We start from the raw sequence: 45,248 nt of genomic DNA on the forward strand, positions 1-45,248 counted from the left end.
GACGGTACTCGACGACCTTCTCCGCCACCGCGGGAACGACCTCGGTCTTCTTCTCCTCCTCCTTCTTCTTGGCGGAGAGCGGCTGGCCGACCTTGCAGTTGTCGCGGTAGATCGCGAGGGCCTTCAGGCCCATCTTCCAGCCCTCGAAGTAGACCTCCTCGACCTCCTCGACGGTGGCCGACTCGGGCAGGTTCACGGTCTTGGAGATCGCGCCGGAGAGGAAGGGCTGCGCCGCGGCCATCATGCGCACGTGGCCCATGGCCGAGATCGCGCGCTCGCCCATGGCGCAGTCGAAGACCTCGTAGTGCTCGGACTTGAGGCCCGGGGCGTCGATCACGTTGCCGTGCTCGGAGATGTGGGCGACGATCGCCTCGACCTGCTCGGGCTGGTAGCCGAGGCGCTTGAGGGCCTTGGGGACCGTGTTGTTCACGATCTGCATCGAGCCGCCGCCGACGAGCTTCTTGAACTTGACCAGGGCCAGGTCCGGCTCGACGCCCGTGGTGTCGCAGTCCATCATCAGGCCGATGGTGCCGGTCGGGGCCAGCACGGACGCCTGGGCGTTGCGGAAGCCGTTCTTCTCGCCGAGCCGGAGGACGTCCTGCCAGGCCTCGGTGGCCGCGGCCCAGACCGGGTTGTCCAGGTCGTCCATGCGCGGGGCGGCCGCGTTGGCGTCGGCGTGCTGCTTCATGACGCGCTTGTGGGCGTCGGCGTTGCGGGCGTAGCCGTCGTACGGGCCGACGACCGCGGCCAGCTCGGCCGAGCGCCGGTAGGAAGTACCGGTCATCAGCGAGGTGATGGCACCGGCCAGGGCCCGGCCGCCCTCGCTGTCGTAGGCGTGGCCGGTGGCCATCAGCCGGGCAAGCTGAGGGCCAAGCTGGGGCTCGCCGGGGCGCTGTTGCTGGCCGCGGTCGTGGTGACGCTCGGCGCGGCGCAGGCGCGGATATCGGCACCGACGCTGGCCAAGGAGCGCGAACAGCTCATCAACCGCATCGAGTCGGAGACCTCGGCGGCGGACACGCTGCAGAAGAACGTCGACGCCCTGCGGGAGTCCGTCGGCAGTCAGCAGCGTGAGGCCCTGGAGAAACACGGCGGGGACAAGGCCGAGTTGGTCTCCCTGCTCGCGGGGGCGACCCCGGTGCGGGGCCCCGGTCTCAAGGTGGTCGTCGACGACGCCAAGCAGGCCAAGTCCGGTGGCGGCGGTCCGCGGGAGAGCAGTGGTTTCTCGGACACGGGCCGGGTGCGCGACCGTGACATGCAACGCATCGTCAACGGGCTGTGGCAGGCGGGCGCGGAGGCGGTCGCCATCAACGGCCAGCGCTTGACGTCGTTGTCGGCGATCCGGGCGGCCGGGGACGCCATACTGGTCGACAACAAGCCGCTGGTTCCGCCGTATACGGTGCTGGCGGTCGGCGACGGCAAGCGGATGAGCACGTCGTTCCAGGACAGTGTGGACGGTCAGTATCTGCACGTCCTCCAGCAGAACTACGGGGTCAGGGCGAACATCTCCGTCGAGGAGGACGTCCGGCTGCCGGCCGCGCCGAGCCTGATCGTGCGGACCGCGCGGTGGTGGGGTAGTTCCTCCCTGCCCTTTCGCCAAGCGCCGGACGGGCTGATATTCAGCCCGTCCGGCGCTTGAGGACAGCGCGCGCAGCGTGCTGCTGCGGAAACGGTGAAAGGGCGGGCCAGGGGCAGAACCCACCGAACGGGTGCCCACCCGGAGGCGTCTGCCGGGCCTCAACAAGGGCACCCGCTCTCATATGGTCATGGCCGCCCCCGCCGAACCCTTCGTCCGCGACCGCCTCCTCTACCGCGTCAAACGCGGCCTCCTCGGCCCGCCCCTCGTCACCCAGGCCCTCGCCCACGAGAAGCTGTCCAACCCGATGGCCCTCGGCGTGCTGGCCTCCGACTGCATTTCCTCCACCGCCTACGGCCCGGAGGAAATGCTGATCATCCTCGTGCCCGTCGTCGGCGTCGCCGCCTTCGACCTGGTGCCCCTGGTCGCCTGCGCCATCCTCCTCGTCCTGCTCCTGGTGACGCTCTCCTACCGCGACGTCGTCTCCGTCTACACCCGGGCCGGCGGGTCCTACGTCGTGGCCCGGGAGAACTTCGGCCCCCGCGTCGCCCAGATCGCCTCCGTGGCCCTGCTGATCGACTACATCGTCACCGTCGCCGTCCAGTCCGCCGCCGGCACCGACGCCCTCATCTCCCTCGCGCATCTCATCGGCCACGGCTACCACGGGATCGACCACCTCAAGCTGCCCATCACCGTCGCCGTCGTGGTGGTCCTGATGTACGGGAACCTGCGCGGCATCCGGGAGGCGGGCCGGGCCTTCGCCGCCCCCGCCTACCTCTTCATGGGCGCCATCGCGCTGCTGCTGGTCATCGGACTGGTGCGCGGTCTGAGCGGCGGCCTCCCGCACGCCGACGTCCACGCCCCGGGCGCCTATCCGCTGGGCTCCCCCGGGCACGGCTGGCTCTACGGCGCCTCGCTCTTCATGGTGCTGCGCTCCTTCGCCAACGGCGGCTCCTCCCTCACCGGCCTGGAGGCGATCTCCAACGGCGTCTCCACCTTCCGCAGCCCGCAGGGGCGCAACGCCCGCCGCACCCTGACCGTGATGAGCGTCGTCCTCGGCGTGATGGTGCTCGGCGTGTCCGTGCTCGCCCACTTCACCCACGCCATCCCGTACCTGGACGGCAATCCGACCGTCCTCTCCCAGGAGGCCCATCTCGTCTTCGGCGACGGCTGGCTGGGCACCACCGGACTGGTCTACGTCCAGATCGCCACCGCGCTCATCCTCTACACCGGCGCCAACACGCCCTTCACCGGCTTCCCGTTCCTCGCCAGCTTCGTCGCCGAGGACCGCTTCCTGCCCCGCCAGCTGACCCGGCGCGGCCACCGCCTCGCCTTCTCCAACGGCATCATCTGCCTCACCGTCATCTCGCTGGCCCTGCTCTTCGTGACCGGCAGCAATGTCGACAAGCTCGTCGCCCTCTACGCCATCGGGGTCTTCACCGGCTTCACCATGGCCGGGGCCGGCATGACCGCCCACCACTGGCGGCGGCGGGAGCCCGGCCGCTCCTGGAAGGTCACCGTGAACGCGGCCGCCGCCGTGATCTCCGCCCTGGTCGTCCTGGTCTTCGCGGTCACCAAGTTCACCGAGGGCGCCTGGCTGGTCGTGGTGGTCTTCCCGCTCGGCGTGTGGGCGCTGATCCGCATCAACCGCCAGTACCGGCTGGAGGCCGAGGCCCTGGAGAACATCCCCGCGTTCGCCACGGACCAGCCGCACTGGCGCCGCCACCTCGTCTACGTCCTCGTCGACGCGCTCGACCTGGCGACCGTCAAGGCGCTGCGCTACGCGCACGAGCTGCGGCCGGACGAGGTGCGGGCCGTGCACTTCGTCATCGACGAGGAGCGGGCGCGGCGGCTGACGGCCCGCTGGGACGCGACGCCCGGCGCGGACGTCCCGCTGGAGCGGGTGGACTGCCCGGACCGGCGGCTGCGGCACGCCGTCACCGAGCTCGCGGCCCGGACGACGGCCGACCCGGCGACGGCGCTGACCCTGCTCATCCCCCGGCGCACCCACTCCAACCCGCTCGGCCGGCTGCTCCACCGCGACACCGGCGACCTGATCGCCCGGGCGCTGGAACACCTGCCGAACGTGGCGGTGACGATCCTCCCGTTCGACGTCACCAAAGCCGTGGAACTGGTGCGCGTGGCACGACAGGAGGGGGCCGACGCCCCGGATACCGGCGCGTCATGACCGTCATCCGATACGGACATGACACGCGCCCCGGAGCGGCGTTACCTTCGCCGGGTCGCCGTCGCACCACCGGGAGGGATCCGTGAAGCCGGACATACAGCCGGACACACAGCAGAACGAGACACGTGCGGGGTTCCTGTACGGTGCCGCCGCCTATGCCATCTGGGGCCTCTTCCCCCTGTACTGGCCGCTGCTGGAGCCCTCCGGCGCGATGGAGATCCTCGCCCACCGGATGGTGTGGTCCCTGGTCACCGTCGTCGTCGTGCTCGCCGTGACCCGGCGCTGGGCCTGGATACCCCCGCTGCTGCGGCAGCCCAGGCGGCTCTGCATGATCGCGCTGGGCGCGGCCACCATCTCCGCCAACTGGGGCATCTACATCTGGGCCGTGAACAGCGGCCACGTCGTCGAGACCTCGCTCGGCTACTTCATCAACCCGCTCGTCGTCATCGCCCTCGGCGTCGTCGTCCTGCGCGAGCGGCTGCGCAGGACCCAGTGGGTGGCGGTCGGCATCGGCGCGGCGGCGGTGGTCGTCCTCGCGGTCGGCTACGGGAAGCTGCCGTGGATCGCCCTGGGCATCTCGGCCTCCTTCGGCACGTACAGCCTGATCAAGAAGCAGGTGGGCCTGGGCGGGCTGGAGTCGATGGCCGCCGAGACGGCCGTGCAGTTCCTGCCGGCGCTGGGCTACCTCCTCTTCCTCGGCGGCGGAGGCACCTTCACGGGCGAGGGTCCGGGCCACACCGCGCTGCTCGTCGCCTCCGGCGCGATCACCGCGCTGCCGCTGGTCTCCTTCGGCGCGGCGGCCGTGAAGCTGCCCCTGTCCGTCCTGGGGATGCTCCAATACCTGGCCCCGATCTTCCAGTTCGCACTGGGGCTCGCCGTCTTCCACGAGTCGATGCCCACCGAGCGGTGGGCCGGCTTCGCCCTGGTGTGGCTGGCGCTGGCGGTGCTGACGTGGGACGCGCTGCGGACGGCACGGGCGGGGCGCGCGGAGCTGGACGCGGCGCGGGTCTCCGCCCGGGACAAGGGGACGGCCGACGGGCGCCCGATATCCGGAAACCGGAGTGCGGTGTCCGAAACCCGCTCTTGACGTGTCTTCAAGGGTCCGCTGAACATCATGGGCACGTCAAAAGGAGTTGGGAGCCCCCCATGCTTGTTCTCAACGGACCCACCCTGCCCACCGTCCCCCGAAGACGCCGAACGGCCGCCGGAGCGGCCCTGACGGCCGTCCTCCTGGGCCTCGCATCGGCCCCCGCGATCGCGGCACCGGCGGCACCGGCCCGGGTACCCACCACCCGGCCGGCCGCCGACGCCCCCGAGATACCCGCGGCGAACGTCAAGGCCCACCTCGACCAGTTGCAGTCCATCGCCAACGCCAACGGCGGCAACCGTGCGCACGGCCGCAGCGGCTACAAGGCGTCCCTCGACTACGTGAAGTCCAAGCTGGACGCGGCCGGTTACACGACCAGCGTCCAGCAGTTCACCACCGGTGGCGCCACCGGCTACAACCTCGTGGCCGACTGGCCCGGCGGCGACCCGAACCACGTGGTGTTCGCCGGCTCGCACCTCGACTCGGTCTCCGCGGGCCCCGGCATCAACGACAACGGCTCCGGGTCGGCAGGCGTCCTCGAAGTCGCCCTCTCCGTCGCCAAGTCCGGCTACAAGCCGGACAAGCATCTGCGGTTCGGCTGGTGGGGCGCGGAGGAGCTGGGCATGCGCGGCTCCTCGTACTACGTCAACCAGCTGCCGTCCGGCGAGCGTTCGAAGATCGACGCGTACCTCAACTTCGACATGATCGGCTCGCCGAACCCGGGGTACTTCGTCTACGGCTACGACGCGTCGCTCAAGTCCCTCTTCGAGGACTGGTTCACCGCGCGGAACATCGCGACCGAGGTGGACACCGAGGGCGACGGCCGCTCCGACCACGCGCCCTTCCAGCAGGCGGGCATACGCGTCGGCGGCCTCTTCAGCGGCGCCGACTACATCAAGACCGCCGAGCAGGCCAGGAACTGGGGCGGCACGGCGGGCCGGGCCTTCGACGCCTGCTACCACCGGTCCTGCGACACGACGTCGAACATCGACGACAAGGCGCTGGGCACGAACAGCACGGCGATCGCGGGCGCGGTGTGGAAGCTGAGCGGCGGCGGGTCGACGACGCCGCCGGGCGGGACGAGCTTCGAGAGCAAGGCGGCCGTGGCGATCCCGGACGCCGGGGCGGCGGTGGAGTCGCCCATCACCGTGAGCGGGCTGACGGGCAACGCGCCGTCCGCCCTGAAGGTCGGCGTGGACATCAAGCACACCTACCGCGGCGACCTGACGATCGACCTGGTCGCCCCGAGTGGCCGGGCGTACCGCCTGAAGTCCTCGGACGGGAACGACTCGGCGGCGGACGTCGTGACGACGTACACGGTCGACGCGTCGGCGGAGGCGGCGAACGGGGTGTGGAAGCTGCGGGTGCAGGATGTGGCGCCGCAGGATTCCGGGACGGTGGCGGGCTGGAAGCTCACGTTCTAGCGCGGCGGTGCGCGTAGGGCTGCGCCCTCGGCCCCGCAATGCGGCTTCGCCGCATCGTCCTCAAGCGCCGGACGGGCTGAAAATCAGCCCGTCCGGCGCTTGAGGACTTCGCCCGAAGGGCGAACGGGGTCCGGGGTCTCCCCGGAAGAAACGGTGAAAGGGCGGGCCAGGGGCAAAACCCCCTACGCCGTCACGTCCCGCGACGTGAACCTCGCCCACGCCGCCGACCCGAACACTCCCGCATACAACCCCTGCAACGCCAGATTCCGCCACAACTGATCCCAATACACCGGATCCCGCAACAGATCCGCAAAACTCAACCAGTAGTGCGGAAACAAATACGGCTGCACCGCATGCAGTTGCGGAAACTGATCAAGGATCTGGACGGTGATCAGCAGACCCACCGTCGTCGCCATCGCCGCAATCCCGCTCCCCGTGAGCGTCGAGACGAACAGCCCCACCGCCGCGATCCCCACCAGCGACGCCGCGACGACGCCCGCGATGGCGAGGGCCCGTACGAGCCCCTCCCCGAACGAGACGGTCGTCCCGCTGATCAGCGTCACCTCCCCCAGCGGGAAGAGCAACGCCCCCACCAGCAACGCCGAGACCGCGACGACCAGCGTCGCCGCCACGCAGAACACCATCGTCGTGGCGAACTTCGCGAGGAGCAGCCGCGTCCGCCCGGCCGGGGCGACGAGCAGATAGCGCAGGGTGCCGGACGCCGTCTCGCCGGCGATCGAGTCACCGGCGATCACCCCGATCGCCATGGGGAGGAAGAACGGCAGCGTCGCGGCGAGCGACGCGAAGACGAGGAAGAGCCCGTTGTTGGTGACCTGGCTGACGAAGGCCGGCCCGGCCCCGCCGTGTTCGCCGAAGGACCCGTCCCGCCCGCCACCGGTCTCGATCTTCACCGCGATGCCGACCAGGACCGGAACGGCCGCGAGCACCCCGAGCAGCACCAGCGTGCGCCAGCGCCGGAAGACGAGGGCGATCTCGCTGCGGAAGAGGGACAACTGCCACATCGCCGACGCCGGCCGGCGCACCGCCTCAGCCTGCGACATCGAAGCCCTCCCCGGTGAGCGCCACGAACGCGTCCTCCAGCGAGGCCCGTTCCGTTCCGAAGGCCCGGACGCGGACGCCCGCGCGGACGAGCGCGGCGTTGAGGTCCGCGAGGTCGGCCTGGTCCGGGGCGGGTTCGCCGGTGACGCGGTCGTCGGCGACGGCCAGATCGTTCACACCGTGCTCCTTGAGGACGCGGACCGCGTCCGCCGTGTCGGGGGTGGTGACGGCCAGCCGGCCGCGGGTGGAGGCGGCCAGCTCGCCGACGGTGCCCTGGGTGAGCAGCCGGCCCCGGGACATCACCGCCGCGTGGGTGCAGACCTGCTCGATCTCGTCGAGGAGGTGGGAGGAGAGGAAGACCGTGGTCCCCTCGGAGGCCAGCGAGCGCACCAGGGTGCGGATCTCGCGCATGCCTTGCGGGTCCAGCCCGTTGGTCGGCTCGTCCAGGACGAGCAGCTCGCGGGGCTGGAGCAGGGCCGCGGCGAGGCCGAGGCGCTGCTTCATGCCCAGGGAGTACGCGCGGGCCTTCTTGCCGGCGGCGCTCGCCAGTCCCACCCGGTCGAGCGCGGTGGCCACCCGGGCGGCCCGGGTGCGCGGGTCGGCGGTGGGGTCGGCGGCGTCGTAGCGCAGCAGATTGTCACGGCCGGAGAGGAAGCCGTAGAGCGCGGGGCCCTCGATGAGGGCCCCCACCCGGGGCAGCACCCGGGACCCGGCGGCCGGCATCGGCTCGCCGAGCACCCGGGCGAGCCCGGAGGTCGGCTCGATCAGCCCCATGAGCATCCGGATCGTGGTGGTCTTGCCCGATCCGTTGGGGCCGAGGAACCCGAAGACGCTGCCGCGCGGCACGACGAGGTCGAGGCCCGCCACCGCGAGCTGGCCCCCGCGGTAGCGCTTGGTCAGCCCCCGGGTCTCGATGACCGCGGCCGGCTCCGTCACGGTTCCTCCCCCTCCGTGCTCAGCGGGCGGCCGAGTTGGCGGCCTTCAGCAGCGCGTCCTTGGTGACCGCGCCGGCGTAGACCTTGCCGTCGTCGGTCAGCAGGACGTTGACCAGACGGGTGCTGACGATGCGGCCGGAGCCGAAGTCGCCCGAGACCTTGCTGCCGAAGCTGTCCAGCAGGGACGCGGCGTCGGCGGACTGCTTGCCGCTCTTGGCGTCCGCCTTGGGGAGCTTGCCCTTGCCGCCGCCGGAGAGCTCGGCGATCGAGGACCAGCCCGTACCGATCACCCGGTGGGCACCGGAGTCGGCACCGGGCGGGGCGACGGGCAGCCGGCCCATGCCCCGGTTGCCGCCCTGGTCCTTCTTCCCGTCGCCCTCCGTCACCTTGGCGCCCTTCGGCGGGGTGAAGGAGAAGGTGGAGGCGGACGGCTTGTCGAAGGAGACCTTGGTGAAGGCCACGTCCACCACGGCCTTGCCGCCGCCCTTCGGGGCGAGGGTGAACTTCAGCGGCACGCCGTTCTTCGCGTCCACGGCGATGCGCACGGCGCCGACCGTGGTGTCGTCCTGCTTGGGCTTCAGGGTGAGCTGGTAGGCGTCCCGGCCGGCCACCTTCGCCGTGCCGTCCACGGCGACGTCGGTGGAGGAACCCGCGGCCTCCAGGACCTTCTTGGCGAGCTCCTGCGGGGAGGCGCTCGCCAGGCCGGTCTCCGAGTGCTTCTGCTGCTGCTTCGGCGCCTTCGCGTGGTACGCGGTGTTGCTGCCGCTGTCGTACGCCCAGACCTGGTCGCCGTTGCGGACCATGCTGTACTCGGCGGCGCGCTCGACGATCGACACCCGCTGGCGCTCCGGGCCGTCCGCGGCGACGCGCAGGGTGTGCGTGCCGGCGGCGAGCTCGGTGAGCCGGTCCTGCGGCGAGGCGTCCTTCCCGCCCTTGGCCCCGCTCCCGCCGAACGACATGCCGGACGGCATGGCCGGCAGCCCGAGGTCCGTGGTGATCCGCACCGAGCCGGACAGCTGCTGCGTGTCCGACGCGGCGACCTTGGCTATCAGGTCCTGCGCGCTGATCTTCGGCAGATCGGGGTCTCCCGAACTGGCCAGGGCCGAACCGATGCCGATCGTCGCGGCGGCGACGCCCGCCACCGCGACCGGCACCGCGTAACGGACGGCCTTGCGGCGGCCCGGGCCCGAGGGGCCGTTCACTCCGGACGTCCCGGGGCCCGCGGCGTCCGGTGTCGGCTGGATGCGTGCCATGTGCTCTACCTCCGTCGTCTGCGGCGGTCTCTTCACGTCGTGCACTCGCCCACACCTGGGCTCATTGTGGCCCGACCGCTCGGCGGGGGCACCGGAGTCGGGAGGATTGCCCCCAGCACGGTCTCCGGCACGACCCTTCCCATTCCACCAAGGCGCGACGCCCGGGTCATCAGCCAGGGGGATCAACTCCCGTACCTCTGCGGTATGACGCCCCTTGAGGGACGGCCCGCCGGAGGGATGAGCGGCGCCACCTACGGGCCGACGGTGCGTCAGCCGGCCCGGTGGACGTCAGCCGGCCCGGTGGCAGACCGCGTCGCAGAGCTCCTCCAGCGCGGCCTTGGCCGAGCAGTCGGGCAGCGGCGCCAGCGTCGCGCGGGCCTCCTGCGCGTAGCGGACGGTGTCCCGGCGGGCCTGCTCCAGGGCCGGGTGGACGCGCAGCCGGCGGAGCACCTCGGCGAGCCGGGCGTCGTCACCGAGGTCGCCCTCGAGCAGCTCGCACAGCTCGACGTCCTCCGGCGCGCCGGTGGCCGCGGCACTCGCGCGCAGGTGCAGAACCGGCAGGGTGGGGACGCCCTCGCGCAGGTCGGTGCCCGGGGTCTTGCCGGACTCGTGGGAGTCGCTGGCGATGTCCAGGACGTCATCCGCGAGCTGGAAGGCGGTGCCGAGCCGCTCACCGTAATGGGTGAGGATCTCGACGATGCGCTCGTCCGCGCCGGACATCATCGCGCCGTAGCGGCCGGCGACGGCGATCAGCGAGCCGGTCTTGCCGGCGATGACGTCCAGGTAGTGCTCGATGGGGTCGCGCCCGTCGCGCGGGCCCGCCGTCTCCAGGATCTGACCGGTGACCAGGCGCTCGAACGCCTCGGCCTGGATGCGGACGGCCTCCGGACCGAGGTCGGCGAGGATCTGCGAGGCCCGGGAGAAGAGGAAGTCGCCGGTGAGGACGGCCACGGAGTTGCCCCAACGGGCGTTGGCGCTGGGCGCGCCCCGGCGGATGTCCGCCTCGTCCATGACGTCGTCGTGGTACAGGGTGGCCAGGTGGGTGAGCTCGACGACCACGGCCGAGGGCGCCACCCCCGGCGCGTACGGGTCGCCGAACTGGGCGGCGAGCGTCACCAGCAGCGGACGGAACCTCTTGCCCCCGGCCCGGACGAGGTGCTGCGCGGCCTCGGTGATGAAGGGCACACCGCTCTTGGTGGCCTCCAGAAGGCCTTCCTCGACAGCGGCCAACCCTGCCTGGACGTCGGCTTCAAGAGCCTGGTCCCGCACGCTCAGCCCGAAGGGCCCGACGACGGTCACGAGGGGTACTCCTGTCTGCCTGCGATCACGGGGATTGTCGATGTGTCGCTGTCTTCACCAAAAGTCAGCGTATCCGGTCGGTTCTGGATCATCGTGGCCGCCTGCCCGAACGACGACCCGTCACCGACCCTCCCCGGGACCTCCGAGTGTGCCCCGGGTCCTCCCCCGGCGGGGGAGGACCCGGGGCACGCCCAGCAGCCGCGGCGCCCCTCAGAGCGCCGCCACGGCCCGCGCCAGCCGCGGCGAGGCGTACTCGGTGCCGCACACGAACCGCATCACCGGCCCGAAGCTCGCCGCCGCCGGCAGCCCGGTGAAGAAGAGCCCGGGCACCGAGGAGCGGTACCCCGCCCCCAGCCGCGGGCCGCCGGCGCCGGTGGCGAGCCGGGTGCGGACGCTGTCGCCGAGGAAGTCGAGTGCGCCCAGGTCCACCCGGTAGCCGGTCGCCGCGATGACGTGGTCGGCCCCGAGCTCGGTCTCGTCCGAAGTGCCGCCGCCGGTCCCCGTGCCGGTGCCGGCCAGGGTGAGGACCGGGCGGCCCTCGGCGACCCGGGCCCGGACGATCCGCTTGCCCTCGGTGACGTCCACCCGGCCCACGAAGCGCTCGCGCAGCCACCACGCGCCGAGCGGCCCGAGCACCCGGCGCACCAAGTACTCCCGCAGCTGCGGGGGCAGCCGGCGGAAGCCGTCCGCGTGGTACGAGAAGGCGTACAGCGACCAGGCCCGGCCGAACGGCGTGTCCGGCCTGAGCGGCGACTGCCCGTCGGGCGCGGCCCCGAACCGCACCGCGCCCCGCCGCCGCGCGACCACCCGGACCGCCGCGGCGCCCGCCTCGGCCAGCAGGACGGCGGTCTCCAGCGCGGACTGCCCGGCGCCGACGACGACCACGTCGCGCCCGGCGAAGCCGGACAGGTCGCGGTGGTGCGAGCTGTGCGAGAACGGCCCGCCGGCCACCGGCCCGTCCGGCACCGCCGCGGTCAGCTCGGCGGGGACCCTGGCGAGCCCGCTCAGCCCGGTGGCCACGACCACCGCGCGGGCGGCGAACTGCTCGCCGGAGTCCAGCTTCAGCTCGAAACCGGGCCCGCCCTGCCGCCGCTCGACGGACTTCACCCGCACCTGCTCCAGATGCGGGACCAGCCGCTGCTGGAACCAGAGCCCGTAGCCCGCGAACGTCCCGACCGGGATGACGTCCCAGTCCGACTCGTACCGCCGCTCGCCCGTGTCCAGGCAGTAGTCGAGCAGGGTGTGCCCCGGCTGGGGCGCGTCGATGTTCGAGGCGACCGGGGTGGACTTGAGCAGCATCCCCGCGGGCATCTGTTCGCGCCAGCTCACCATCGGCGAGCCGAAGACCCGCGTCGGAACGCCGCGCGCCTTCAGATGGGCCGCCGTCGACAGGCCGTAAGGACCGGCCCCGATCACTGCTACCGGAAGTGTCACGTGTCCCCTCCCAGGGCGTTGCCCGGCCCACCGGGCCGGTCTGCTGCGTCACGTGGTGCGGGGGCCCGCAACGGCCGGACGGGCCTGCGGACGCCCCCGCCGGCGGCCCGCCCGGGGACCGCCGGGACTACTCGGCGGAGGGCCGCCGGACCTGCTCTCCGGCGGCCGCCGCGGCGGAGCGGCGCCGGGAGCGCCACAACTGCCACAGGTGCCGCACGCCCGGCCGGACGAGCCGGGCGCACATGGTGAAGAAGGGTTTTATGTCGTCACGGGCGGCCCAGGCCAGCTCCGTGCCGTTCGCCCGGGCGGGCGCGTGCGGGGTGGTGTAGCCGCTGCGCCGGTACGCGGCGAGGGCCGGCAGGTCGATGTTCTCCACGACGAACCGGCGCCCGGCCAGCTGTTCGCCCTCGGGCACCCGGCGGCCGGTGAGATCGAGGTGCTGCGCCCGGACGACGTCGACGCCCGCCTCGTTCTCGAACATCCGGAACTGGGCGCCCATCCGGGGGTTGAAGTCCAGCAGCTTGTACCGCCCGTCGCGCCGGTCGAACCGCCAGTCCAGGTCGATGATCCCGGAGAAGCCGATCTGCTTGATGAACTGGGCGGCCATGGCCGCCAGTTCGGGATTGTCGACGATGTAGGCGTTGGCCGTCATGCCCGCGTGCGGCGGCCAGGAGCGCACCTTCACCCCGGTGAACAGGGCCTGCGGCGCGCTGTCCGCGTCGAAGTAGGCGTGGACGATCCAGTCCTCGGCCGCCTCCCGGGGCAGGTACTCCTGGAGGATCACCCCCGGGCACGGGCCCCAGTCGCGCGCCAGCTCCAGCAACTGCCCCGCGTCGGCGATGCGGGTGGTGCCGGGCACCGCGGGGCGGCGGCGGCGCTCGAACGCCTCGCGGTTCTTGGCCACCAGCGGGAAGACCGCCGTTCCCGCGTACTTCTCGATCTCCTCGTACGAGGCGGGGAACAGGGTGGCCGGCGCCGGCACCCCGTGCTCCACACAGAGCTCGTGGAGCCCCTGCTTGCTCGCGAGTCTCCTCGGCAACTCCCGTTCCACGGGCGGGAAGAGGAACCTCCCCGCCAGCTCGTCGGCGTGCTCGGCGATGAGCACGGCCGCCTCCTCGTCCGTCGGCAGCAGTACGGCCGGCCGGCCGATCCGGTCGCCGATCCGCAGCAGCCCCGCCACCAGCTCCTCGGCCCGCTCCGTGCCGGTCGTCGGCCAGACGAACCCGGCGGTCAGATAGCGGGAGGCGGCGGCCGGCGTCCAGCGGTCCTCGGTGATGGCGTACATGGGCACGCCGAGTCTGCCGAGACTGCGGATCGCGCCGACGCCGCCGTGGTGCAGGGGATAGTTGCCGAATTTCACGATCAACCCGGGCACTGACCGGTCCGCCGTTACGGACGCGCTCCTGCTCGCCACCAGCTCCCCCCTCGGCCACCCAGCCTCAGCGGCCCCCCACTGTGTGTGACCCGACTTAGGACGCTACTTCGGAATCGCCGCCTCCAGCAAGGAGTTACCGGACATTGCCCTACCTTTTCCCACGGTTGGAACAGGGCTTCCCCCGACGGGAACGCCGCTCGAACATCTCTTGCCCGTCGGCCGTCAACACGTAATGTGTGGCTCCGGTGCATCCCGTGCATTGACCGTGCAGTTCGACGTGCACTCCGACCGTGCATTCCGAGTGGAGAAGGCGAGGCCGCGACACCCATGCCCCAGCACAGCCCCCACGCGATCCCCGAGGGCGACCCCTTCGGGCCGGACGCGCTCCCGTACGGCGTCTTCACCACCCCCGACGCCCCCGACCACCCCCGGATCGGCGTGCGCCACGGCGCGTTCGTCCTCGACGTGGCCGCCGCCGCGGCCGAACACGGCTCCGCCTACGCCGATCTGCTGGACCAGCCGGTCCTCAACCCGCTGATGGCCGCGGGCCGCCCGGCCTGGGAGGCCGTCCGCGCGGAGATCCGCGGCTGGCTCGACGGGGGCGTGCTGCCGGGCGGGTACGCGCGTCCGCTGGGCGAGGTGACGCTCCACCTGCCGTTCGAGGTGGCGGACTACGTCGACTTCTACGCCAGCGAGCACCACGCCACCAACGTGGGCCGGATCTTCCGCCCGGACGGCGAGCCGCTGACCCCCAACTGGAAGCACCTGCCCATCGGTTACCACGGGCGCGCCGGCACGGTCGTGGTCTCCGGCACGGACGTCGTGCGCCCGCGCGGACAGCGCAAGGCGCCCTCCGAGGCGACGCCGTCCTTCGGCCCCTCGCTCCGGCTGGACATCGAGGCGGAGGTCGGCTTCGTCGTCGGCACGCCGTCGCCGGGGCCGGTCCCCCTGGAGGCCTTCCGCGACCACGTGTTCGGCGTCTGCCTGGTCAACGACTGGTCCGCGCGCGACATCCAGGCGTGGGAGTACGTCCCGCTCGGCCCCTTCCTGGGCAAGTCCTTCGCGACGTCCGTCTCCGCCTGGATCACGCCCCTGGAGGCCTTCGACGCGGCGCGCACGGCCCCGCCGTCGCGGACGTACCCGCTGCTGCCGTACCTCGACGACGCGTCGTCGTCCGAGCCGGGCGGCCTCGACCTCCGGCTGGAGGTCCGCATCAACGGCGAGGTCGTCTCGCGCCCGCCGTTCTCGTCCATGTACTGGACGGCGGCGCAGCAGCTGGCCCATATGACGGTCAACGGGGCGACGTTGAGGACGGGCGACCTCTTCGCGTCCGGGACCGTGAGCGGTCCCGAGCCGGATCAGCTGGGCTGCCTGCTGGAGCTGACGGGCGGGAAGGGGCCGTGGCTGGCGGACGGTGACGAGGTCGTCATCACGGGCTGGGCGCCGGGGCGTGACGGCTCCCGGGTGGGCCTGGGCGAGGTCGTGGGCCGGGTGCGTCCGGCGGGGGCGGACGCGTAGGGGTTTGCCCCGGCCCCGCCCTTTCACCGTTTCCCGGGGAGACCCCGGACCCCATTCGCCCTTCGGGCGAAGTCCTCAAACGCCGGACGGGCTGAAAATCAGCCCGTCCGGCGTTTGAGGACACCCGCGCGGAGCGCAAGGAAACGGTGAAAGGGCGGGCCAGGGGCAAACCCTCTCGTGTGCCTCAGCGCACGAACACCCCAGCCTGACCTGCCAGGTCAAGGAAGTACTGCGGCGCGACGCCCAGAACCAGCGTCACCGCGACGCCGACGCCAATCGCAACGGACGTCAACGGCGACGGCACCGCCACCGAAGGCCCATCCCCCTTCGGCTCGCTGAAGAACATCAGCACAATCACCCGCACATAGAAGAACGCCGCCACCGCCGACGACACCACACCCACGATCACCAGCGGCACCGCCCCTCCGGCCGCCGCCGCCTTGAACACCGCGAACTTCCCCGCGAACCCGCTCGTCAGCGGAATGCCCGCGAAGGCCAGCAGGAAGACCGCGAAGACCGCCGCGACGAGCGGCGAACGCCGCCCGAGCCCCGCCCACTTGGACAGGTGCGTCGCCTCCCCGCCCGCGTCCCGCACCAGCGTCACGACCGCGAACGCCCCGAGCGTGACGAACGAGTACGCGGCGAGGTAGAAGAGCACGGACGAGACCCCGTCCGGGCTCACCGCGATGACACCGGCGAGGATGAACCCCGCGTGTGCGATGGACGAGTAGGCCAGCAGCCGCTTCACATCGGTCTGGGTCACGGCCACGATCGCGCCGACGAGCATCGTCAGGATCGCGACCCCCCACATCACCGGCCGCCAGTCCCAGCGGAGCCCCGGCAGCACGACGTACAGCAGCCGCAGCAGCGCCCCGAACGCGGCCACCTTGGTGGCGGCGGCCATGAAACCGGTGACGGGCGTGGGCGCGCCCTGGTAGACGTCCGGAGTCCACATGTGGAACGGCACCGCGCCGACCTTGAAGAGCAGGCCCATCAGCACCATCGCCCCGCCGATGAGCAGCAGCGCGTCGTTCCCCGTCGTGGCGGCGAGGGCCGGGTCCATGGTGCGGACCGCGCCGCTGACGACGTCGGCGATGCCGGAGTAGGCGACCGTGCCCGCGTAGCCGTAGAGCAGGGCCACGCCGAACAGCAGGACGGCGGAGGAGAAGGCGCCCAGCAGGAAGTACTTGACGGCCGCCTCCTGGGAGAGCAGCCGCTTGCGGCGGGCCAGCGCGCACAGGACGTACAGCGGGAGCGAGAAGACCTCCAGCGCCACGAACAGCGTCAACAGGTCGTCCGCCGCCGGGAAGACCAGCATGCCGGCGACCGCGAACAGCAGCAGCGGGAAGACCTCGCTGGTCGTCCAGCCGGCCTTGACGGCCTCCTGCTCGGCGTCGCCGCCGGGCACGGCGGCGGCCTGGGCGGCGAAGGAGTCCACCGGGCGGCCGTGCGCGGCGGGGTCGAGGCGGCGCTCGGCGAAGCCGAGGACGGCGACCAGGGCGACGAGGAGGATCGTGCCCTGGAGGAAGAGCGCGGGGCCGTCCACCGCGACCGCGCCCATCGCCGCGGCGTGCGCCTTGCCCGTGCCGTACCCCTTGGCGGCGAGCGCGACGACCGCGGCGAAGGCGGCCGCCAGGCCGACGACGGAGAGGGCCAGCTGGGAGAGGTGGCGCGAACGGCGGGGCAGGAACGCCTCGACGAGCACGCCCAGGACCGCGGCACCGAGAATGATCAGCGTCGGGGACAGCTGGGCGTACTCGATGTGCGGCGCCGGGATCTTCTTGGGGGCGTCGGCCGTGGCCGATGCCGTCGACCATTCTGTCCACAGGCTGTGGACAACGGCTGCGTTCCTCACTTCGCGCCCTCCGCATTGCTCACGCGAACATCGGGTTCGGGGTCGGTCCGGTGGACCTGCGACATGGTGTGCTCGACCGCGGGATCGAGGATCCGCGTCACCGGCTTGGGATAGACGCCGAGGAAGAGCAGCAGGGCGATCAGCGGTGCGACGACGGCCAGTTCGCGCACGCGCAGGTCGGGCATGGCCCGCACGGACTCCTTGACCGGGCCGGTCATCGTGCGCTGGTAGAGCACGAGGACGTACAGCGCGGCGAGCACGATGCCGACGGTCGCGATCACGCCCGCGGCCGGGTACCGGCTGAACGTGCCGACCAGGACCAGGAATTCGGAGACGAAGGGGGCGAGCCCGGGCAGCGACAGCGTGGCCAGCCCGCCGACCAGGAAGGTGCCCGCGAGGACCGGGGCGACCTTCTGCACCCCGCCGTAGTCGGCGATGAGCCGCGAGCCCCGGCGGGAGATCAGGAAGCCGGCGACCAGCATCAGCGCGGCCGTGGAGATCCCGTGGTTGACCATGTAGAGCGTGGCGCCGCCCTGGCCCTGGGTGGTCATCGCGAAGATGCCCAGGATGATGAAGCCGAAGTGGGAGATCGAGGCATAGGCGATCAGGCGCTTGATGTCCCGCTGGCCGACGGCGAGCAGCGCGCCGTAGAGGATGCTGATCAGCGCCAGCACGATGATCACCGGGGTCGCCCACTTCGAGGCCCCCGGGAAGAGCTGGAGGCAGAAGCGCAGCATCGCGAAGGTGCCGACCTTGTCGACCACCGCCGTGATCAGCACCGCGACGGGCGCGGTGGCCTCGCCCATGGCGTTGGGCAGCCAGGTGTGCACCGGCCACAGCGGCGCCTTGACCGCGAAGGCGAAGAAGAAGCCGAGGAACAGGGCCCGTTCGGTGACGGTGGCGAAGTGCAGCCGCCCCGAGGCCCGGGCCTGGACGATCTCGGTGAGCGAGAACGTGCCGTTGCCGAGCTGGTCCGCGGTGACCGCGTAGAGGCCGACGACGGCCGCCAGCATGACCAGCCCGCCCGCGAGGTTGTAGAGGAGGAACTTGACGGCCGCGTACGAGCGTTGGGCCGCGGCCTCGTCCTCGGTGCGCTCCCCCGCCCGGTCGCCGAAGCCGCCGATGAGGAAGTACATCGGGATGAGCATGGCTTCGAAGAAGACGTAGAAGACGAAGACGTCGGTGGCCTCGAAGGAGATGACCACCATCGCCTCGACCATGAGGATCAGGGCGAAGAAGCCCTGGGTCGGACGCCAGCGGCGGTTGGGCGCCGCCGGCTCCAGCGGATCGGCGTCGTGCCAGCCGGCCAGGACGACGAAGGGCACGAGCAGGGCGGTCAGGGCGACGAGCACCACCCCGATGCCGTCCACCCCGAGCTCGTAGCGGACCCCGAAGTCGCTGATCCAGGCGTGGGATTCGGTGAGCTGGAAGGGCCCCTTGGCATCAGGGTCGAAGCGGACCAACTGCACGCCCGCGAGCACCAGCGTCGCCAGCGAGAAGGCCAGCGCGACCCACTTCGCGGCCTCGCGCCGCACGGCCGGGACGGCGGCGGTGGCGACCGCGCCGACGGCGGGGACCGCCGCCGTGACGGTGAGGAGAGGAAATGACATGGTTCAGACCGCCCTCATCAGCAGGGTCGCGGCGATCAGCACCGCCGCGCCGCCGAACATCGAGACCGCGTACGACCGGACGTAGCCGTTCTGCAGCCTGCGCATCCGGCCGGAGAGGCCGCCGACGGAGGCGGCGGTGCCGTTGACGACGCCGTCCACCAGCTTGTGGTCGAGGTAGACCAGGCTGCGGGTGAGGTGCTCGCCGCCGCGGACCAGCACGACGTGGTTGAAGTCGTCCTGGAGCAGGTCGCGCCGCGCGGCGCGGGTGAGCAGGGAGCCCCGGGGCGCGGCGGCCGGCACGGGCCGACGGCCGTACTGCGCCCAGGCGAGCGCGACGCCCAGGACGAGGACGACCATGGTCGCCGCGGTGACGGTGAGCGCGCTGACGGGCGAGTTGCCCTCCTCGTGCCCGGTGACCGGCTCCAGCCACTTCAGGAAGGCGTCGTTGATGCTGAACAGGCCGCCGGCGAAGACCGATCCGACCGCGAGCACGATCATGGGGATCGTCATCGTGGACGGCGACTCGTGCGGGTGCGGCAGCTCACCGGACACCGGGTCCGGCTGCCAGCGCTTCTCGCCGAAGAACGTCATGATCATCACCCGCGTCATGTAGTACGCGGTGATGGCCGCGCCGAGCAGGGCCGCCCCGCCGAGGATCCAGCCCTCGGTGCCGCCCTTGGCGAACGGCCGCCTCGATGATCTTGTCCTTGGAGAAGAAGCCCGAACAGCCCCGGGAAGCCGATGATGGCGAGATAGCCGAGACCGAAGGTGACGAAGGTGACGGGCATGTACTTCCGCAGACCGCCGTAACGGCGCATGTCCACCTCGTCGTTCATGCCGTGCATGACCGATCCGGCGCCCAGGAGAGCCCGGCTTGAAGAAGCCGTGCGTCACCAGGTGCATGATCGCGAAGACATAGCCGACCGGTCCGAGCCCGGCCGCGAGGATCATGTAGCGATCTGCGACATCGTCGAACCGGCGAGGGCCTTCTTGATGTCGTCCTTCGCACAACCGACGATCGCCACCGAAGAGGAGCGTGACCGCGCCAAACACGTGACCACCGCGGTCTGCGCGTCCGGTGCCCCCTCGAAGATCGCGCCGGAGCGGGTGACGAGGTAGGACGCCGGCGGTCACCATGGTGGCCGCGTGGATGAGGGCCGAGACCGGGGTCGGGCCCTCCATGGCATCCCCCAGCCAGGACTGCAGCGGCACCTGGGCGGACTTGCCGCAGGCGGCGAGCAGCAGCATCAGCCCGATCGCCGTCAGCTTCCCCTCGCCCGCGCGGCCCGCCTCCGTGAGCACGGGGTCGAAGGCGAACGTGCCGAACGTGGTGAACATCAGCATGACCGCGATCGACAGGCCCACGTCACCGACGCGGTTGACGATGAAGGCCTTCTTCGCCGCCGTGGCGGCGCTCGGCTTGTGCTGCCAGAAGCCGATCAGCAGGTACGAGGCGAGGCCGACGCCCTCCCAGCCGACGTACAGCAGCAGGTAGTTGCCGGCGACGACCAGCAGCAGCATCGCCGCCAGGAAGAGGTTGAGGTAACCGAAGAAGCGGCGGCGGCGCTCGTCGTGCGCCATGTAGCGACCGAGTAGAGGTGGATCAGCGTGCCCACGCCCGTGATCAGCAGGACGAAGGTCATCGACAGCTGGTCGAGGTGGAAGTTCGCGTCGGCGCGGAAGCCGCCGACCGGCACCCACGAGAACACCGTCACGTCGAGGGTGCGTTCGTCCCCGCTCCTCCCCAGCATGTCGGCGAAGAGCACCGCGCCCAGCGCGAAGGAGACCGCCGCGACCAGCGTGCCCAGCCAGGGCCCGCTCCGGTCCAGTCTCCGTCCGCCGCACAGCAGCGCGCCCGCTCCCACCAGGGGCACGAGGACGAGCAGTCCGATGAGGTTCTCCACGTCAGCGTCCCCTTAGAGCTTCAGCAGACTGGCGTCGTCGACCGAGGCCGAGTGACGGGCGCGGTAGACCGACACGATGATCGCGAGGCCGACGACGACCTCGGCCGCGGCCACCACCATCGTGAAGAAGGCGAAGACCTGGCCGTCGAGGTTGCCGTGCATCCGGGAGAACGTGACGAACGCCAGGTTGCAGGCGTTCAGCATGAGTTCGACGCACATGAAGACGACGATCGCGTTCCGCCGGATGAGCACCCCGACGCCACCGATGGTGAACAACAGGGCCGCCAGATAGAGGTAGTTGACCGGATTCACTGGGCGACTCCCTTCGGCCCCTCGTCGCGGTCGCGCTCCAGCCAGGCCGCCGACCGCTGCTCCAGCGCCGCGAGGTCCGCGAGCGCCTCCTGGGACACGTCCCGCATCTGGCCCCGGGCCCGCAGCACCGCGCTGACGCTGAGCTCGGCGGGCGTGCCGTCCGGCAGCAGCGCGGGAATGTCGTTGGCGTTGTGCCGGGCGTAGGTGCCGGCCGCGGGCAGCGGGGCGAGGAGACCGCCCTTGCGCGTCCGCTCCTCCGACAGCTGCCGCTGGGTGGCCGCCTTGACGGTGCGCTCCCGGTGGGTGAGCACCATCGCGCCGACGGCCGCGGTGATCAGCAGGGCGCCGGTGATCTCGAAGGCGTACACGTACCGGGTGAAGACCAGGGCGGCGAGGCCCTCGACGTTGCCCCCGGCATTGGCCTGGCCGAGCCCGTCGAAGTGGCGCAGCGAGGCGTTGGCGATGCCGGCGACGAGCAGGATGCCGAAGCCCAGCCCGCAGACGGCGGCGAGCCAGCGCTGGCCCCTGATGGTCTCCTTGAGGGAGTCGGCGGCGGTGACGCCGACGAGCATCACCACGAAGAGGAACAGCATCATGATCGCGCCGGTGTAGACCACGATCTGCACGACGCCCAGGAAGTACGCGCCGTTGGCCAGGTAGAACACCGCGAGCACGATCATGGTGCCGGCGAGCGAGAGGGCGCTGTGCACGGCGCGCCTCATCAGCACGGTGGCCAGCGCGCCGCCGACGGCGACGACCGCGAGGATCCAGAACTGCACGGCCTCGCCCGTCGAGGTGGTCGAGGCGGCCGCGAGGCTCATGCCTCCCCCCCTCGCCGGCCGGGCGCTCCCCCTTGGAGAGGGCCGCCTGGCGCTCGGTGCCGGGGGCCGCCTCGGTCACCAGGCCCCCGGTAGTAGTCCTGTTCGGTCATGCCGGGGAAGATCGCGTGGGGCGATTCGACCATTGCCGTCCTCCAGGCCGGCGAGCAGCTCCTCCTTGGTGTAGATGAGCGACTCCCGGCTGCGGTCGGCCAGTTCGTACTCGTTGGTCATCGTCAGGGCCCGGGTGGGGCACGCCTCGACGCACAGGCCGCAGAGGATGCAGCGCAGGTAGTTGATCTGGTAGACGCGGCCGTAGCGCTCGCCCGGGGAGTAGCGCTCCTCCTCGGTGTTGTCCGCGCCCTCGACGTAGATGGCGTCCGCCGGGCAGGCCCAGGCGCACAGCTCGCAGCCGATGCACTTCTCCAGCCCGTCCGGGTGCCGGTTGAGCTGGTGGCGGCCGTGGAAGCGCGGCGCCGTGGGCTTCTTGTACTCCGGGTACTGCTCGGTGAGGCGTTTCTTGAAGACGTCCTTGAAGGTCACCCCGAAGCCGGCCACGGGGTTCTTGCGGGGGAGCTTGGAAGCGTCCCCCCGGGCAGATCCGGCAGACGAAGACTCAGCTGGCACCGTCACCCTCCTTTCCGTCACGCACAGTGTCCACCCCACCACTGACAATGAGTTCGCGGTCGCGCCGGGAGGCGCGGCGCGGCACGGGCGGCAGGGTCTGGCCGGGCAGCGGCGGCACCGGGTACCCGCCCGCCATCGGGTCGAACTCCCCGCCGGTGCCGGCCGGTTCGGCCTCCTCCTTGCGGGCCCGGCCGCGGAAGACGTCCGCGACGAACGACAGCAGCAGGATCACGAGGACCGCTCCGGCGACGTAGAGGACGATCGAGCGGAAGTCGTAGTCCTCGTTGCGCAGCGCCCGCACCGTCGCGACGAGCATCAGCCACACCATCGAGACCGGGATGAGGACCTTCCAGCCCAGCTTCATGAACTGGTCGTAGCGCAGCCTCGGCAGCGTCGCGCGGATCCAGATGAAGAAGAACAGCAGCGCCGCGAGCTTGGCCACGTACCAAAGGAGCGGCCACCAGCCGTGGTTGGCCCCTTCCCAGAACGCCGAGATCGGGTACGGCGCCCGCCAGCCGCCCAGGAACAGCGTCACGGCCACCGAGGAGACGGTGACCATGTTGACGTACTCGGCCAGCATGAACATCGCGAACTTGATGGACGAGTACTCGGTGTTGAAGCCGCCGACCAGGTCGCCCTCGGACTCGGGGAGGTCGAACGGGGCCCGGTTGGTCTCCCCCACCATCGCGATGATGTAGACGACGAAGGAGACCGGCAGCAGCAGCACGTACCACCGGTTGTGCTGCGCCTCCACGATCGCGGAGGTGGACATCGAGCCGGAGTAGAGGAAGACGGCCGCGAAGGAGAGGCCCATCGCGATCTCGTAGGAGATCATCTGGGCGCAGGAGCGCAGGCCGCCGAGGAGCGGATAGGTGGAGCCGGAGGACCAGCCGCCGAGCACGATCCCGTAGATGCCGACCGAGGCCGTCGCCAGGATGTAGAGGATGGCGATGGGCAGGTCGGTGAGTTGCATGGTGGTCCGGTGCCCGAAGATCGAGACCTCGTTGCCGGCCGGTCCGAAGGGGATCACCGCGATCGCCATGAACGCGGGGACCGCCGCGACGATCGGCGCGAGGATGTAGACCGCCTTGTCCGCGCGCCGGACGACGAGGTCCTCCTTGAGCATCAGCTTGATGCCGTCCGCCAGGGACTGGAGCATGCCCCACGGGCCGTGCCGGTTGGGCCCGATGCGCAGCTGCATCCAGCCGAGGATCTTGCGCTCGAAGACGATCGTCAGCAGCACGGTCACCAGGACGAACACGAAGCAGAAGACGGCCTTGACGACCACCAGCCACCACGGGTCGTGGCCGAACATCGACAGGTCGCCCGCGGCCAGGCCGTGCAGGGAGCCGGCGTTCACGACAGCACCTCCGGAACGTCGTCCGTGCCGGGGCGATGCGCACCGACTCCCCGGGCCGGGACCCGGTGTCGGAGGCGACGCCGCCGCCGGCGGAGTTCAGCGGGAGCCAGACCACCCGGTCCGGCATGGGGGTGATCCGCAGCGGCAGCCGGACGGTCCCCGCGGGGCCGCGCACCGCCAGCAACTCCCCGTCGGCGGACGCCGGTTTCGGCGGCCGTCGCCGGGGAGAGCCGGGCGACCGCCACGTGCCGGGTGGCGGCCAGGGCCTCGTCGCCGTCCTGGAGCCGTCCCTGGTCGAGCAGCAGCCGGTGGCCGGCGAGGACGGCCTCGCCCGCGCCGGGCGCGGGGACGCGGCGGGGCGGCTCGGCGGGGTCGGCGGCGTAGGGCCCGGCCCAGCGGCCCAGGCGGTCCATCTCGGCCCGCACCGCCCGGACGTCCGGCAGGTCCAGCGGGCGGCCGCCCATGGCGTCGGCCAGCATGTGCAGCACCCGGGCGTCCGGCATCACATGCCGGCCCACCATCTGGTCGGGCTTGAGCGCGGCCTCGAACGGCCGTGCCCGGCCCTCCCAGTTGAGGAAGGTGCCCGGCTTCTCGACGACCGCCGAGACGGGGAGGACCACGTCGGCCCGGTCCGTGACCTCGCTCGGCCGCTGCTCCAGGCTGACCAGGAAGCCGGCCGCGTCCAGCGCCTCGCGGGCCCGCGCCGGGTCGGGCAGGTCCGCGACCTCGACCCCGCCGACGACCAGGGCGCCCAGCTCGCCGGTGGCGACGGCCCCCAGGATCTGCCCGGTGTCCCGGCCGGGGCTGCGCGGCAGTTCGGCCACGCCCCAGGCGGCGGCGGTCTCCTCGCGGGCGCGCGGGTCGGTGGCCGGGCGGCCGCCGGGCAGCAGGCCCGGCAGGGCGCCCGCCTCGACGGCGCCCCGTTCGCCGGCCCGGCGCGGGATCCACACCAGCGTCGCGCCGGTCGCCGTGGCGGCGGCCACGGCGGCGGTCAGCGCCCCGGGCACCTGCGCCGCCCGCTCCCCGACGAGGATCAACGCGCCGTCCGCGCGCAGGGCTTGGGTCGCGTCGCCCTCCGCCGTGCCCTCCGCGAGGGCCGTGAGCCACTGCGGCTCGGTGCCGGGCGCGGCGGGCAGCAGGGTGCCGCCGGTCTTCGTCAGGCCACGGGTGGCGTGCGTCGCGAGGGAGAAGACCCGCAGCCCCCCGCTTGCGCCACGCCTTGCGCAGCCGCAGGAAGACACCGGGCGCCTCCTCCTCGGCCTCCAGGCCGACCAGCAGCACCGCGGGGGACCGCTCCAGCGCGGAGTACGTCACCGCCGGTGCGCCCAGACCGTGCTCGCCAAAAGCGTGTCCCCGCCCGGCCACCCGGGCGGCCAGGAAGTCGGCCTCCTCGCCGCTGTGCGCCCGGGCCCGGAAGTCGACGTCGTGGGTGTCGAGCGCCACCCGTGCGAACTTGGCGTAGGCGTAGGCGTCCTCGACGGTGAGGCGGCCGCCGGTGAGCACCCCGGCCCGGCCGCGCGCCGCGCGCAGCCCCTCGGCCGCCGCGTGGAGCGCCTCCGGCCAGCTCGCGGGCCGCAGTCGGCCCTCGTCGTCGCGGACCAGCGGGGTCTCCAGCCGCTCGGGCCGCTGCGCGTAGCGGAACGCGAAGCGGCCCTTGTCGCACAGCCACTCCTCGTTGACCTCGGGGTCGTCGGCGGCGAGCCGGCGCATCACCTTGCCGCGCCGGTGGTCGGTGCGCGTCGCGCAGCCGCCCGCGCAGTGCTCGCACACGGACGGCGAGGAGACCAGGTCGAAGGGGCGGGCGCGGAACCGGTACGCGGCCGAGGTCAGCGCGCCCACCGGGCAGATCTGGATGGTGTTCCCGGAGAAGTACGACTCGAAGGGGTCGCCCTCGCCGGTGCCGACCTGCTCCAGCGCCCCGCGCTCCAGCAGCTCGATCAGCGGGTCGCCGGCGATCTCGTTGGAGAAGCGGGTGCAGCGGGCGCACAGCACGCACCGCTCGCGGTCCAGCAGCACCTGCGGGGAGATCGGGACCGGCTTCTCGTAGGTGCGCTTCCGTCCCTCGAAGCGGGAGTCGGCGCGGCCGGCGGTCATCGCCTGGTTCTGCAGGGGGCATTCGCCGCCCTTGTCGCAGACCGGGCAGTCCAGCGGGTGGTTGATGAGCAGCAGTTCCATCACCCCGCTCTGCGCCTTCCCGGCGACGGGCGAGGTGAGCTGGGTGCGGACGACCATGCCGTCGGTGCAGGCGATGGTGCAGGAGGCGGCCGGTTTGCGCTGGCCCTCGATCTCGACGATGCACTGCCGGCAGGCGCCGACCGGCTCCAGCAGCGGGTGGTCGCAGAAGCGGGGGATCTCCACGCCGACGAGCTCGGCGGCCCGGATGACGAGCGTGCCCTTGGGCACGGACACCGGGATGCCGTCGACGGTGACGGAGACCAGGTCCCCGTCCGGCGGGGCGCCGGTCGACTTCGCCGTGACGGTCATGCGTGCACCTCCGGGTGCGACTGGTCGGCCCACACCGTGGACTTCGCCGGGTCGAAGGGGCAGCCCCGGCCCCTGATGTGCTCCTCGTACTCCGCCCGGAAGTGCTGGAACGAGGAGAAGACGGGGGCCGCCGCGCCGTCGCCGAGGGCGCAGAAGGACTTGCCGTTGAGGGTGTCGGCGATGTCGTCGATCTTGTCGAGGTCGGACATCCGGCCCCGCCCGGCCTCGATGTCCCGGAGCAACTGGACGAGCCAGTACGTCCCTTCGCGGCAGGGCGTGCACTTGCCGCAGGACTCGTGGGCGTAGAACTCGCTCCAGCGGGTGACCGCCCGCACGACGCAGGTGGTCTCGTCGAAGCACTGCAGGGCCTTGGTGCCGAGCATCGACCCGGCGGCGCCGACGCCCTCGTAGTCGAGCGGGACGTCCAGGTGTTCGTCGGTGAGGATCGGCGTCGAAGAGCCGCCCGGCGTCCAGAACTTGAGCCGGTGGCCGGGCCGCATGCCGCCGCTCATGGCGAGCAGCTGGCGCAGGGTGATGCCGAGGGGGGCCTCGTACTGCCCGGGGCCCGCGACGTGGCCGCTCAGGGAGTACAGCGTGAAGCCCGGGGACTTCTCGCTGCCCATCGAACGGAACCAGTCCTTGCCCCGGTTGAGGATCGCGGGAACCGAGGCGATGGATTCGACGTTGTTCACCACAGTGGGGCAGGCGTAGAGCCCCTCGACCGCGGGGAAGGGGGGCCGGAGCCGGGGCTGGCCGCGGCGGCCTTCGAGGGAGTCGAGCAGGGCCGTCTCCTCGCCGCAGATGTAGGCGCCCGCCCCCGCGTGCACGGTGATGTCCAGGTCGAGCCCGCTGCCGAGGATGTCGCGGCCGAGGTACCCGGCCGCGTACGCCTCGCGCACGGCCTCGTGCAGGCGGCGCAGCACGGGGACGGTCTCCCCGCGCAGATAGATGAACGCGCGTTCCGAACGGATCGCCCAGCAGGCGATGATCATTCCCTCGACGAGGGAGTGCGGATTGGCGAACAGGAGGGGGATGTCCTTGCAGGTGCCCGGTTCCGACTCGTCCGCGTTGACCACGAGGTAGTGCGGTTTGCCGTCGCCCTGCGGGATGAACTGCCATTTCATCCCGGTCGGGAAGCCCGCGCCGCCGCGGCCGCGCAGCCCGGAGTCCTTGACGTAGGCGATCACGTCGTCCGGGCTCATGGCGAGGGCCTTGCGCAGGCCCTTGTAGCCGTCGTGACGGAGGTAGGTCTCCAGCGTCCAGGAGCGCGGTTCGTCCCAGAAGGCGCTCAGCACGGGGGCGAGCAGCTTCTGCGGACTCGTCTCGTGGATCTCGGGCGCCACGGTCATCCCTCCCCCTCCTCGGATCCGGGCTCCTGCGCATCACGCCCGTGCGGGACGCCGCGCGGCGGTCCGACGCGGGCGGTGCCGTCCTCGCCGCGGGCCAGCCGCAGCCCCGCCAGCGAGGCGGGGCCCGCCCCGCCGCCCGCCTCGACGGCGCCCGGCCGTTCGTCCGGGAAGCCGGCGAGCAGCCGGGAGGTCTCGCGGTGGGTGCACAGCGGCGCGCCGCGGGTGGGCTCGACGGTGCGGCCGGCGCGCAGGTCGTCGACGATCCGCTTGGCGCTCTCGACCGTCTGGTTGTCGAAGAACTCCCAGTTGACCATCACGACGGGCGCGTAGTCGCAGGCCGCGTTGCACTCGATGTGTTCGAGGGTGACCTTGCCGTCGTCCGTCGTCCCGCCGTTCTCCACGCCCAGGTGGGACTTGAGCGCGTCGAAGATGGCGTCGCCGCCGAGCACGGCGCAGAGGGTGTTGGTGCAGACCCCCACCTGATAGTCGCCGCCGGGCTCGCGGCGGTACATGGTGTAGAAGGTCGCCACGGCCGTCACCTCGGCCGTGGTCAGGCCGAGTTGCCCGGCGCAGAAGCGGATGCCGGTGCGGGAGACGTGTCCCTCCTCGGCCTGCACCAGGTGCAGCAGCGGCAGCAGGGCGCTGCGGCTGTCGGGGTAGCGGGCGATCACCTCCCCGGCGTCCGCCGCCAGCCGCGCCCGCACGTCCTCCGGGTAGTCCGGCGCGGGGAGTCGGGGCATTCCCAGCTGGATTCCTGTCACCTGTCGCAACCTCCCATGACCGGGTCGATGCTGGCCACGGCGACGATGACGTCGGCGACCTGGCCGCCCTCGCACATCGCCGCCATGCACTGGAGGTTGGTGAAGGAGGGGTCGCGGAAGTGCACCCGGTAGGGCCGGGTGCCGCCGTCGCTGACGACGTGGGCGCCCAGCTCCCCCTTGGGCGACTCCACCGCCGCGTACGCCTGTCCCGGCGGTACCCCGGAAGCCCTCCGTCACCAGCTTGAAGTGGTGGATCAGGGCCTCCATCGAGGTGCCCATGATCTTCTTGATGTGGTCGAGGGAGTTGCCCAGCCCGTCGGGGCCCAGGGCCAGTTGGGCGGGCCAGGCGATCTTCCGGTCCGCGACCATGACCGGGCCGGGCTCCAGCCGGTCCAGGCACTGCTCCATGATCCGCAGCGACTGGCGGATCTCCTCCATCCGCACCAGCAGGCGCCCGAACGAGTCGCAGGTGTCGACGGTCGGCACCTCGAAGTCGTACGTCTCGTAGCCGCAGTACGGGTCGGACTTGCGCAGGTCGTGCGGGAGTCCGGCGGCGCGCAGGATCGGGCCGGTCGCCCCCAGCGCCAGGCTGCCGGCGAGATCGAGGTAACCGACGCCCTGCATGCGGGCCTTGAAGAGCGGGTTGCCGACGACGAGCTTGTCGTACTCCACCAGATTCCTGCGGAGCTTCTTGATGAACTCGCGGACCTGGTCCACCGCGCCGGGCGGCAGGTCCTGGGCGAGGCCGCCGGGCCGCACGTAGGCGTGGTTCATGCGCAGCCCGGTGATGAGCTCCAGGACGTCGAGGCACATCTCCCGGTCGCGGAAGCCGAAGACGGCGACGGTGGTGGCGCCGAGCTCCGTGCCGCCCATGGCGACGTAGACCAGGTGGGAGGAGATTCGGTTCAGCTCCATCAGGAGCACGCGCAGGACCGTGGCCCGGTCCGGGACCTGGTCCGTGATGCCGAGCAGCCGCTCGACGGCCAGGCAGTACACCGTCTCGTTGACGATCGGCATGAGGTAGTCCATGCGCGTCACGAAGGTGGTGCCCTGGGTCCAGGTGCGGTACTCGAGGTTCTTCTCGATGCCGGTGTGCAGATAGCCGATGCCGGCGCGGGCGTCGGTGACGGTCTCGCCGTCGATCTCCAGGATGAGCCGGAGCACCCCGTGCGTGGAGGGGTGCTGGGGGCCCATGTTGACGACGATGCGCTCGTCGTCGGTCCGGCGCGCCGCGGCGACGACCTCGTCCCAGTCGCCTCCGGTGACGGTGTAGACGGTCCCTTCGGTGGTCTCGCGCGTTCCGGCCGTTCCGTTGCCGGGGTGTGTGCCGGGAGATGCAGTGGACATCAGCTGTACGACCTCCGCTGGTCCGGAGCCGGGATCTGGGCGCCCTTGTACTCGACGGGGATGCCGCCCAGGGGGTAGTCCTTGCGCTGCGGGAAGCCCTGCCAGTCGTCCGGCATCATGATCCGGGTGAGCGCCGGGTGTCCGTCGAAGACCAGCCCGAAGAAGTCGTAGGCCTCGCGCTCGTGCCAGTTGTTCGTCGGGTAGACGTCGCAGACGGACGGCAGGTGGGGGTCCTCGTCGGGGACGGAGACCTCCAGCCGGATCAGCCGGCCGTGGGTGAGGGAGCGCAGGTGGTAGACCGCGTGCAGCTCGCGGCCCTTGTCGCCGGGGTAGTGCACGCCGCTGACACCGGTGCACAGCTCGAAGCGGAGCGCGGGGTCGTCGCGCAGCGTCCGGCAGACACGGACGAGGTACTCGCGGGCGACGTGGAAGGTGAGCTCGCCGCGGTCGACGACGGTCTTCTCGACGGCGTTGGACGGGAGGAGGCCCTGCTCCTCCAGGGCGCCCTCCAGTTCGTCGGCGACCTCGTCGAAGTATCCGCCGTAGGGCCGGACGGCCTCGCCCGGCATGCGCACGGTGCGCACGAGGCGGCCGTAGCCGCTGGTGTCCCCGCCGTTGTTCGCGCCGAACATGCCGGTGCGGACGCCGATGACGTCGCCTTCGCCGCGCATGCCCGGGACGTGGCCGCTCTGCTCGGTCACTGGAGGAGCCCCTTCATCTCGATGAGGGGCAGGGACTTCATGGCCGTCCGCTCCGCCTCCAGCTCGGCCTCCACGCGGTTCGGGCCGAGCTTCTCGCCCTGGATCTTGCGGTGCAGTTTGAGGATGGCGTCGATGAGCATCTCGGGGCGCGGCGGGCAGCCGGGCAGATAGACGTCGACGGGGACGATGTGGTCCACGCCCTGGACGATGGCGTAGTTGTTGAACATGCCGCCGCTGGACGCGCAGACGCCCATGGAAATGACCCACTTGGGGCTGGGCATCTGGTCGTAGACCTGCCGCAGCACCGGCGCCATCTTCTGGCTGACGCGCCCGGCGACGATCATCAGGTCGGCCTGGCGCGGGGATCCGCGGAAGACCTCCATGCCGAAGCGGGCGAGGTCGTAGCGGCCGGCGGCGCTGGTCATCATCTCGATGGCGCAGCAGGCCAGGCCGAACGTGGCCGGGAAGACGGACGCCTTGCGCACCCAGCCGGCGGCCTGTTCGACGGTGGTCAGCAGGAAGCCGCTGGGCAGTTTCTCCTCGAGACCCATGTGCGGTCGCGCCTCCTTAGTCCCATTCCAGGCCGCCGCGCCGCCAGACGTAGGCGTACGCGACGAAGACGGTGAGTACGAAGAGCAGCATCTCGACGAGCCCGAACAGCCCGAGGGAGTCGAACGTGACGGCCCAGGGGTAGAGGAAGACGATCTCGATGTCGAAGACGATGAAGAGCATCGCCGTCAGGTAGTACTTGATCGGGAAACGCCCGCCGCCGGACGGCTGCGGGGGTCGGTTGGATGCCGCACTCGTAGGCTTCGAGCTTTGCGCGGTTGTACCTCTTGGGCCCGATGTGCGATGCCATGACCACGGAGAAGATCGCGAAGCCGGCACCGAGGGCTCCCAGTACGAGGATGGGCGCGTAGGCGTTCATCCCTCCCCGCTCCTTCCAGTCGACGCTGACTGCTGGCTGTCGGGACCCCGGCGGCTGGACCGCTCACGGGCGAACACCGCGGAAGGATTCTGCGAAGATCGCGAATATGTGAGGCAGTTCACAAGCCCGGGTCGAGGGCATCTTATGCCCGGTGGTCTGTGATCTGCGACACGGCGTACGCGCCGGTGTTTGTGATCTCCACCACCTGACGAACGATCATCAAGTCGGATGAGCAGTGATCTTCCTCAGCGAACGGCCCGAAAGATCATCAGTAGCGGCATTTCCGGACATACCCGCTGACCGGAGCGGTGAGCCGGCATCAAGCCGGGAGTGCCGCACGCTTTTTGACACGTACAACCGTCAACTGATAATGGAGCAGCACCCGGTGGGACGACGCGTCACCGCCGCGCCCGGCCGCCCGCTCGTGCTTTCCTTCACCAACGCCCCTCGGGGGCGCGCCGCGTGAACTCCGCCACGCGCGCAGGCGCCGGGACGCCCGTGGATCCCCGCTCTCCTCGACGGCCGAGACCAGAACGTGATATACCGCTCGGCCGGCCGCCCCCATGTGCCCAAATGCCATGCTTAGCCGCATGATCACGATTGCCGGGGCGGGCCGCGGAGAGTCCCGTTCCGGCGTGTGCGACCCGAATTCGGAGTGTTCGACGGCCAATTGTGGTCCACGTCACTCATATTGAACTCAACCTGGGGTGCCTGGTAAGCCCTTGTCCCATGTCCACCAACGCGCACATAACCAGCCACCGGAAGCCCCGTCGCCCGGCGACCCAGTCCTGGGCCGTCCGCACGGGTGTTGCCGGTGGCGTCCTCAGCACCCTGGCCGTCACCGGCGCTGCCCAGGCCACCGCCGCGGAGAAGCCGGCGGAGGCGACGATCGAGATGCCGGCGCTCACCGCCGACCTCTCGTCGTCGATCGCGCAGACCGCGGTCGCCACGCAGCAGACCGCGAACGACTACCAGGTCCGTGCGCAGGTGGACACCGCGGTGGACCACGCCCGCGCCGCCGCCAAGAAGGCCAAGCAGGAGGCCGACCGCAAGGCCGAGGCCGAGCGCAAGGCCGCCGAGGCCAAGGAGAAGCGGGAGGCCGAGCAGGCCCGCGCCTCGCGGGACGCGAAGCGTTCCGCGCTCTCCACGAAGACCGCCACCGCGTCCGAGGACGACTCCGACTCGTCGTCCACCGGCTCGAAGTCCGACTCCGGCACCTCGACGTCCACGGACACGTCCACCTCCTCGAAGAGCTCCACGGGCGCGACCGGCAACGCCGCGACCCTGGTGGCCTTCCTCCAGGCGCAGGTGGGCAAGGCGTATGTGATGGGCTCCACCGGCCCGTCCTCCTACGACTGCTCCGGCCTGGTCATGGCCGCCTACCAGCAGATCGGCATCAGCCTCCCGCGGGTCTCCCAGGACCAGTCGACGGCCGGCACCCAGGTGGGCCTCTCCAACCTGCAGCCCGGCGACATCCTCTACTGGGGCTCCGCGGGCAGCGCGTACCACGTCGGCGTCTACATCGGCGGCGGCAAGTTCATCGGCGCGCAGAACCCCAGCACGGGTGTCGTCGAGCGCGACCTGAGCTACTCGCCGCCCACGGGTGCCGTGCGCGTCATGTGAGCGCGTGCCACACGCATGACGGAAGGGCCGCCGTTTCCCCCCGGGAACGGCGGCCCTTCCGTCATGCGCCCGGGCCGGGCTCGGTCGGGTGCCCTCCCCCCAGCACGGTGTTTCGCGGGCACCCGGCCGGCCGATGTCCGGTCCGGTGTCGTGGTGGGGGTGAGTCTGCGGGGTGGAGGTGCTTCGGCACAAAGCCCTTCGGTAAGGGCCGAATACGGGTATTTGTTGTGATCGGTTCGCGGATGCGATCCGATCGGGGCCGATCGGGAATGACCGGATCGGGTCGGTGGGTGGGAGTTGTGCCCCTGGCCCGCCCTTTCACCGTTTCTTCCGGGGAGACCACGGACCCCATTCGCCTCCGGGCGGTTTCAGGGGTCCAGGGGGCGAAGCCCCCGGCCAACGCGGCGAAGCCGCGTTACGGGCCCGGGGCCTGCCCCGGAGGAAACGGTGAAAGGGCGGGGCAAGGGCTCAATCCCCGCGCGTCAGCGCGGCATCCACCAACGCCCCCGCCCCGCCCACATACCGCTCCGGATCGCACAGCTCCGCGCACTCCTCCGGAGTCAGCACCCCGGCCACCCGGGAATCGGCGGACAGAACGTCAGCAAGAGGGCGACCCGTCGCCGCCGCCTCCCCCGACAACTCCGTCAGCAACCGCTTCGCCACCGCCTTCCCCAGCCGAGGCGCCAGCACCGCCGAAACCCTCTCCGACACCATCTGGCCCCCCGTCAGCCCCAGATTGGACCGCATCCGCTCCGGCCGCACCTCCAGCCCCTCCGCCAGCTCCACCGCCGTCCGCGCCGCCCCGCCCGCCAGTCGCAGGCACTCCCGCAACGGCACCCACTCCGCCTGCCATCCCCCGGCCGAGCGCTCGTCCTCGGCCAGCAGTTGCTGGGTGAGGACGAGGGCGAACGCCGGTACCTGGAGCGCCGCGGTGCGGATCATCGTGGCGAGGACCGGGTTCCGCTTGTGCGGCATCGCGGAGGACGAGCCGCGGCCCGCCACCGCCGGCTCCGCGACCTCGCCGACCTCCGTCCGGGTCAGGTTCTGCACGTCGAGCGCGAACTTGCCGAGCGCGCCCGCCGTCAGGGACAGGACCGCGGCCAGGTCGGCCATGGGCGTGCGCAGGGCGTGCCAGGGCAGGGAGGGGCGGGCCAGGCCGGTCTCCTCCGCGAAGAGGGCCGCGAGCCGCCCGGGGTACGTGCCGAGGTCCCGCTCCCCGGCCAGCCGCGCGTACTCCAGGTACCCGGCCAGCGTGCCCGCCGCGCCGCCGAGGGCGACGGGCAGGCCCCCGTCCAGGAGCCGGGCGACGCGCTCCTCGGCCTCCAGGACGAGCTGCCGCCAGCCGGCGGCGCGCAGGCCGAAGGTGGTCGGAACGGCCTGGAGCGCGAGCGTCCGGGCCGCGGCCGGCGTGTCGCGGTGCGCCGCGGCGAGCCGCCCCGAGCGCGTCCGCGGTACGGCGCAGGTCGTCCCGGACGAGCCGCAGCGCGCGGGAGGCGACCAGCAGGGCACCGGTGTCGAAGACGTCCTGGCTGGTGGAGCCCCGGTGGACGTACTCAGCGGCCGCCGCGTCCCGTTCGGCCACCACGGCCGTGAAGGCGGCGACCAGGCCGACGACGGGGTTGGCGGTCTCCCGCGCGGCCAGCGCGACGGCCCGGACGTCCAGCCGTCCGGCGTCGGCCGCGTCCGTGATGACCGCGGCCGCCTCCGCCGGCACGGTCCCCAGCCGGGCCTGCGCCCGCGCGCGAGCGCCGCCTCGGCGTCGAGCATGGCCTGCGCCCAGGCGGTGTCCGAGGTGGCCTCCTCGACGGGGGGTCCCCGGCCCGGACGGGCGAGAGCAGGCCGGTGTCGTGCTGGGTCATACGCGGATCTCCGTCGGTGCGTCCGGCACTGCGGCGGCCGGGGGAAAGGGCGAGCAGGGAGCGGGCGATGGCGTCGGCGTCGGCCAGGGTCACCGAGTCCACGCCCGGGCGCGGTGCCGGCCGCGGTGACCCAGTGCACGGACTCGGTGGGGACACCGTAAGCACAGCGCCGCGGATGCGCGACGCCGTCCGCCGCGAGCAGGTGGTAGGGGCGTTCGCCGACGGCCAGGCCGCCCGTCTCGTAGGCCGGGCCCGCGGCGGACGGGATGCGGTACGGCGCGCACTGGCCCGTGTCGAGCAGGTGCCGCAGCAACGGGTCCTCCGTGCGCCGCAGATCGGGCTCGGGCAGCCGGGCCTCGATCAGCGCGGCGGCCCGCACGGGCGGGCCCGGCACCTCGGGCGAGACGGCCACGAAGGCCGGGTCCCGGACGTCGAGGCGGACCTCGGTACCGGGGCCGGTCACCTCCAGCAGGCCCGCCTCGATCAGGGCGGCCATCTCCTCGATCCGGCGGGCCGGCGGGCCGATGGACAGGAAGGCGTTTGAGCGGCGTGTACCAGCGCTCCAGCTCGTCGCGGTGGGAGTCGCCGTCGAGCCCGGCGTGGTCGACCGCGAACCGGACCTCGTTGCGCAGGTCGCGCAGCACGTCGAGGGCGGCCTTCAGCGGCCCGTCCACATTGCCCTCGCGCGCCCGCGCGCACGTCCGCGCGCAGCCGGTCGAGCAGCCAGCGGCGGAACGCGTCGCGGCCGGTGAAGTCCCGGCCCTTGTACGGGGCGGCGATCCGCTCCCAGTCCCATCTTCGGCCCGCCGGGACGCCGTACGTGTCGAGGAGTTCCTCGCGCTCCCCGCTCGCCCCGGCGGCCAGGTAGCGCGCGGTGAACTCCGCGCGCTCGGCGTCCCGTCCGAGCGCCGTCAGGAGCGTCCCGTAGTAGACGCCCTCCACCTCGGCCGCGATCAGCGGCCACAGGTCGGCGGTGAAGGAGACGGGCCCGCGGGCCCGCAGGGCCGCGATCCGGGCCGGGGTGAGGAGCCGGGGCAGGTAACGCCCGGACGGGCCCTTCTGGTTCTCGCCGCGCGCGTGGTACGGCACGCCGCGCCGCGAGAAGGCGCACAGGCGCGGCTCCCGCCCGGAGGACCGGTAGACGAGCCGCCCGTCCCCCGTCCTGCGGAACATTCCGCCACGCCCGGTCGTGAACAGGGCCATGTAGTCGAAGAAGTTGAGGCCCAGCCCCCGTAACAGCACCGTGGAGCCGGGCGCCACGCCGGACAGGTCCGCGTCGGCGGGGTTCGCCGGCGCGAAGTGGGCCAGGCCGTGCAGCCGGGCGAGGCCCGCGGTGCGCGCCTCGGCGGCGGTGGGCCGGGCGGGCACGTGGCCGAGGGCCAGCACCACGGCGTCCAGCCCGTCCAGCCGTGTGCCGTCGGCCAGTTGGAGGGTCTGCGGCCCGCCCGCCGTACCGTGCGCGTCGGTGAGCGCGACGGCCCGCGAGCGGTGCACCCGCACGGTGACGTGGGCGGGGGCGCCGGCGACCACGCGCCGGAAGCAGTCGTGCAGATAGCGCCCGTAGAAGGCGCGGGTCGGGTACGCGTCCGGGCCGAGCCGGCGCGCCTCGGCGAGCACCCACGCCTCCTCGCCGCTCCCCTCCCCCGCGGCCGCCACGCCCCGGGCCCACTCGTGGAGCGCGGGCCCCGGCTCGACGGGTCCGTCGATGCGCGAACTGGCGTCGGTGTACAGGGTGATCTGCGAGGCGACGGTGTTCATCAGCAGGTGCCGCGACTGGTCCGGGCGCCATACGGCCCCGGCGCCGGGTAACGCGGGATCGGCCAGGTGCACGGTCACCGCGCCGTGCGCGGGTGCGGCGCGCTCGTTGGCGCACAGCCGTTTCCAGCACGGAGAGGCCGCGGGGGCCGGCTCCCACCACGGCCATCACGAAGGTGTCGGTCTGGGAAGGGGACGCCGGTGCAGCCACGGAACGCGCTCCATTCGGGGTGCGGAAGGGCGAGCGGAAGGGGCGGGAAAGGGGGGCTGGTTCAGCGACGCGACGGCCGGTCGCCTTGGCGCATGTTCCGTACAGGGGCGGAAGCCTGACGAGGCATCAGGCCACGGGACGGAACACCGCCCAGCTCAGGGGGTAACTTAACCCGGCGTCACCGGCGTTCGAAAGGCCGGAGCGGGAAACGCCCCGGGCGCGCGAAGGCCCCCGGGTGCCGTCGCCGGCGCCCGGGGGCCTTGCGGGGATCAGCCCCGGGTCACGCCTTCGGCGCGATCCGGCTCAGTCCGTTGATCACCCGGTCCATCGCGTCACCGCCGGTCGGGTCGGTGAGGTTGGCCAGCATCTTCAGCGTGAACTGCATCAACAGGGGGTGCGTCAGACCGCGTTCGGTCGCGATCTTCATGATCCTGGGGTTGCCGATGAGCTTCGAGAAGGCCCGGCCCAGCGTGTAGTAGCCGCCGTAGGTGTCCTTGAGGACCTTCGGGTAACGCTGGAGGGCGATCTCGCGCCGAGCGGCGGCGCGGCCGTGGGCCTGGACGACGACCTCGGCCGCGATCCGGCCGGACTCCATGGCGTAGGCGATGCCCTCGCCGTTGAACGGGTTCACCATCCCGCCCGCGTCGCCGACCAGCAGCAGACCGCGCGTGTAGTGCGGCTGCCGGTTGAAGGCCATCGGCAGGGCGGCGCCCCGGATCGGGCCGGTCATGTTCTCCGGGGTGTAGCCCCAGTCCTCGGGCATGGAGGCGCACCACGCCTTGAGCACGTCGCGCCAGTCCAGGTCCTTGAAGGCACCGGTGGTGTTCAGGACGCCGAGGCCGACGTTGCAGGTGCCGTCGCCCATGCCGAAGATCCAGCCGTAGCCGGGCAGCAGCCGGGGCTCGGTGCCGCGCCGGTCCCACAGCTCCAGCCAGGACTCCAGGTAGTCGTCGTCGTGGCGGGGCGAGGTGAAGTAGGTGCGGACCGCCACGCCCATGGGCCGGTCCTCGCGCCGGTGCAGCCCCATGGCCAGGGAGAGCCGGGTGGAGTTGCCGTCGGCGGCGACGACGAGCGGGGCGTGGAAGGTGACGGGCCTCTTCTCCTCACCGAGCCTGGCCTGCACGCCGGTGATCCGGCCGGTGCGGTCGTCGACGACCGGGGTGCCGACGTTGCAGCGCTCGTACAGCCGGGCGCCGGCCTTGACGGCCTGCCGGGCGAGCTGGTCGTCGAAGTCGTCGCGCTTGCGGACCAGGCCGTACTCGGGGAAGGTCGCGAGCTCCGGCCAGTCCATCTGGAGGCGGTTGCCGCCCGCGATGATGCGCAGGCCCTTGTTGCGCAGCCAGCCCGCCTCCTCGGAGATGTCGATGCCCATCGCGATGAGCTCCTTGACCGCGCGCGGGGTCAGGCCGTCGCCGCAGACCTTCTCGCGCGGGAACGCGGTCTTCTCCAGGAGGAGGACGTCGAGTCCGGTCCTGGCGAGGTGATACGCCGTGGTGGAGCCGGCGGGACCGGCGCCGACCACGATCACATCGGCGGTGTGTTCGGCAGGGACGTCGCTCATGTCGGCTCTCCCGTTCGGTTATTGGAGACGGTGTTGCTCCCGACGAGTCTATGAGCCGCCCACGGGCGAACGGGCACGGGTCGTTGACTCCGGGCTACCGGCCGGTCACCCGGATGATCACGAACCGGCGGTCCACCAGTACGCCAGCGCGGTGTCGAACGTCCGGTGCCAGGTGTCGGCGGGGCCCATTCCGTCGCGCCCCTGGAAGAGGATCGCGTACTCGGTCCCGGACTCGTCCACGTACGCCTGGTTGACCGCGCGCATCGGCCGCCCGTGGTCCTCCCAGGTCCACTCCCACAGGGCGCCCGGGCGCCCCTTGAAGGTGTTGCGGGTCAACTGGAGCCGCCGGTAGCCGTCCTGCCGGCCGACCGCCTTCTCCAGCTCCCGGAAGTGCTCGTACGACGGCCCGTCCGCCTTCTTCACGATGCCGACGCGCAGTTGCTCGGGGCCGGTGGGGCCGTGCCAGTCGATCTGCCCGCTGCCCTTGTCCTCGCGCCGCCAGCCCTCGGGCACGGCCAGGGAGAAGCCCTCGGGGGCGGCGGCCCGCACGGAGCCCTCGGGCATCCTGCCGGGCGGCAGGGTGGGGGCCTCGTGGGCGCCGGGGGCGGCGACGGAGCCGTCGGGGGTGCCGTCCGCGGCCGTACGGCCCGGGGTGGGCGTCCCGGACGGCGCGGACGGCAGCGGTGACGGCGTGCCGGGGGCGGGCGGCGCGGATGCCGTGCCGGGGGCTTCGGACGCGGGAGCGGCGGACGCGGGGGCGGGCTCCTGCGCGGCCGCCCGCGCCTTGTCCGGCTCGGCCTTGCCGCTCTCGTGCCGGTTCATCAGCAGCACCCCGGCGGCGGCCACGCCGCCCACGAGGAAGGCGGCCAGGCCGACGGCGGCCCAGCGGAGGGCGCGGGCGCGGCGCTCGGCGCGCGGCGGCGCGTCCGCCGGGGCCGCAGGGGGTGCGGGGGCCTCCGCCGGGCGCGGGCCGACGGCGGGCGGCGGCGGGGTGGCCGGGACCGGCGGCGGGGTGGCGGGGGCCTGCGCGGGTACGGGAGGAGCCGTGGGGGCCGGAGGAGCGGACGGCGCCGGAGGGGCGGACGGGACGGGCGGGGCGGACGGCATCGGCGGTCCGTAAGCGCCCCGCGCATACGCACCCGGGGCCGGGCCGGAGGAGGCCCGCGCGTTCTGGATCAGCGCGGCCAGCAGCACCGCACCGGCCGTCCACAGCAGCCCGAAGAGCAGCAGCTCGCCACCATTGACACCCGCCTCGGTGTTGGCGATGTGCGTGCCGAACACCCGGGTATCGGCCGTGACTTCGGCGGAGAATCCGGCCGCGAGCGAGGCCGACCAGACGGCGGCCAGGAAGAACACCCCGGACAGCACCTGCTCCACGCCGCCGCCCCTGGCCCGCCGCACCACCATCAGGGTCAGCGCCAGCGCGCAGAGCACGCCCACGGCCACCACGCCCACCTGGGCCCAGGCACCCCACTGGTGACCGATCTCGGAGAGCCCGGCGCCGGCGGCGCGGCCGGGGCCGTCGCCGTCGTCGCCATACGCGTACCCGGAGCCGGATCCGCGGCCGAACCAGCCTCCGTCGAGGCCGGACCACCCGCCCGCGGACGCCTCGACGTCGGCGCCCCAGGACACCCCGAGCGACAGCAGCCCGGCGTTCACCAGGAGGACCAGCAGGCCGAGGAGGCCCCAACCGCCGTTCAGATCATCCGCGTTGGCGGCGACGACCACGCAGAGGACGACCGACCAGAGCGCCAGCACCAGGGCGAGGGCGCGAACGGCGGTGCCGGCGGCGCGTATCACCATCTGCGCGCCGGGGCCGAGTCGTACGGCGACCGCGTCCCGGCACAGGACGGCGGCGCTCACCACGGCGGTCAGCGCGAAGACGAACAGACCGGCCAACACAGGGCTCGTGGACAACGAGGCCCCGTCGGCGTCCGGCTGTCCGTACAGCCCGAGCGCCGACACGGCGACGTCCGCCAGGAAACCGATGCGCAGGGCCGCCTCCAGCCCGCCGGTACCCGGCCCCGGGGGGCGGTCGCGGCGCAGCCGCGCGGCGCCGGCGATCGTCGCGACGGTCCACAGGACGGTCATGGTGAGCAGCCAGAACGAGACCGAGCCGTGCCCGCGCGCCCCCTCGACCTCCAGGCGGGCGCCGAGCCCCTGGAGCAGGAGCGCGATCGCGGCGCGGAAGCGCTGGGACCACGGGAGGGAGTCCTCGTCGGCCCCGTAACCCGGCAGCGAGACGGCGACGGAGAGGACGGCGAGCAGGGCCACCGGCCACAGCGCGGCCAGGGCCGAGCGGCGCCAGTCGCCGGTGACGGTCCGGCGCACGAAGAGGGTGACGGCGCCCGGGGCGACGCCGGCCGCCGGGGCGTACGACGGCGGGGGCGGCGCGCCCCCGGCCGTCGCCTCACCCGGCCGTTCCCTCCCGCACGACATGCAGAACCGGGCATCCGGCACGAAGACGGTGCCGCAGGACGGGCAGAACGAAGGCATGGGCGCTCCGGAAAATCGGCAGGTCGGGGCAGCGGAGCACCCTACCGAACGTCAGTTCCCGGAAGCGTCCGTTCACTCGGCGGGCTTGAAGCCCCGGTGCAGCGCGACGATCCCGCCCGTCAGGTTCCGCCAGGCGACCTTCGACCAGCCGGCCTTCTGCAGCCGCGCGGCCAGCGCCGGCTGGTCGGGCCAGGAGGAGATGGACTCGGCGAGGTAGACGTACGCGTCCGGGTTGCTGCACACCGTGCGCGCGATCGGCGGCAGCGCGCGCATCAGGTACTCCGAGTAGACCGTGCGGAACGGCGCCCACGTGGGGTGGCTGAACTCGCAGATCACCACGCGCCCGCCCGGCTTGGTCACCCGCAGCAGCTCGCTCAGCGCGGCGTCCGTGTCGTGCACGTTGCGCAGCCCGAAGGAGATCGTCACCGCGTCGAAGACGCCGTCCGCGAACGGCAGCCGCGTAGCGTCGCCGGCGGTCAGCGGCATCCAGGGGTGGCGCTTCTTGCCCTCGGTCAGCATGCCGAGCGAGAAGTCGCAGGGGACGACGTACGCGCCGTCCGCGCTGAAGGAGAGCGACGAGGTGCCGGTGCCGGCCGCGAGGTCCAGCACCTTCTCCCCGGGACGGGCCGCGACGGCCCTGGCGACGTCCTTGCGCCAGCGCCGGGCCTGGCCCAGCGAGATCACGTCGTTGGTGAGGTCGTACTTGGCCGCCACGTCGTCGAACATCGCGGCGACCTCGTGCGGCTGCTTGTCCAGGGAGGCTCGGGTCACTCCCCCATTGTTCACCCCTGCCCGGGCCCTCCCGTCACAGGGGCCCTGGACGGGTACGGCCGCCCCGGATCGACGACCGCTCCGCGGTGCGGACTGCGCTCTTCCTGTGGGCCCCCGCCCCCCAGGACCACCGGCTTCCCCCGTGGACCCGCGCCGCCCGTCGGCAGCCTGGCCCTCGCCGGTGGTGCGCGTCCTTGTGGCCGGCCGGTCCAGCGGTGGCCGTGCCCTCGAAGTCGCACCGCGGAGCGGCCGGAGCGGCCGTCCCCGCGGTGATCATCCTGCCGGGTGGGAGCGGTGGGAGGGGTTCCTCTTGATGGGGCTCTGACGTGGGGGTTCGTGGCTCTTACGGATTGTTGACGGCGAAGCCTGCTACCCCGTGAGGAGCGTCGTCAGATCGATCTCCATGGGGAACGGCACCTCGGTGACTAGCTTCTCTCGGTGCACAGGGTGCAGAGGCGCCGGGATGTACGCCCGCTCCCCGACAGGCAGCCAGAACTCCTGGACGGCGATGCGGCGGTCATCCTCCAGTTCGACGCGCCAGTAACTGGGCACCCCTGCCTCGGCGTACAGAGCCGGCTTACGAATCCGGTCGTCACTCCGTGAGCCGGTCGAGACCACCTCGACCGCCAGCTTCACCTTGTCGACAGGGGTGCATTCAGCGGCGAAGACGTCCAAGTCGGTCTTGTCGTAAACGACGACATCCGGCTTTCGCACGTGATCAGCGGCCAACATGACGCAGCGCTCGACGGTCGTGCCGTACATGGCAGGCGCCGCGAGCTTGAGCTGATCGCGTAGCCCGTCCCGAACAAGGTCGTGCCACAGCTTGGTCTGCCCCGGACCACGATCACTCCGTCCACGAGTTCCCAGTCGAAGGGCAGCTCCAGTTCCTTCACCTGCTCGAAGGTCCAGCCCTCGCCAGGCGGGAACATCCAGTTGTCCGGCGTGGCGGGTGTTCCAGGCCGACCGATAGTCATCACTGCTCCCATGGACGCGAGTGTGGACGCGGACGCGAATCGCGATTCCACATACGACGGTAGCGTCACCCGAAGTAATGAAACGGGCTTCCGCGCCGGACTCACCGCCCCCGGAACACCAGCCGTCCCGCGAGCACCGTGGCCACGCACGTCCCCGCGCCGGACGCGGTCAGCGCCGCCTCATCGGGCACGTCGAAGACCGCGAAGTCGGCCCGTCCGCCGACGGCCAGCACCCCCGCGAGCCCGCCCCCGCCGCGGAACGGATCGAGATGCGGCTCCGTATCCGGCGCCCCGGCGCCCGGAACGGCGCGCAGCCCGGACCGCGCCACCGCCGTCCGCACCACCGGATCCGTGAAGTCCCCGGCCACCGCCGTCGTCCCGTGCCGCAGCATGTGCTGCAGGCCGCGCCGGACGCTGCCCGCCCAGCGGGTCCCGTCCATCTCCAGGGCCGCCAGCCGCTCGCCGGCCAGCGGGCGGTCGCCCACCACCTCGTACTCGCGCGGGTCGGGGTGGTAGGTGCGCTCCAGCAGCGCCTCGCCGTGCCACTGCCGCAGCCCCGGCGTGATCACCCCGGGCCACCGGCGCACCCGCGCCCCGGGGTGCGCGGCGGCCACCTCGTCCAGCGGCCCGAGCGCCGCGACGGTGGCGCCGTCGACGGCGACCGCGCCGCCCGGGACGACACCCGTCCCGGTCAGCAGCAGCCCCGCCGCATGGATCGTCAGCACGCTCAGCGCGCGTCGAGCAGCTTGAGCTCGGGGTGGGCCGTGCCGCCCTCGATCGCCGTGGACGACAGGTGGGAGACGACGCGGTCGTCGACCGGGTCGTTCGCCGGGTCGTCGTGCACGACGAGGTGCTCGTACGTCGTCGCCCGCTGCGCCGGGACGCGGCCCGCCTTGCGGATGAGGTCGATGATCTCCATGCGGTTCGAGCGGTGCCTGGCACCGGCCGAGGAGACGACGTTCTCCTCCAGCATGATCGAGCCCAGGTCGTCCGCGCCGTAGTGCAGCGACAGCTGGCCGATCTCCTTGCCCGTGGTCAGCCAGGAGCCCTGGATGTGCGCGACATTGTCCAGGAACAGCCGCGCGATGGAGATCATCCGCAGGTACTCGAAGATCGTCGCCTGGGTGCGGCCCTTGAGGTGGTTGTTCTCGGGCTGGTACGTGTACGGGATGAACGCGCGGAAGCCGCCCGTGCGGTCCTGCACGTCGCGGATCATCCGCAGGTGCTCGATCCGCTCGGCGTTGGTCTCGCCCGTGCCCATCAGCATCGTGGAGGTCGACTCGACGCCCAGGTTGTGGGCCAGCTCCATGATCTCCAGCCAGCGCTCGCCCGACTCCTTCAGCGGGGCGATGGCCTTGCGCGGCCGCGCGGGCAGCAGCTCGGCGCCGGCGCCGGCGAAGGAGTCCAGGCCGGCGGCGTGGATGCGGCGGATGGCCTCCTCGGCGGAGACGCCCGAGATGCGCGACATGTGCTCGACCTCGGACGCGCCGAGGGAGTGGATGACGAGCTGCGGGAACGCCTTCTTGATCGCCGAGAAGTGCTCCTCGTAGTACTCCACGCCGTAGTCCGGGTGGTGTCCGCCCTGGAACATGATCTGCGTGCCGCCCAGTTCCACGGTCTCCGCGCAGCGGCGCAGGATGTCGTCGAGGGGGCGGGTCCAGACCTTGGGGCTCTTCGGCGCGGCGTAGAAGGCGCAGAACTTGCACGCGGTGACGCACGAGTTCGTGTAGTTGATGTTGCGCTCGATGATGTACGTCGCGATGTGCTCGGTACCCGCGTACCGCTTGCGGCGCACGGCGTCGGCCGCCGCTCCCAGCGCGTGCAGGGGGGCGTGCCGGTAGAGGGCGAGCGCCTCCTCCGGGGTGATCCGGCCGCCGGCGGCGGCGCGGTCGAGGACGGCCGCGATGTCAGAGGGCGTGAGGTCGGCGTTCTCCGTCACCGTGCGTCCCTTCGGAGGGGTTCGTAAGGTCCGATCCAGCCTACGCGGCCGGTGGGGCCGGGTGCGGGCGAGGGTCCGGAAGGGGGCCCGCCGCGCCCCGCCGGCGGAGGCCGCCGCCCGGGACCTCGGACCTCCCCCGCCCCGGGCCCTCGGGCCCGATTTTCAGCCTATGACTCAATTCATGGGCCCTCACAGGAACCCGCGTCCCGCATTTGCCCATCCACTAGGACGGAACAAACCGTCATGTCCTTCGGGGCAGCAGAATCGTCCGGAGCGACGCGATGACGCACTCAGCCAACGGGTCCTACCGGTCCCAGGGCCACCGCCGGGCCTCCCGCGCGAAACGCTGGACCATAGTGGTGGCCTCCATAGCCGTGCTCGGGCTGATCACCGGCGGAGTGCTCAAGTACTTCGAGATCGGCCCGTTCTCGCGCAAGGGCGAGCCGGTCAGCTTCGGACAGGACGTCCCCGCGAACGGCACCGGCGGCGGGCAGGCCGGGGGCAACGACGGGGCGAAGCCGGCCGCCGACTCCAAGATCTCGATGCCGACCGGCCCGAAGGCCGACTTCAAGAACGCCAACACGCTCAGCGACGGCACCGAGATCGGCGTCGTGACCTACACGGGCAAGAAGTCCGGCTTCACCGGCAAGGTGTGGGTCTGGGCCCCCAAGCAGTACAAGGAAGAGCAGTACAAGAACAGCGGCTTCCCCGTGCTGATCGCGCTCCCCGGCGGCCCCGGCTTCCCCGTCAACTACTGGATGGGCACCGACCTCGGCCTGGAGTCGAGCGTCGCGAAGTGGTCGAAGGAGGGCACGAGCAAGCCCTTCATCATCGCGATGCCGGTCCTCAACCCGAAGA

At 72.0% G+C, this 45,248-nt stretch carries 27 protein-coding genes and 9 pseudogenes; 7 read left to right on the top strand and 29 right to left on the bottom strand.

The annotated features are described in order from the left end of the window. A pseudogene (locus ABD794_RS08650) lies at positions 1 to 808 on the bottom strand (vitamin B12-dependent ribonucleotide reductase); the annotation flags it as partial. On the opposite strand from ABD794_RS08650, the gene ABD794_RS08655 reads away from it, so the two are divergent. The 4 genes from ABD794_RS08655 to ABD794_RS08670 all read left to right on the top strand — a co-directional run bounded on the left by ABD794_RS08655 (position 698) and on the right by ABD794_RS08670 (position 6,272). Next, entirely contained in the window at positions 698 to 1,636 is a 939-nt protein-coding gene (locus ABD794_RS08655; protein WP_425585964.1) for a DUF881 domain-containing protein, read from the top strand. The pseudogene ABD794_RS08650 and the gene ABD794_RS08655 sit on opposite strands and share 111 nt — an antisense overlap. Positions 1,637 to 1,763: 127 nt before the next feature. After that, entirely contained in the window at positions 1,764 to 3,761 is a 1,998-nt protein-coding gene (locus ABD794_RS08660; RefSeq protein ID WP_344962137.1) for an APC family permease, read from the top strand. Positions 3,762 to 3,843: 82 nt separating this feature from the next. Then, positions 3,844 to 4,848: an EamA family transporter RarD gene (rarD, locus tag ABD794_RS08665; protein WP_344962097.1), complete on the top strand. Its 1,005-nt coding sequence runs from the start codon at positions 3,844 to 3,846 to the stop codon at positions 4,846 to 4,848. Positions 4,849 to 4,907: 59 nt separating this feature from the next. After that, complete coding sequence (locus ABD794_RS08670; RefSeq protein ID WP_344962099.1) at positions 4,908 to 6,272, top strand: M28 family metallopeptidase; 1,365 nt, start codon at positions 4,908 to 4,910, stop codon at positions 6,270 to 6,272. Between the two features lie 182 nt (positions 6,273 to 6,454). Here the strand turns inward: ABD794_RS08670 and ABD794_RS08675 are convergent, their stop codons facing one another. The 6 genes from ABD794_RS08675 to ABD794_RS08700 form a co-directional block, all read right to left on the bottom strand. Then, positions 6,455 to 7,333, bottom strand: a complete 879-nt coding sequence (locus ABD794_RS08675) for an ABC transporter permease (protein ID WP_344962101.1) — start codon at positions 7,331 to 7,333, stop codon at positions 6,455 to 6,457. Next, positions 7,320 to 8,267, bottom strand: coding sequence for an ABC transporter ATP-binding protein (locus ABD794_RS08680; RefSeq protein ID WP_344962102.1), 948 nt, complete (start codon positions 8,265 to 8,267; stop codon positions 7,320 to 7,322). Before ABD794_RS08680 ends, ABD794_RS08675 begins: the two co-directional genes overlap by 14 nt. Positions 8,268 to 8,286: 19 nt before the next feature. Continuing rightward, positions 8,287 to 9,519, bottom strand: a complete 1,233-nt coding sequence (locus tag ABD794_RS08685) for a LolA family protein (RefSeq protein WP_344962104.1) — start codon at positions 9,517 to 9,519, stop codon at positions 8,287 to 8,289. A gap of 288 nt (positions 9,520 to 9,807) precedes the next feature. Next, positions 9,808 to 10,818: a polyprenyl synthetase family protein gene (locus tag ABD794_RS08690; RefSeq protein WP_344962106.1), complete on the bottom strand. Its 1,011-nt coding sequence runs from the start codon at positions 10,816 to 10,818 to the stop codon at positions 9,808 to 9,810. A 210-nt stretch (positions 10,819 to 11,028) separates the two neighbouring features. Beyond that, positions 11,029 to 12,252, bottom strand: coding sequence for an NAD(P)-binding domain-containing protein (locus ABD794_RS08695; RefSeq protein WP_344962108.1), 1,224 nt, complete (start codon positions 12,250 to 12,252; stop codon positions 11,029 to 11,031). Positions 12,253 to 12,379: 127 nt separating this feature from the next. Then, on the bottom strand, positions 12,380 to 13,666 hold the full coding sequence (locus ABD794_RS08700; protein ID WP_344962110.1) for a carboxylate--amine ligase: 1,287 nt from the start codon (positions 13,664 to 13,666) through the stop codon (positions 12,380 to 12,382). 288 nt (positions 13,667 to 13,954) lie between these two features. Between ABD794_RS08700 and fahA the strand changes: the two genes are divergently transcribed. Further along, positions 13,955 to 15,145, top strand: a complete 1,191-nt coding sequence (gene fahA / locus ABD794_RS08705) for a fumarylacetoacetase (protein ID WP_344962112.1) — start codon at positions 13,955 to 13,957, stop codon at positions 15,143 to 15,145. Positions 15,146 to 15,329: 184 nt separating this feature from the next. Here the strand turns inward: fahA and nuoN are convergent, their stop codons facing one another. From nuoN to ABD794_RS08775, 14 genes and pseudogenes are all read right to left on the bottom strand, one after another. Next, on the bottom strand, positions 15,330 to 17,000 hold the full coding sequence (gene nuoN / locus ABD794_RS08710; RefSeq protein WP_344962114.1) for an NADH-quinone oxidoreductase subunit NuoN: 1,671 nt from the start codon (positions 16,998 to 17,000) through the stop codon (positions 15,330 to 15,332). Then, positions 16,997 to 18,610, bottom strand: coding sequence for an NADH-quinone oxidoreductase subunit M (locus tag ABD794_RS08715; protein ID WP_344962116.1), 1,614 nt, complete (start codon positions 18,608 to 18,610; stop codon positions 16,997 to 16,999). The genes nuoN and ABD794_RS08715 overlap by 4 nt, the downstream gene beginning before the upstream one ends. Positions 18,611 to 18,613: 3 nt before the next feature. Next, a pseudogene (nuoL, locus tag ABD794_RS08720) lies at positions 18,614 to 20,514 on the bottom strand (NADH-quinone oxidoreductase subunit L). Positions 20,515 to 20,526: 12 nt separating this feature from the next. Beyond that, positions 20,527 to 20,826 carry an NADH-quinone oxidoreductase subunit NuoK gene (nuoK, locus tag ABD794_RS08725; RefSeq protein WP_344962138.1) on the bottom strand — a complete coding sequence of 100 codons (300 nt, stop codon included), beginning with the start codon at positions 20,824 to 20,826 and terminating at the stop codon, positions 20,527 to 20,529. Beyond that, complete coding sequence (locus ABD794_RS08730) at positions 20,823 to 21,647, bottom strand: NADH-quinone oxidoreductase subunit J (RefSeq protein WP_344962118.1); 825 nt, start codon at positions 21,645 to 21,647, stop codon at positions 20,823 to 20,825. The genes nuoK and ABD794_RS08730 overlap by 4 nt, the downstream gene beginning before the upstream one ends. 7 nt (positions 21,648 to 21,654) lie before the next feature. Beyond that, positions 21,655 to 22,271, bottom strand: a pseudogene (gene nuoI, locus ABD794_RS08735) (NADH-quinone oxidoreductase subunit NuoI); the annotation flags it as partial. Further along, positions 22,261 to 23,586 carry an NADH-quinone oxidoreductase subunit NuoH gene (gene nuoH, locus ABD794_RS08740; RefSeq protein ID WP_344962140.1) on the bottom strand — a complete coding sequence of 442 codons (1,326 nt, stop codon included), beginning with the start codon at positions 23,584 to 23,586 and terminating at the stop codon, positions 22,261 to 22,263. The gene nuoH and the pseudogene nuoI, both read right to left, overlap by 11 nt. 70 nt (positions 23,587 to 23,656) lie before the next feature. Next, positions 23,657 to 26,115: pseudogene (locus tag ABD794_RS08745) on the bottom strand (NADH-quinone oxidoreductase subunit G); the annotation flags it as partial. Then, positions 26,112 to 27,464, bottom strand: coding sequence for an NADH-quinone oxidoreductase subunit NuoF (gene nuoF, locus ABD794_RS08750; protein ID WP_344962119.1), 1,353 nt, complete (start codon positions 27,462 to 27,464; stop codon positions 26,112 to 26,114). The pseudogene ABD794_RS08745 and the gene nuoF, both read right to left, overlap by 4 nt. Then, positions 27,461 to 28,204, bottom strand: a complete 744-nt coding sequence (gene nuoE / locus ABD794_RS08755; protein ID WP_344962120.1) for an NADH-quinone oxidoreductase subunit NuoE — start codon at positions 28,202 to 28,204, stop codon at positions 27,461 to 27,463. Before nuoE ends, nuoF begins: the two co-directional genes overlap by 4 nt. 17 nt (positions 28,205 to 28,221) lie before the next feature. Further along, positions 28,222 to 29,572: pseudogene (locus tag ABD794_RS08760) on the bottom strand (NADH-quinone oxidoreductase subunit D). After that, a complete protein-coding gene (locus tag ABD794_RS08765; protein WP_344962142.1) occupies positions 29,572 to 30,243 on the bottom strand; it encodes an NADH-quinone oxidoreductase subunit C in 672 nt (223 codons plus the stop codon). The pseudogene ABD794_RS08760 and the gene ABD794_RS08765 overlap by 1 nt, the downstream one beginning before the upstream one ends. A 26-nt stretch (positions 30,244 to 30,269) precedes the next feature. Next, complete coding sequence (locus ABD794_RS08770; protein WP_344962121.1) at positions 30,270 to 30,824, bottom strand: NuoB/complex I 20 kDa subunit family protein; 555 nt, start codon at positions 30,822 to 30,824, stop codon at positions 30,270 to 30,272. Between the two features lie 16 nt (positions 30,825 to 30,840). Then, positions 30,841 to 31,201, bottom strand: a pseudogene (locus ABD794_RS08775) (NADH-quinone oxidoreductase subunit A). 729 nt (positions 31,202 to 31,930) lie between these two features. Here ABD794_RS08775 and ABD794_RS08780 point away from each other — a divergent pair. Then, positions 31,931 to 32,824 carry a C40 family peptidase gene (locus ABD794_RS08780; RefSeq protein ID WP_344962123.1) on the top strand — a complete coding sequence of 298 codons (894 nt, stop codon included), beginning with the start codon at positions 31,931 to 31,933 and terminating at the stop codon, positions 32,822 to 32,824. A gap of 468 nt (positions 32,825 to 33,292) precedes the next feature. Here the strand turns inward: ABD794_RS08780 and ABD794_RS08785 are convergent. From ABD794_RS08785 to mqnC, 8 genes and pseudogenes are all read right to left on the bottom strand, one after another. Then, a pseudogene (locus ABD794_RS08785) lies at positions 33,293 to 34,712 on the bottom strand (nitrosuccinate lyase). 10 nt (positions 34,713 to 34,722) lie between these two features. Further along, positions 34,723 to 36,607, bottom strand: a pseudogene (locus tag ABD794_RS08790) (FAD/NAD(P)-binding protein); the annotation flags it as partial. Positions 36,608 to 36,929: 322 nt separating this feature from the next. Beyond that, the gene (locus ABD794_RS08795; protein ID WP_344962125.1) at positions 36,930 to 38,210 is read right to left on the bottom strand and encodes a geranylgeranyl reductase family protein; all 1,281 of its coding nucleotides are present in this window, start codon (positions 38,208 to 38,210) and stop codon (positions 36,930 to 36,932) included. A gap of 117 nt (positions 38,211 to 38,327) precedes the next feature. Further along, the gene (locus tag ABD794_RS08800) at positions 38,328 to 40,706 is read right to left on the bottom strand and encodes a hypothetical protein (RefSeq protein WP_344962127.1); all 2,379 of its coding nucleotides are present in this window, start codon (positions 40,704 to 40,706) and stop codon (positions 38,328 to 38,330) included. A gap of 72 nt (positions 40,707 to 40,778) precedes the next feature. Next, positions 40,779 to 41,477, bottom strand: a complete 699-nt coding sequence (locus ABD794_RS08805) for a demethylmenaquinone methyltransferase (protein ID WP_344962129.1) — start codon at positions 41,475 to 41,477, stop codon at positions 40,779 to 40,781. 369 nt (positions 41,478 to 41,846) lie between these two features. After that, positions 41,847 to 42,239 carry a Uma2 family endonuclease gene (locus tag ABD794_RS08810; RefSeq protein ID WP_344962131.1) on the bottom strand — a complete coding sequence of 131 codons (393 nt, stop codon included), beginning with the start codon at positions 42,237 to 42,239 and terminating at the stop codon, positions 41,847 to 41,849. Positions 42,240 to 42,552: 313 nt separating this feature from the next. Then, positions 42,553 to 43,176 (bottom strand): imidazolonepropionase-like domain-containing protein, encoded by a 624-nt coding sequence (locus ABD794_RS08815; RefSeq protein WP_344962133.1) that lies wholly within the window; start codon positions 43,174 to 43,176, stop codon positions 42,553 to 42,555. A gap of 2 nt (positions 43,177 to 43,178) precedes the next feature. Next, positions 43,179 to 44,390 carry a cyclic dehypoxanthinyl futalosine synthase gene (mqnC, locus tag ABD794_RS08820; RefSeq protein ID WP_344962135.1) on the bottom strand — a complete coding sequence of 404 codons (1,212 nt, stop codon included), beginning with the start codon at positions 44,388 to 44,390 and terminating at the stop codon, positions 43,179 to 43,181. 281 nt (positions 44,391 to 44,671) lie between these two features. Between mqnC and ABD794_RS08825 the strand changes: the two are divergent. Then, a pseudogene (locus ABD794_RS08825) lies at positions 44,672 to 45,248 on the top strand (hypothetical protein); the annotation flags it as partial.

This window comes from Streptomyces thioluteus, assembly GCF_039535865.1.

What these genes read in the sequence shown, in the direction of transcription:
- ABD794_RS08715 (WP_344962116.1), bottom strand. Translation starts at nt 18,610, where the DNA reads ATGTCATTTCCTCTCCTCACCGTCACGGCGGCGGTCCCCGCCGTCGGC.
- ABD794_RS08765 (WP_344962142.1), bottom strand. Translation starts at nt 30,243, where the DNA reads ATGCGCGGCGAAGGCGACGTCATCGGCGTCCGCACCGGCATGTTCGGC.
- ABD794_RS08685 (WP_344962104.1), bottom strand. Translation starts at nt 9,519, where the DNA reads ATGGCACGCATCCAGCCGACACCGGACGCCGCGGGCCCCGGGACGTCC.
- ABD794_RS08730 (WP_344962118.1), bottom strand. Translation starts at nt 21,647, where the DNA reads ATGAGCCTCGCGGCCGCCTCGACCACCTCGACGGGCGAGGCCGTGCAG.
- nuoE (WP_344962120.1), bottom strand. Translation starts at nt 28,204, where the DNA reads ATGCCCCGACTCCCCGCGCCGGACTACCCGGAGGACGTGCGGGCGCGG.
- ABD794_RS08660 (WP_344962137.1), top strand. Translation starts at nt 1,764, where the DNA reads ATGGCCGCCCCCGCCGAACCCTTCGTCCGCGACCGCCTCCTCTACCGC.
- ABD794_RS08810 (WP_344962131.1), bottom strand. Translation starts at nt 42,239, where the DNA reads ATGTACGGCACGACCGTCGAGCGCTGCGTCATGTTGGCCGCTGATCAC.
- ABD794_RS08675 (WP_344962101.1), bottom strand. Translation starts at nt 7,333, where the DNA reads ATGTCGCAGGCTGAGGCGGTGCGCCGGCCGGCGTCGGCGATGTGGCAG.
- ABD794_RS08670 (WP_344962099.1), top strand. Translation starts at nt 4,908, where the DNA reads ATGCTTGTTCTCAACGGACCCACCCTGCCCACCGTCCCCCGAAGACGC.
- nuoF (WP_344962119.1), bottom strand. Translation starts at nt 27,464, where the DNA reads ATGACCGTGGCGCCCGAGATCCACGAGACGAGTCCGCAGAAGCTGCTC.
- nuoH (WP_344962140.1), bottom strand. Translation starts at nt 23,586, where the DNA reads ATGTTCGGCCACGACCCGTGGTGGCTGGTGGTCGTCAAGGCCGTCTTC.
- ABD794_RS08800 (WP_344962127.1), bottom strand. Translation starts at nt 40,706, where the DNA reads ATGCCTTCGTTCTGCCCGTCCTGCGGCACCGTCTTCGTGCCGGATGCC.
- ABD794_RS08780 (WP_344962123.1), top strand. Translation starts at nt 31,931, where the DNA reads ATGTCCACCAACGCGCACATAACCAGCCACCGGAAGCCCCGTCGCCCG.
- fahA (WP_344962112.1), top strand. Translation starts at nt 13,955, where the DNA reads ATGCCCCAGCACAGCCCCCACGCGATCCCCGAGGGCGACCCCTTCGGG.
- ABD794_RS08770 (WP_344962121.1), bottom strand. Translation starts at nt 30,824, where the DNA reads ATGGGTCTCGAGGAGAAACTGCCCAGCGGCTTCCTGCTGACCACCGTC.
- ABD794_RS08795 (WP_344962125.1), bottom strand. Translation starts at nt 38,210, where the DNA reads ATGAGCGACGTCCCTGCCGAACACACCGCCGATGTGATCGTGGTCGGC.